Annotated in this window: 36 protein-coding genes; 15 read left to right on the top strand and 21 right to left on the bottom strand. The window is 43.1% G+C overall.

Annotated elements, in window-relative coordinates:
* Positions 1-538 precede the first annotated feature (538 nt).
* From L2755_RS16905 to L2755_RS16870, 8 genes are all read right to left on the bottom strand, one after another.
* Positions 539-2383 carry a DUF885 domain-containing protein gene (locus tag L2755_RS16905; protein ID WP_248981850.1) on the bottom strand — a complete coding sequence of 615 codons (1845 nt, stop codon included), beginning with the start codon at positions 2381-2383 and terminating at the stop codon, positions 539-541.
* A gap of 125 nt (positions 2384-2508) precedes the next feature.
* Entirely contained in the window at positions 2509-3645 is a 1137-nt protein-coding gene (gene hemW / locus L2755_RS16900; protein WP_248981849.1) for a radical SAM family heme chaperone HemW, read from the bottom strand.
* Positions 3645-4244 (bottom strand): RdgB/HAM1 family non-canonical purine NTP pyrophosphatase, encoded by a 600-nt coding sequence (rdgB, locus tag L2755_RS16895; protein ID WP_248981848.1) that lies wholly within the window; start codon positions 4242-4244, stop codon positions 3645-3647. Before rdgB ends, hemW begins: the two co-directional genes overlap by 1 nt.
* A gap of 217 nt (positions 4245-4461) precedes the next feature.
* The gene (locus L2755_RS16890; protein ID WP_248981847.1) at positions 4462-4896 is read right to left on the bottom strand and encodes a DUF4426 domain-containing protein; all 435 of its coding nucleotides are present in this window, start codon (positions 4894-4896) and stop codon (positions 4462-4464) included.
* Between the two features lie 83 nt (positions 4897-4979).
* Positions 4980-5267: a DUF167 family protein YggU gene (yggU, locus tag L2755_RS16885; RefSeq protein WP_248981846.1), complete on the bottom strand. Its 288-nt coding sequence runs from the start codon at positions 5265-5267 to the stop codon at positions 4980-4982.
* On the bottom strand, positions 5267-5815 hold the full coding sequence (locus L2755_RS16880) for a YggT family protein (RefSeq protein ID WP_248981845.1): 549 nt from the start codon (positions 5813-5815) through the stop codon (positions 5267-5269). Before L2755_RS16880 ends, yggU begins: the two co-directional genes overlap by 1 nt.
* A 35-nt stretch (positions 5816-5850) precedes the next feature.
* Positions 5851-6669 carry a pyrroline-5-carboxylate reductase gene (gene proC / locus L2755_RS16875; protein ID WP_248981844.1) on the bottom strand — a complete coding sequence of 273 codons (819 nt, stop codon included), beginning with the start codon at positions 6667-6669 and terminating at the stop codon, positions 5851-5853.
* A 173-nt stretch (positions 6670-6842) separates the two neighbouring features.
* Positions 6843-7538 carry a YggS family pyridoxal phosphate-dependent enzyme gene (locus L2755_RS16870; protein WP_248981843.1) on the bottom strand — a complete coding sequence of 232 codons (696 nt, stop codon included), beginning with the start codon at positions 7536-7538 and terminating at the stop codon, positions 6843-6845.
* Positions 7539-7573: 35 nt separating this feature from the next.
* Here L2755_RS16870 and L2755_RS16865 point away from each other — a divergent pair, with 35 nt between their 5' ends.
* The 3 genes from L2755_RS16865 to hemH all read left to right on the top strand — a co-directional run bounded on the left by L2755_RS16865 (position 7574) and on the right by hemH (position 10974).
* Positions 7574-8611: a type IV pilus twitching motility protein PilT gene (locus L2755_RS16865; RefSeq protein ID WP_248981842.1), complete on the top strand. Its 1038-nt coding sequence runs from the start codon at positions 7574-7576 to the stop codon at positions 8609-8611.
* Positions 8612-8625: 14 nt separating this feature from the next.
* Positions 8626-9738 carry a PilT/PilU family type 4a pilus ATPase gene (locus tag L2755_RS16860; RefSeq protein ID WP_248981841.1) on the top strand — a complete coding sequence of 371 codons (1113 nt, stop codon included), beginning with the start codon at positions 8626-8628 and terminating at the stop codon, positions 9736-9738.
* A gap of 222 nt (positions 9739-9960) precedes the next feature.
* Positions 9961-10974 carry a ferrochelatase gene (gene hemH / locus L2755_RS16855; protein ID WP_248981840.1) on the top strand — a complete coding sequence of 338 codons (1014 nt, stop codon included), beginning with the start codon at positions 9961-9963 and terminating at the stop codon, positions 10972-10974.
* A 78-nt stretch (positions 10975-11052) separates the two neighbouring features.
* Here hemH and L2755_RS16850 read toward each other — a convergent pair whose 3' ends face one another.
* The 5 genes from L2755_RS16850 to L2755_RS16830 form a co-directional block, all read right to left on the bottom strand.
* Entirely contained in the window at positions 11053-11442 is a 390-nt protein-coding gene (locus L2755_RS16850) for a DUF3192 domain-containing protein (RefSeq protein ID WP_248981839.1), read from the bottom strand.
* Positions 11443-11553: 111 nt separating this feature from the next.
* On the bottom strand, positions 11554-12318 hold the full coding sequence (gene xni / locus L2755_RS16845; RefSeq protein WP_248981838.1) for a flap endonuclease Xni: 765 nt from the start codon (positions 12316-12318) through the stop codon (positions 11554-11556).
* A complete protein-coding gene (gene ppnN / locus L2755_RS16840; protein WP_248981837.1) occupies positions 12315-13667 on the bottom strand; it encodes a nucleotide 5'-monophosphate nucleosidase PpnN in 1353 nt (450 codons plus the stop codon). Before ppnN ends, xni begins: the two co-directional genes overlap by 4 nt.
* A 76-nt stretch (positions 13668-13743) precedes the next feature.
* Positions 13744-15300, bottom strand: a complete 1557-nt coding sequence (locus tag L2755_RS16835; RefSeq protein ID WP_248981836.1) for a GGDEF domain-containing protein — start codon at positions 15298-15300, stop codon at positions 13744-13746.
* A 122-nt stretch (positions 15301-15422) separates the two neighbouring features.
* A complete protein-coding gene (locus L2755_RS16830) occupies positions 15423-17591 on the bottom strand; it encodes a tetratricopeptide repeat protein (protein ID WP_248981835.1) in 2169 nt (722 codons plus the stop codon).
* A 129-nt stretch (positions 17592-17720) separates the two neighbouring features.
* Between L2755_RS16830 and L2755_RS16825 the strand changes: the two genes are divergently transcribed.
* Complete coding sequence (locus L2755_RS16825; protein ID WP_248981834.1) at positions 17721-19526, top strand: M61 family metallopeptidase; 1806 nt, start codon at positions 17721-17723, stop codon at positions 19524-19526.
* Between the two features lie 109 nt (positions 19527-19635).
* Here the strand turns inward: L2755_RS16825 and rdgC are convergent, their stop codons facing one another.
* On the bottom strand, positions 19636-20547 hold the full coding sequence (gene rdgC / locus L2755_RS16820; protein WP_248981833.1) for a recombination-associated protein RdgC: 912 nt from the start codon (positions 20545-20547) through the stop codon (positions 19636-19638).
* Between the two features lie 290 nt (positions 20548-20837).
* Here rdgC and L2755_RS16815 point away from each other — a divergent pair, with 290 nt between their 5' ends.
* The 4 genes from L2755_RS16815 (at position 20838) to L2755_RS16800 (ending at position 25203) form a co-directional block, all read left to right on the top strand.
* Positions 20838-21788, top strand: a complete 951-nt coding sequence (locus tag L2755_RS16815) for a porin (protein ID WP_248981832.1) — start codon at positions 20838-20840, stop codon at positions 21786-21788.
* 182 nt (positions 21789-21970) lie between these two features.
* On the top strand, positions 21971-22660 hold the full coding sequence (gene phoB, locus L2755_RS16810) for a phosphate regulon transcriptional regulator PhoB (protein ID WP_248981831.1): 690 nt from the start codon (positions 21971-21973) through the stop codon (positions 22658-22660).
* Between the two features lie 69 nt (positions 22661-22729).
* A complete protein-coding gene (gene phoR, locus L2755_RS16805; protein WP_248981830.1) occupies positions 22730-24052 on the top strand; it encodes a phosphate regulon sensor histidine kinase PhoR in 1323 nt (440 codons plus the stop codon).
* Positions 24053-24231: 179 nt separating this feature from the next.
* Positions 24232-25203 carry a PstS family phosphate ABC transporter substrate-binding protein gene (locus L2755_RS16800; protein WP_248981829.1) on the top strand — a complete coding sequence of 324 codons (972 nt, stop codon included), beginning with the start codon at positions 24232-24234 and terminating at the stop codon, positions 25201-25203.
* 73 nt (positions 25204-25276) lie between these two features.
* On the opposite strand, the gene L2755_RS16795 is transcribed toward L2755_RS16800, so the two are convergent.
* Complete coding sequence (locus L2755_RS16795) at positions 25277-26113, bottom strand: collagenase (protein ID WP_248981851.1); 837 nt, start codon at positions 26111-26113, stop codon at positions 25277-25279.
* A gap of 187 nt (positions 26114-26300) precedes the next feature.
* On the opposite strand from L2755_RS16795, the gene L2755_RS16790 reads away from it, so the two are divergent.
* Positions 26301-28091, top strand: coding sequence for a M1 family metallopeptidase (locus L2755_RS16790; RefSeq protein ID WP_248981828.1), 1791 nt, complete (start codon positions 26301-26303; stop codon positions 28089-28091).
* 1833 nt (positions 28092-29924) lie between these two features.
* Here L2755_RS16790 and L2755_RS16785 read toward each other — a convergent pair.
* Both L2755_RS16785 and L2755_RS16780 read right to left on the bottom strand, forming a co-directional pair.
* Positions 29925-30407: a glutathione peroxidase gene (locus L2755_RS16785; RefSeq protein ID WP_248981827.1), complete on the bottom strand. Its 483-nt coding sequence runs from the start codon at positions 30405-30407 to the stop codon at positions 29925-29927.
* A gap of 100 nt (positions 30408-30507) precedes the next feature.
* Positions 30508-31584, bottom strand: a complete 1077-nt coding sequence (locus tag L2755_RS16780; protein WP_248981826.1) for a DUF4382 domain-containing protein — start codon at positions 31582-31584, stop codon at positions 30508-30510.
* Positions 31585-32003: 419 nt separating this feature from the next.
* Between L2755_RS16780 and L2755_RS16775 the strand changes: the two genes are divergently transcribed.
* Both L2755_RS16775 and L2755_RS16770 read left to right on the top strand, forming a co-directional pair.
* On the top strand, positions 32004-32543 hold the full coding sequence (locus L2755_RS16775; protein WP_248981825.1) for a YfaZ family outer membrane protein: 540 nt from the start codon (positions 32004-32006) through the stop codon (positions 32541-32543).
* A 244-nt stretch (positions 32544-32787) separates the two neighbouring features.
* Positions 32788-34458: a 7TM diverse intracellular signaling domain-containing protein gene (locus L2755_RS16770; protein ID WP_428847808.1), complete on the top strand. Its 1671-nt coding sequence runs from the start codon at positions 32788-32790 to the stop codon at positions 34456-34458.
* Between the two features lie 35 nt (positions 34459-34493).
* On the opposite strand, the gene L2755_RS16765 is transcribed toward L2755_RS16770, so the two are convergent.
* Complete coding sequence (locus tag L2755_RS16765; protein WP_248981823.1) at positions 34494-35846, bottom strand: RsmB/NOP family class I SAM-dependent RNA methyltransferase; 1353 nt, start codon at positions 35844-35846, stop codon at positions 34494-34496.
* 139 nt (positions 35847-35985) lie between these two features.
* Positions 35986-36657, bottom strand: coding sequence for a DUF2461 domain-containing protein (locus L2755_RS16760; protein WP_248981822.1), 672 nt, complete (start codon positions 36655-36657; stop codon positions 35986-35988).
* 259 nt (positions 36658-36916) lie between these two features.
* Between L2755_RS16760 and L2755_RS16755 the strand changes: the two genes are divergently transcribed.
* The 3 genes from L2755_RS16755 to L2755_RS16745 all read left to right on the top strand — a co-directional run bounded on the left by L2755_RS16755 (position 36917) and on the right by L2755_RS16745 (position 39269).
* Entirely contained in the window at positions 36917-37372 is a 456-nt protein-coding gene (locus tag L2755_RS16755; RefSeq protein WP_248981821.1) for a YaiI/YqxD family protein, read from the top strand.
* A 450-nt stretch (positions 37373-37822) separates the two neighbouring features.
* On the top strand, positions 37823-38410 hold the full coding sequence (locus tag L2755_RS16750; RefSeq protein ID WP_248981820.1) for an OmpA family protein: 588 nt from the start codon (positions 37823-37825) through the stop codon (positions 38408-38410).
* A 34-nt stretch (positions 38411-38444) separates the two neighbouring features.
* Entirely contained in the window at positions 38445-39269 is an 825-nt protein-coding gene (locus L2755_RS16745; protein ID WP_248981819.1) for a mechanosensitive ion channel family protein, read from the top strand.
* Positions 39270-39354: 85 nt separating this feature from the next.
* Here L2755_RS16745 and L2755_RS16740 read toward each other — a convergent pair whose 3' ends face one another.
* The gene (locus L2755_RS16740; protein ID WP_248981818.1) at positions 39355-39993 is read right to left on the bottom strand and encodes a trimeric intracellular cation channel family protein; all 639 of its coding nucleotides are present in this window, start codon (positions 39991-39993) and stop codon (positions 39355-39357) included.
* 327 nt (positions 39994-40320) lie between these two features.
* Here L2755_RS16740 and ltaE point away from each other — a divergent pair, with 327 nt between their 5' ends.
* Positions 40321-41334, top strand: coding sequence for a low-specificity L-threonine aldolase (gene ltaE, locus L2755_RS16735; RefSeq protein WP_248981817.1), 1014 nt, complete (start codon positions 40321-40323; stop codon positions 41332-41334).
* Positions 41335-41444: 110 nt separating this feature from the next.
* On the opposite strand, the gene L2755_RS16730 is transcribed toward ltaE, so the two are convergent.
* Entirely contained in the window at positions 41445-42221 is a 777-nt protein-coding gene (locus L2755_RS16730) for a hypothetical protein (RefSeq protein WP_248981816.1), read from the bottom strand.
* Between the last annotated feature and the right edge of the window lie 814 nt (positions 42222-43035).

Here is a 43035-nt window from a genome sequence, read left to right as displayed (position 1 = left end):
AACAATGTTTCCTACCGATGACGGCTACCACTTTCAAATTTATTTGAATCAATAACTTAGTTGGTGTGGCGTGTTGTTTAGTCGGTGCGAATTTAGTGTTAACTAATGCTGGTTTTTGACGTTTAGGTTGCAGTTTGTTCTCAATTTAATACAATGTTGGCAGTTGATTCAAAATGATTTGAGTCCTATAGCAGAGTTGAGAATGACCCCTCTTTATTGTGCTATACAGATCAGCTTAACGCAGTTTTGATTCAACGCTAGCAGAAGTTTACGAACTAAAATAATGCTAGCCTTCAAACCATCATCCTAGTTTTGGTTTACCCCGGCTTTTACCGGGGTATTTTTCTGTTAACGGCTTCAAATCTATCTGTGCCCTACAACTCAAGCTATTTACTAATATAAGTAGAAGTTTGAAAGTGGGTAGATGCTGCTTATCAGTCTAGATGAAATAAAAAAGCCACTATAATTAGTGGCTTTTTTATTGCGTTAGTTTTTTAGTCATGCCAATCAGTACTACTAATCGACGAGCCGCGTAGGTTTAGCTATTTTTCTTTATCCACAGCGCTATTTCAGACTCAAGCACATCAAGTGGCACCGGACCGTTTTGCAATACGACGGTATGGAAATCTCTTATATCAAACTTATCACCTAGCGCTGTTTGTGCTTTTGCTCTCAGTTCGAGCAGCTTTAACATGCCGACTTTATAGGCCGTTGCTTGTGATGGCATCACAATATGCCTTTCTACCATTTTAATGGCGTCAGACTCTGCGTTGGGTGTATTAGACGTGTAGTAGTTTATTGACTCTTCACGAGTCCATTTTTTAGCATGAATGCCGGTATCAACCACGAGGCGACATGCGCGCCATAGCTCCATCGCTAATCGGCCAAAATCTGAATAGGGATCTGCATACATGCCCATCTCTTTCGGGAAGTACTCGCTATACAAGCCCCACCCTTCAATGTAGGCAGTATAACCGCCGTATTTACGGAACTTAGGCACACCCTCAAGCTCTTGAGCGATAGCTATCTGCATATGATGACCAGGTGTTCCCTCATGGTAAGCGAGAGCCTCCATTTGGTATTTTGGCATCGCCTTCATATCATAGAGGTTAGCGTAGTAGGTGCCTGGACGGCTGCCATCTGGTGATGGATTGTTATAGAAGGCTTTACCGGCAGATTTCTCTCTAAATGCTTCGACCTGTTTAACGATCATCGGTGCTTTGGGCTTTACCTTAAACACTTCATCAAGGCGGCTACTCATGGTATCAATGAGTGAAATAGCTTCTTGTAAGTACGCCTGACGGCCTTGGTCTGTATCTGTATAATAGAACTGTTGATCATCACGCATGAAGGCAAAGAACTCTTGTAAGCTACCTTCAAAATTGACCTTTTTCATAATGTCACGCATTTCGGTGTGAATACGATAAACTTCAGACAGACCCAGTTTATGAATGTCATTGGCGCTCATCTTTGTGGTCGTTGTGCGCTCTAAAGCATTGTTATAGTAGCTTTCGCCATGAGGAAACTTCCAAGCACCATCGCGAGTATCCGCTTTGGTTTCAAGCTTAATCATGTAGCTGATAAGTTTGTCGTACGCCGGCTTAACCTCATCGACTAATGCTGCTTTTGCGGCAGAGAGAAGTTGCTGCTGCTCATCAGAGCTTATCGACAGTGCATTGACTTTACGTTTAAAGTCAGCCCATAGAGCACTGTCTTTGCCTTCATCGAAAGGCGCACCTTTGACGATATTCTTACTGTCAGAGATAACATAGGGAAATACAAATTTAGGAGCGATAATGCCTTTATCGGCACGCACCTCTAACGCTGTTTGCAGTTGAACAAGGCGCTTTGATACGCCATTTAAACGACTAATATAGGCTTTAGCATCCTTTACATCGCTGATCTGATGTTGGTTTATTAACAAGGAAGCAATCTGTGAGTGGCCACCATACATCTGATTTACGGGATAGCTATGGTAGCGCCATTGATCGTCTTTTATCTCCTGTTCAAGCTTTTGTGTTAGTAGCTGATAGCTTAGTGTTGTCTGCCTATCAAGCTTGCCTACTTTGAGTGTTTTTAGCTGGGACAGATGTTTCTTGGTGCGCAGCAACTGAGCATCTGTTGCTGCGTCGCTCATCTCGTCCCATTTATCGTAATCTGTTTTGATCCCTAAATGGGTTTGCGATATAGGGCTAGCTAATACATTTTCCATAAAAATGCTTTCGAACAGTAGATTCGCTTTTTCAGATTCGCTATTGGCTTTTTGAGTGACACTTTCACTTGGACTCAAGTCATTAGCAGCGGTTGGCGCTGCATAAACCGAGGCGTTTAAGCAGAAAGAAAGGGACAGGGCGATGAAACTGATTTTTGTTTTTATTGGCATTTTTAGACTTCCTTAGAATTATGATTGTTATCCTAAAGAAGCCTAAAGTTAATGTTTTGATATATATGTTAGTAAATGTTTCCGGTAAACCATTTTGTTTAGTTATAGCTAATTTATTCAAATGGTTATAGGAATTGTGACAATAAGTCATTGACAAACATATGCCCTTTAGGCGTCAACTGCCAATGTTCGCTGCTTTGAGTCATTAATCCTTTTGCGCAAGCCAGCTCAACTCCTGCAGTTAATACTTTTCGATCTAAGCCTGTGCGTTGTTCAAACTCAACTTTAGGGATGGGCGTCATCAGCCTTAAGCGGTTCATTAAGTATTCAAGCGGCCTATCTTCCTCCTCCACGATGGTCACGTCAGAGGTGTAATCGTCTGCAGCAAGATAGCCTTTAGGGTGCTTAATCTTAACCGTACGCAGTATTTGATTTTCAGCTAGCTGAGTAATTTTGCCGTGGGCGCCACAGCCAATGCCTAAGTAGTCGCCAAACTGCCAGTAGTTAAGGTTATGCTGGCATTGGAAGCCCTCTTTCGCATAAGCAGATATCTCGTACTGTATATAACCAAGTTCTGCCAGCCTTTTTTGCCCTTGCTCATAGATTTGCCATAGCTTCTCGTCATCAGGCAGCTGAGGTGGCTTGGAGTGAAACAGGGTATTTGGCTCGATAGTGAGTTGATACCAAGACAGATGCGGCGGAGCCAATTCCGCAGCGGTTTCTATATCGGCTAATGCCTCAGCAAAACTTTGGTTAGGCAGGCCGTGCATTAGGTCTAAATTGAAACTCTGATAACCTGATGTTTTTGCTTTTTGGGCTGCGACTTGTGCTTCTGTTTTATCATGGATGCGGCCGAGTAAATTTAGCTTGTCACTGGAAAAGCTCTGCACCCCAATGGATAAACGAGTGACCCCAGCTTGGCGGTAGGCAATAAAATCATCATGCTCTAAGGTACCAGGGTTTGCTTCCATGGTGATCTCGATATTGTCTTTAAACTTAATAAGCTTATCAACTTCAACGAGAAGACGTTGTATTTGCGCTGCATCAAACAAAGAGGGGGTGCCGCCACCAATAAAAATAGTGTGTAGCTGCCGATCTTGGACATAATGGAGATCTTGTTTTAAGTCGGCGATAAGCGCGTCTACATATTCAGTTTGTGGTAACTCGCCATGTTGACCGTGAGAGTTAAAATCACAGTAGGGACATTTCTGTACACACCAAGGAATATGAATGTATAGGCTTAATGGTGGCAGGATTAACATTAGCTAAAAATACCTTGTTGTTTCATCGCATCAATGAGCAAAACCAGTGCTTTGCCGCGATGGCTTAACTGGTTCTTCTCATCACTGCTCAGCTCGGCAGCACTACATTGATGCTCTGCAGGAATAAAGATAGGATCATAACCATGGCCATTATCACCTAGTGGTTCAAAGCCGATAGTGCCCTCCCATGATGCTTGGCAAATAATGGGGGTTGGGTCCTTTGCATGGCGCATGTAGACCAATACACACTGAAAACGAGCACTGCGTTGTGACTGGTTATCTAGTGCGTTAAGTAGTTTGCGGTAATTTTGCTGCTCTTGGGCACCTTCGCCAGCATAACGCGCCGAATAGATCCCTGGAGCTCCTTGCAGAAAATCAACTTCTAAACCAGAGTCATCTGCGATAGCGGCATGGCCAGTAATTTCGGCGGCATGACGTGCTTTTATGATCGCATTCTCAACAAACGTGGTGCCAGTTTCAGCAACTTCAGAGACGTTGAAATTACTTTGGGCGAGGATCTCTACACCGTAATCAGCCATCAGTTCAGAAAATTCTTTGAGCTTACCTTTATTACCGCTAGCAAGGACGATTTGATTCATGGGAGATCTTTAAAGTGTCTGAAAATATGGCCGCATAATAGCGAACCGAACAGTTAATTGCCATAAGGCTAGCGTTATTTTCAATCCTCACTGAGCCAAACCTTAAATGTGAGGTGATTGGCTTAATCTTTTGATCTGTTATGAAGGCTAGTGGATATATCGCTACTACGCTGCAGTGCTATTTCAAGGGCGGGGGATCTCTCCCCCGGACAAACGACTACTCTACATAGAACTTTTGCTTAAATTTAAGCTGTGTATTGAGCTTTGAGCCATGTTTTAAGGCTATGTTAAAGTTGATCTCTTGATCATCGCGGTAGGGTACTTCTGCAATATAGTAGATAGAGTCGCCTTCACGTATTTCTCTAAATTTTAACTCAACGCGCGCATCAAGTAGGTTGTTGGCTATACCGGTAATTTCAATTGCAACCGCAGGATTACCCTCTACGCTGGTATCTAACACCGAAATATTTAAGATCCCCGTATAACCACTGCGTTTAATACCGTAAGCCTTGGCAATACTGGGCGTTAAAAAGGTACTGCTTAGGGCTACATAATGAATATCGTAGTTACCGACTTTTTGTTTTTGCTCGGCAAATGCGCTACTGATGAGGCATAAACTGAGCAATAAAATGGCTGTTAGAGAGCGGAACATATTGGCTTTCCTTAGGTGATAGCTTTGGTATGAGTATAGAACTTAAGTGCGATAAACGCCTTAAACTTCTTATAACTATACGGTTACAAAAGGTTTTGTATTGTGGGAGGAATAAGCCTAGGCGAATTGATTAACACTTGTTTGTGTCGTCCCATTTGACCTTTCACAATGGTGATATTCCCCTTAGGGACTTTGAAAGCTTTAGCGAGATACTTGGTCAGGTGTGCGTTGGCCTTTCCGTCAACAGGGGGAGCGGTAATCGCTATTTTTAGCTCTTCACCATGAAGTCCAACAATTTGGTCACGACTCGCTTTGGGTTGAATATACAGTTGAAGCAGCAGGTTTCCCTGCTGCATGCTTACTGCAACCACTATACGTTTGCCCAGAACGGCACATATTGTGCCAGTAAAATATTGACAAAATTAAGAATAATCATCATTACCAGCAAGGATAGGTCTAATCCACCCATTTGCGGTAGCATGCGGCGAATGGGTGACAAAAGAGGCTCAGTCAATTGGGTCATTACCATCTCTATCGGGTTTTGCCCTTGGCTTACCCAGCTTAATATAGCGCGCAGAATAAGCATCCAAAATAGCAGCACACCCGCTTCTTTAAATACCGATACTAGAGAGACAAGTAAGATACTCGGGACGTTTATCGCAGCGCCAGCGATTAAGCTTAGCAGGACAAATTTCACAATCACGACGGTGAACGCGAGTACAAATGACGCACTATCAAAATTGCCGAACGAAGGGATCACGCGTCTTAATGGACCAACGATGGGGTGAGTCGCCTTAACAATAAACTGGCTAAAGGGGTTATAAAAATCGGCGCGGGCGAGTTGTAGCCACAGTCGTAAAATGACCACCATTAAGTATAAATCGAATACTGTACCTACTAGAAAACTAAATGCATTCATCTGTTCACTCTACTTATCACGTTATATAAAAGGAATTAATATTGTTTTGCCATCTCTTGAGCCCGTGCAACACAATTGCTCATCGCATTGTCAACCAGCCCTCTTAAATTACCCGCTTCAAAAGTGGCCACAGCTTGCGCTGTTGTGCCCCCCTTTGAAGTTACATTCTGTCGCAGCTGCGCCAAACTTAAGTCGGGGTTTTGTTTGGCCATTAATGCCGCACCTAATGCTGCTTGTTGCGCCATCTCTCTTGCACTAGCCTCCGATATACCGCCTTTTATTGCACTTTCGACCATAGACTCTAAAAATAGAAAGAAGTATGCCGGTGAACTCCCTGCTAACGCTATCACTTGATTTAAATCATCTTCTTTGTCTACCCAAACAACTTCTCCACCGGTAGCCATGAGCGTTTCGCACAAGGTTTTATATTCAGTCGATATATTATCGCCAGCAAACAAACCCGTTAAGCCTACACCGATCTGAGTAGGGGTATTAGGCATAGTGCGTATTAATTTGATCTCTTGCTTGAAAAAGTCACTATAACGCTTGGCTGTTACCCCTGCGGCAATAGTAATAATTAATTTAGTGGAAAGATCTAGGCCACTTAATTGCTCGCCAACGTGCTGCATTAAATGTGGCTTTACACCCAAGATGATGACATCGGCAGTTGTGGCCGCGTCAATGTTATCGTTAGTGACGCTAATACCGAAATCATTGCTAAGTGCATCTAGCTTTGCTTGACTTGGATTTGAGGCGGTTATGTTCTGAGGAGAATAACCACTTTTAACTAAACCACTGACGATACTGCGGGTCATGTTACCGGCACCAATAAAACACACTTTCTTTTGTGACATTAAGTTCTCTTTTTATTCTTGTTAGGACGACACATTTTTATAGTTCACAAACGCTATGGAAAACAATTTCTCAAAGGTTACCTGGTTTAATATTTGGGTTAGATAACTCAAAACCAAGCCACGTTCGGATTAAAAAAAATTCATTTATTATTAATCTGTTTGATTTTAATCTTTTAGGGATAATCACGAGCACCAAAAATGGCACTGCCAATCCGAACCATCGTAGAACCGTGGGCTATTGCGAGCTCCAGATCGTTACTCATACCTACCGACAAGGTATCTACGCTAGGGTATTGCTGTTTTAATAACAAATACAGTTTCTGCAATGCCGCAAGTTCAGATGTCGCGCTGATATTGTCGACATTGGCAGACGGTATCGCCATTAATCCACGTAGGTTCAAATTGGGTAAGGCGTTGATCAGCTTTGCAAGGGTAAACACATCTGCTCCACTCACACCTGACTTACTTAGCTCTTGACTGATATTGACCTGAATACAGACATTTAACGCTGGCATACTCTGTGGTCGTTGTTCATTTAACCTAATCGCTATTTTTTCGCGCGCAACGGTATGCATCCAGTCAAATAAACTGGCGACCACTTTTGTTTTATTAGATTGTAACGGGCCGATGAAGTGCCACTCGATATCGGGATAATCGCCGCTTAGGCTATTGACCTTCGCTTCGCCTTCCTGAACGTAGTTTTCGCCAAAACGTCTTTGTCCTGCAGCATAGGCGGCTACGATCTGGCTATTGGGCTTGGTTTTACTCACGGCCAACAGTTGTACATCTATAGGATTTCGTGATGAATTTTGCGCCGCTTGGCTGATCCTGTGCTGGGCGAGTGCTAGTCTGTCTGTTATTGTTGTCATGTTAACTATTTTTGGTTGAATGGATATCCCAAACTATGGAAATCACAGAATTACTTGCCTTTAGTGTAAAGCACAATGCATCAGATCTACACCTTTCTGCGGGGGTTTCTCCTATGATCCGTGTTGATGGTGAAGTTAGGAAGATCAATCTTCCTGCTTTAGACCATCAAGGTGTACATAGTCTTGTGTACGATATAATGAATGATAAGCAGCGAAAAGATTATGAAGAACATCTTGAGATAGATTTCTCCTTTGAAGTGCCGGGCCTTGCCCGCTTTCGTGTCAATGCGTTTAACCAATCTCGTGGTTCGGCGGCGGTATTTCGTACCATCCCCAGCGATATCTTAAGCCTTGAGCAACTCGGCGCCCCTGAAATTTTCAAACAAATCGCGAGTTTCCCTCGAGGATTGGTATTGGTCACCGGCCCCACTGGTTCAGGTAAGAGTACGACACTCGCTGCGATGGTCGATTATGTGAATGAAAATCGCCATGACCACATATTGACGATTGAAGATCCAATCGAATTTGTGCATCAAAACAAGCAATGCCTGATTAACCAACGTGAAGTACATCGCCATACTCATAGTTTTAATGCCGCATTACGCAGTGCGTTACGTGAAGATCCCGATGTTATTCTCGTCGGTGAGATGCGTGATCTTGAAACAATCAGATTGGCGATGACGGCAGCTGAAACCGGTCACCTTGTATTTGGTACCTTGCATACAACCTCCGCCGCTAAAACCATTGACCGTGTGGTTGATGTGTTCCCAGAGGGTGAAAAAGGCATGGTGCGGACAATGTTATCAGAATCTCTGCAAGCCGTTATTTCTCAAACCCTGATTAAAAAGGTTGGTGGTGGTCGTGTGGCTGCTCATGAGATTATGATGGGTACACCAGCTATCCGTAACTTAATCCGCGAAGATAAAGTGGCGCAAATGTACTCCGCGATTCAAACGGGTATGGCCCATGGTATGCAGACTCTAGATCAGTGTTTACAGAATCTGGTTAATCGCGGTCAAATTACCCGTGAAGACGCCATGCTTAAAAGCTCAAACAAGCAAACCAAATTTTAAACGGATAAATACTTATGGATGTTCGTCCCTTCTTAAAGGCTATGATCGATCGCAAAGCGTCAGATCTCTTCATTACGGCAGGCTTTCCACCTAGTGCAAAAGTTGATGGTGAATTACGTCAATTGAGCGAGAACGCATTTAATCCTGCGCAGGCATTAGATTTTGTTGAGTCATTAATGACTGAAGTGCAAAAAGAGGAGTTTCATCAATCTCGCGAATGTAACTTCGCTTTTGCCGCTAAAGATCTTGGCCGCTTTCGTGTTAGTGCCTTTTGGCAAAGAGAAGCTCCAGGTTGCGTAATGCGTCGTATTGAGACGCAAATCCCAGACGTCGATGACTTAATGTTGCCGCCTATTCTAAAAGATTTAGTAATGAGTAAGCGTGGCTTACTCATCATGGTTGGTGGTACCGGTACCGGTAAATCAACCTCATTAGCAGCCCTGGTTGGTTATCGAAACGCACATGCGCGCGGGCATATCTTAACCATTGAAGATCCAGTTGAATTTGTTCACGATCACCGTAAAAGTATTATCACTCAACGTGAAGTCGGCATCGATACCGAATCTTTTGATGCGGCGCTTAAAAGCTCACTGCGCCAAGCTCCAGATGTTATTTTGATCGGTGAGATCCGTAGCCAAGAGACCATGGAATTTGCGTTGTCATTTGCCGAAACCGGTCATCTGTGTATGGCAACATTGCACGCTAACAATGCTAACCAAGCACTTGATCGTATTATGCATTTGGTACCAGAAAGTAAACATCATCAATTGTTATTTGATTTGTCGCTAAATTTACGCGGCATTGTTGCCCAGCAACTGGTGCCTAAAATCGATGGTTCTGGCCGAAGAGCCGCTATTGAAGTGCTAATTAACACGCCCCGAGTGGCCAGTTTGATCGCTAAAAATGAGTTGCACTCGTTAAAGGAAACCATGTCCAAGTCGAATGAACAGGGCATGCAGACGTTCGATCAGGCATTGTTAAAGCTCTATGCTGATGGTGAAATTAGCTACGCAGATGCACTGCACCATGCTGATTCACCGAATGACTTACGCTTAATGATCAAGTTGCAAAGCTCAGATACAACGAGCTCAAGTTCAATGGATGGGGTAACCCTCAACTTGGATTAATTGCAATAATTTAGAATTGAGATTTTTGGGCATAGTGAATATTTGCCTAAAATTAAGCTGGCAATATCTTGTATTGGCAGCTTTTTTATAAAACACTGATCTTTAAGTTGGCTAGCGCGTAGTGCCCATTAAGTATGGCAATGCCCGTTGTTTGAGGAGAGCTGATGTTAGTCAGCTCTGTCGTCGATTAACATATTCACAATGCAAGTTTAAGGAGTTCTCTTGGCCAGATTTTCAGGATTAACCAAGGATGAAGGTCATAAAAGACGCGGCAAAACCGGAGTGTTGTTAGTTAACCTTGGGACACCTGATGAGCCAACTGCTGCAGCAGTACGACGTTATTTAGCGGAGTTTTTAGCCGATCCTCGGGTTGTTGAGATCCCACGATTAGTTTGGATGATTATTCTGCATGGGATTATTTTGCGGGTAAGACCGGCTAAGTCTGCCGCCTTATACCAACAGGTTTGGAGCAAAGATGGCTCACCCTTGATGGATATCACTCAACGCCAAACCCGAAAGTTATCTCAGTATTTTGAGCAAACGGGTAAAGATGTCTCGGTGCAGTTTTGTATGCGTTATGGTCAGCCTTCGGTGGCGACGACATTACAAAAAATGCACAAGGATGGAGTCGATAAGCTGGTCGTGCTGCCGCTATACCCGCAGTATGCCGCACCAACAACCGCATCAGCTTTTGATGCCATCGCCAAGGAGCTGACAACTTGGCGCTATTTACCAGCCTTACACTTTATTAATACTTATCATGATAACCCCGATTTTATTGATGCTCTCGCGGCTTCTATCAGCAAAGATTTTGTGCTCAATGGTCAGCCGCAAAAGCTGGTCTTGTCTTACCATGGTATGCCAGAACGTAATCTTCACCTTGGCGATCCCTATTACTGTTTTTGTATGGTCACCAGCAAGTTGTTAGTCGAAAAGCTCGGCTTGACTGAAGAGCAGTATATTACGACGTTCCAGTCGCGATTTGGAAAGGCTAAATGGCTCACGCCATATACTGACGCCACAATGGGAGATTTACCTGCTAAGGGCGTTACCGATATCGCGGTAGTGTGTCCAGCTTTTAGTGCTGACTGCCTTGAAACATTAGAGGAGATCGCCGTAGAGAATAAACTGATATTTAAGGAAGCGGGCGGGGAGCAGTTTAGGTATATTGCTGCGCTAAATGATAACGACGACCATATTCAAATGATGGCTAATATTGTTAAGCCTCACATTTAAATTCTTATAACGACATCGGCAAGTCCCTAGATAAATTTGCCGATGCTGTCCTTTGTGCCGTGATGGGTTAAGACGGGCTTATAAGCTATCTAATTGGCTGGCCAGATATTGTTGATAGGTATCTTCACCCCAAGCAACCAGCTTGCCCTGTTTAAACAAAAGAGGAGTACACTCCTCCTTTGTTGTTTCACCATCAGACTCTTTGTGTTGAGTACGGTAAAACAAAATCTGTAGATTCTGCTCATTAGAGATCTTAGCTTCACTAAAGTCTGCTTTACCAAACATCGTTTTTACTTCACCGATACTCTGTCCGATGGTAATTTCTGTCAGCTTAGCTCTATTGTAAGCCTGCCTATCTTCCCAATCCATCTCATCTGGGGTTGGCTCATATGACAGCATAATGATTGCAACAAAGGCAATGTAGGCAACAAAAATAGATCCAACGATTACGGGGACTCTGGATTTCATCTGAACTCGGTTTCCTTGACAAGCAATTCCAATAAGTTGATACGATACTATGCAAATTAATTGGGGTAAATGCCAACGGAACAACTTTTTGTTAACAGTTGTAAGGTTTTGTTAACTTATTTTTGGCAGCCTAAACTGCTTTAAGTTTGCATTGAGTGGCATATCCAATTGAAGCTGCACCAGTTTATAGCTTAATCTGGCCATTTTTTTACCATCTTCAAGCTTTTTGGCTTGTTTAGAGCCTACTTGTTCAATTGAACTATAAATATTGGCCAGTGAACGAAATATCTTTAGTAACTCAACCGCAGACTTAGGTCCTATACCCGGTACACCAGGTATTTTATTGCCACTGTCACCAGCAAGTGCGAGATAATCAATAAATTGCTTATGTTCGACGCCAAGCTTTCTCTCCATCGCTTCAACCGTCATGTATGCTTGATTGAAGTGATCCCATTGCTTGATATGGGGATGGTTTAATTGACAAAAGCCTTTATCAGTGGACACAATAATAGCTTCGCCGCCAATACTGACGAGCTTGGTTGCTAGGGTCGCAATAACGTCATCAGCTTCAGACTCGGCATTAAGCGAGGCGATGTTATGTTCTGCAAGATAAGCTTTTATATCCGCCAGACCGTTCGCTAATGCTTCAGGCATCGGCTTGCGGCCCTTTTTGTAATCTTGGTATAGCGCTTTGCGCCATGATAATGCTTTACCATCCCATACCATCGCTACATGAGAGGGCTGGTGATACTTCACTAGCTTTTGACAGGCACCATTGACTCGCTCTTTTAGGCCGTTGATATCTGATTCGTTGGGTTGAGCGGCGTGGATCCGCCGCACTAAGTTCATACCATCTAAAATTAAAAATTTATTCATTTCATTACTTTATAACAGGGAATATAGGCACTTCCCGGTAACTTCATTCGTTGTTGTAAGACAAAAGCGTTAAGAAGATCATCCATTAACGCCATGAGTTTTGGATCCCCTTTAAGCTGAAAAGGGCCTTTTTCGTCAATTCTCTTAATTGTTTCCATTTTTACATTGCCAGCCACAATACCTGAAAAGGCCTTTCTTAAATTGGCAGCCAGTTCTGCTTTGTTTAATTGATCGTGCAGATCTAAATTACTCATCATTTCATGAGTTGGTTCAAAAGGTAGCTGAAACTCTGGCTCGATTTTCAATGACCATTGATATTGATAGGAGTCGCCATTGTCCTTGCGGAAGGTTTTGATCTTTTGCATGGCTTCTTTTTGAATGCGAGCCACCTTTGATGGATCGTCAATCACGATTTGATACTTACTCTGTGCTTCTGGGCCCAGTGTTGCCGCAATAAACTCATCAATGCGTAAGAAATACTCCTCACTCTCTTTTGGTCCTGTTAGCACCAGAGGGAAGGGGATCTCTTGGTTATGATCATTTAACAATATACCCAGTAAATAGAGCAGTTCCTCAGCAGTACCCGCTCCGCCAGGGAAGATGATGATACCATGCCCTAGTCTGACAAAGGCTTCTAGTCGTTTCTCGATATCCGGCAGGATAACCAGTTCATTGACGATCTGGTTTGGCGGTTCAGCTGCAATAATACTGGGCTCAGTGAGGCCAATATATCGCGCATGGTTGATTCTTTGCTTGGCATGACCAATGGCTGCACCTTTCATTGGCCCTTCCATAGCGCCAGGGCCACAACCGGTGCAAATATCTAGCTTACGCAGGCCGAGTTCATAGCCCACCTCTCGAGTATATTGATACTCAATGGGGTTGATGCTGTGTCCGCCCCAGCAAACAATAATATTGGGGTCGAGCATCGGCATTGTGCGCGCATTACGTAATATGTCGAAGACAACGTTAGTGATGTGACTGGCATTGGTTAAGTTGATGTGTTTTAGGTTGTCATAGCGATCATAGATATAGACGATATCGCGTAGCACCGAAAATAGGTGCTCTTGTATACCAGAGATGATTTCGCCGTCGACAAAGGCTGCTTGAGGCGGATTGGTTAGCTCGATCTTAATGCCACGCTCTCGCCTTAGGACATTAATATTAAAATCTTTGAATTGATTGAAAAGACTTTCGGCATTGTCGCTTTGTAAACCTGAAGCTAATACTGCAAGGGAACAACTGCGGTAGAGCTGGTAAAGCTCACTATTGGCGTTCTGTTTGAGTCTGTCGACTTCGAGTTGTGAAAGCTGATCTAAGCTTCCTCTGGGACTAATTTTCACTATCATAGCAGCTCCTTAGCAGTGATAGATTAACTGTCCCTCAAGATAAATGGCGGTAAAAATGCTGCTCGCCGAGGTCAGTTTATGAGTCGATGATGACTCTATCTCTGCTTTCATGTTTGGCTTTATATAGTGCCGCGTCTGCTCGTTCAAAAGTTTCACTGATGAGCTCATTTTCAATAATTTGTGCAGCACCTATAGATACTGTAACTGTAATTCTCTGATTTTTAAACTTAAAGGGAATATTTTTTACTTTTTCTCTGACTCGGTTGAGTAAAGGTTTAATATCATTCTCACCAATGTCAGGCAGTAAAAACACAAACTCTTCGCCGCCATAACGAGCAACAAACTCAGTCTCTCTTAAAGAGTTTTTTAGCGCCATAGCAATCACTTGTAGTGTTTTATCACCTGTGCTGTGGCCAAAACTATCGTTGATTGATTTGAAGTGGTCAATATCAGCAATAGCAACCCACAGTGGTTGTTGAGTACGCTTAAAATTACGATACTCAATGTCCATACGTTCTTCGAGTGCTGCTCGGTTGGGCAGTTGAGTTAGCGAATCGAGTAGGTTTAGCTTTTGTTGCTCAAACAAGCGCTCTTTATAGGTTTCGGTTTCTTTAGCTAACTGGTTAAGCTCGCTGCGTAGCGCTTCAACAGATTGTCTTAATTGGATCTGCTCTCTGTTCTCTAGCGCCTCTTTACGGCTTAGGGCGGTTCGCAGTGCTAATAGCTGTTCTGTTACCTGGGTCTTCAGCTGATTTACATCGTCAATTTCAGCAACCGATTCGCCAACATTATCAACTTGGTTATTAATTTCGCAGTTAAGTCTTTTGGCAACTTGAAAGCTTTTTACCGAATGTGTGTAGGAGTCAGTGACAACCTCCCTAACATTGGTTAATGCACCGTTGAGTATGTATAAAAACTCTTGTGATGCGGTTTTTTCTTTAGCGATATTATCGAGTAATAGGCTAAGAACGATCTGATAAGCGTTTAATAAAGTATCGAGTTCAAAATCTGAAGTTAATGATACTTTTATCGAAGTGATTTGTTCTCGTTGCTCTTTTCTAAACTCTATTTCCGACAGCATCTGTGCCAGCTCGTGGGCTGATTGCCGATGCCGTGGTAATACTTCAAATTTATCGCCAAGGCGGAGTTGCTCGCTAAGGATCTCATCGTAAAAAGCCACAATTTTTTCTACTTTAGGAATGTAATCCCAATAAGTATGAAAGGGCTTGGTCAGCTCCTTCTTGAAGTAAGAGATCTCTTTTTTGAGTTTTGTCGGTAGAGACTCAATGCGCTGAATTTCGCTTACAATATTAGATAACGAGCCGCGACTCTCTTCGAGTTGTTGCATGACCTGGTTATACTGCTGCTTTAATATATCTTCAACTTCAGTTAGATCGGTGATGGCATTATCAATTTGGCTAAAACGACTCAATTTGTGTCGCAGTTTGGCGAGCTTATTGTCTAATTCGAGGTTTTGGCCTTTGCACGCCAAGCTTAATTGACTAATAAATTGCAGCAGGAGTTGAAGCTTTTTATTTTGGTCTTCACTCATATCATCAAGGGCTTGCCTTGCTGAATAAAGTTTTTGCTGTAATACGCTTAACTGAGGCGTGTTGGCGACGGCGTCCTTCATTTATTTAGATGTTCCTTTATCAACCGTACGTACTAAAGATACTATGACTTTAGTGCCACTTTAACAGCAGTTAGCCAAGAAACGAAATGAACGTCACTTGAATATGATGCTCATTTAAGCCGTTAACTTAATTCTGCGGTCAAGTCGACATTCTGATGACTCTTCCACCTTGGCCAAACAATATCACCCTTAATGCCGTTGGTCTCTATTTTGATGATGCCACGAATGATGCTTTTCTCTATATTGAGATATAGCGGGGGTTCAAAGATGCCTGATGATGCAAAGTTAAGCGGTTTTAGTGTGACATAGTAATCTTGCTGGTGGCCTAAGGTCATTGCCGCCGATAGCATCATCTGTAATGTGCCAAAGTGCTGCTCTGCTGAAAGCTTCAGTGCGGTGTCTGCGAGTAAGGGAAGGTTTAGTAGCCCCATATGTAGGCGAGTATTACCATCGTTGTCTTTCAATGAATCTCTTATGCTGTTCAGTAGCGTATTGGGGGCAATTTTGATGTTAAAACTTAATAGAAAAAGCCCTGGTCGAATGATGTAACTTTGGCAGCTTAAACACTCAGACAGTGAACGCAGCTGTTGCTTGTTCATTTTTGAGTTACATTCATATCCTTGAGCGAGATCAGAGTTAAGCTGATCCGTTAAAGAGACTAAGGCTAACGTCTTAAATGTATTTGGGTTATTAATAAAGTCTCGAACAAAGGCCGAATGGTTTGCCGTTTTAGTCAATGGATCCAAGCCGCTGCTCTGTTCTAGTTTTGTGCACTTTTCGCGTAAGTTGTGCTTAATTCGCCACAGGTAAAGAGCAAGAGTTGCGGTTAATGCGAACGCCAATAAACAGCTAATTAACATTAAGCGATTAACGGATAACAGCCCCTCTTTTTGCTCTAAATCAATATATTTTTGGTTTAGCTCTAATTTTGCTTTTTGTAATTGAAATAATGCTTTGGCTTGCTCTTCATCATCAACCTTGTTTCCGCCTTTAGCGCTTAAGCTAAGCACTTTAAGAATGTCTTGATAAGCTTGCTCAAACTTTCCTAGATGTTTTGACGCGGTTGAACTGAACGTAAGTGCTTGAATAAACTCATCGCTAAGTTTCATCTCCTCTGCGATATCGGCTGCTGAGTTGGCGTATTTTAATGCGGCTCCCCAATCTGAAATACTACTATTTACCTCGGCGAGCAGAAGGTGATTGTAAACTAAATAGTGATTGCTGTTACGTGAGATAAAAATGTCGCTTGCACCTAATAGGTGTGAAAGTGATGTTTGACTATCGTCAATATGAAAATAGGCTTCACCAAGGTTATGCAAGGTTAACGCTTGCGCCATATAGTTTCCGAGTTTGACATCGATTTGTTGTGCATTTAAGTGGTAATCAATGGCTTTGTACCATTGACCTTGCTTGGCATAGACGGTTGCGATGACCGTCATACAGGTCGAAACATAATTCTCATTACCAAGGCGTTTGAACTGCTCTGACGCGCTGTTGGCATAGCGTAGTGCGTCATCCCAAGATTTTAAGTCACGGTTCACTCGTGCTAGTTGCAACTTAATATGCGCATCTTGAGAGGGATGTTCACTACTTTTTGTAAACCTGATGGCATTTGAGTAATGGGATAGTGATTTCCCATATTGGGTATTTTTTAAATAATACTTTCCTAACGTCGATTCTGCATGGGCAATCATGTAGGGGGATGCGGTTTCAAGTGCAACAGACTTAGCGTGTTGCAGGTGTTCCAATGCGGGTGTGTTTTCGCGCATCATCAAATGCATCATGCCGAGGTCGATGTGCAGCGTAAAGCGCAATGTTTGCGCTTTTGGACCCTCGGTTTGTGAAAGCGTGTCGAGTGCTTTTTGGTAGAGTGCTATAGCCGATTTAAAATCCTGCTTACTTTTGCCAATATATCGACCGTTAAGCATCAGAACATAGCTACTGCCAAATGGGCTGTCATCCAACAAGGTTAATTGATCTATCAATTGTTTAGCAATGGCGTAGCGGTCGGTGTTTTTTGATGACAAGTCTAATGACAATCTCGCTAATAATTGCAGCTCAAATAAAACCTCTTCAACAGGGACCCCTTTTTTCATCGCATGGTTATCTAGCTCTTCTTTGCTGCGAAAGTTTGGCGTGGTGGGGAAGTGTTTTTGGATAGATTGGCGTAAATTATTGGGGAACTCTCTAAATTCAAGTTCTGTTTCGATGGCATCTCTACCAGTGGCAGCAGCGAAGTGGCTGATAAAAAAGGACAACATTATTACAACGAGAGTCAGCACACTACGCATGGGGAGGTAATTCCTTGCTCTAAGCTAAAGCTCTAGAGCTATTTATTTTTGTTATTTTAATTGGTGTAATTAAGCGAAATGTTATACTTTTTGGCTTAATGGAAACAATAATAACAGAAGGAAGCCAGAGTGAAACCAGTAGTTCCCCTAATCTTAACTTTAAGTGCGTTAATTTCTCCGTCTGCAATTGCAGACGTTGATTACTCTATCGATTTACTCAATCCACAGCATCATTTAGCTAAAGTTGCAGTGAGCTTTCCAGAAACAAAATCAGCTGTTTTAGTGGTAAATCTACCCGTTTGGCGTACGGGCAAGTATGAAATGCTGCCCCTTGCTGATTCGGTGAGGCTTTTCACTGCAAAAAATGCCGCGGGCGATATACTTCCATGGGCTAGAACAGCCAGCGGTGAGTGGACCGTCGCACTTGATAAACCAACAAGGGTTACCGTTTCTTACCAGTTATATGCCAATAAGCTTGGGCAACGAGTGAATCATATTGATGCGACCCATGCTTTTCTCGATGCCAGTGGTACTTTTGTTTATAGTCCAGAATTTAGAAATGAGCCGATTAATGTCAACCTTGCCGTTGCTAATGATTGGTATAGCTATTCAGGAATGGATCGTGGCTCAGAAACCCATAGTTTTACTGCCGACAATTACGACATATTAGTCGACTCGCCTATTGAAACGGGTATTAGTGAACATCGAGAGTTTAAGGCTGATGGCAAGCAATATGAGCTTGTCATTTGGGGCGAAGGCAATTACGACATCGACAAGATGGTCGTTGATTTAACTAAGCTAAGTGGCCAGGCTGAGGTCATATGGGATGATTACCCCTTTGAACGTTATGTTTATATGGTACATGCAACCAGCGGCGCTCGTGGTGCAACTGAGCATTTGAATTCAACGATTATTCAACGCCCACGTTTTAGTTATCGTGATCGTAAAGACTATCTTGGTTTTATAAAGACAGCTTCGCACGAGTTTATTCATACTTGGAATGTCAAAGCATACCGTCCTGCAGGGCTAGTGCCTTATGACTATCAGGAGGAGGGGATTACGCAGCTACTGTGGATTGCTGAAGGTTCAACTAGTTACTTTCAAAGCCAATTGTTGCTTCGTGCTGGTGTGATGACTGTCAAAGAGTTTTTTGAAGATTTAGCCAAGCGTATTACACAAAGCGAGAAAACACCGGGTCGTGAGGTTCAGTCTGTTGCAAGTGCCAGTGCCAACCAATGGGCGAGCACTGGCGGTGATTATGCGGTAAATCATAGTACTAACATCTACTCTGAGGGTTACCTTACCTCGTTTGCGCTGGATTTCTCTTTGCTTAATGAAACCAATTTAAAGTACTCATATCGCGACGTGCACCGCGAACTTTATAATTCGCACCGCATTCCAGCGGGTTATAACATTGCCGATGTGAAAGCTATTTTAGAAAAGGTCTCGGGAACGAGTTATGAAAAATGGTGGCAAGAGCACGTTAACTCCCCTATCAGTTTAGATTTCGAAAGTATGTTAGTCCGAGCTGGCTTAACAGTGGGTTACGGTGACAAGGCTAAGTCAGAACCTTTTGTTGGGGCCACACTAGAGTCTAAAAGCTTAGTGCTTTCACGCGTGTTGCGTAATGGACCTGCATGGAACGCTGGCATCGTGCTTGGCGACCAAATTGTCGCCATCAATGGCTTAAAAGTGACGGCAGCTGGATTTGAGTCGCGCATTAAAGACTTTAACGCGGGCGGTAAGATAAACATTACTCTATTTAGTAATGACAGACTGAAACAGGTTGAGTTGACTCTGGGCGAGAAAAAAAGCGGTAAGCTGGCGATAGCTTGCGTTGATAAACCCAACCGTTCTCAAAAAGCATTTTTAAAAGCCTGGTTAGGCATTGACTGGCCATTCGATAAAGAGGGTAAATTAAAGTCAGCTAAGTAAGTCCGCTGAGTAATTTAGCTTGGTATTTTGCGTGAGTTTAGATAATAAAAAGGCGCCTTAGGCGCCTTTTTATTATCGATATATGGATAAGTCATCATTAACGATTAGGTTAAATACTGTCTTCTAGGCCACCTAGTGCGTCAATCACTGAGTTAACTAGGGCAATTAACTCGCTACCCATTAAGGCAAAATCGGCATCTAAACGCGCCATAGGATCTTCGTCACCCACATCGTCATTGCCGGCTCTAAACTCTTCAGAGAATTTAAGACGCTTAATCGCAGCATCTGATTGAAGCAGAAAAGCGATTGATTGGCCAAAATGCAGTGCTAGCTTGTGGACTTGCTTACCGACTTCGATATGCGCTATTACTTCATTTTCAGTTAAGTCTTGCTGCTTAAAACGAACAATTCCACCTTCATCTGAATCGCTCTTTAGCTCTGCTTCATCTTGCATTTCAAAAGCGGCAGGCGTTTTGCCCTCTTTTAACCATTCCGTTAGCTGGGTTTCAATTGGCGTTTTAAAACTCATTGGAATGATAGGTAAAGTGCCAATCGCTTTACGCAGCAACGCCATAAGCTCTTCTGATTTAGCGGCACTTGAACTGTCGACTAAAATCATCTGGATTTCAGGCAATATTAGCGCGCGAATTTGACTGCGACGAGAAAAGGCTCTCGGCAAAAGAGTCATGATGATCTCATCTTTAAGTGCATCTTTCTCTTTTTTGGCCATTTTGCGACCGTCTTCAGCTTCCAGCAAAGCCACTTTATCTTCTAATGCTTCTTTAATCACTTGAGCAGGTAGGATTTTCTCCTCTTTAGTCGCGCAGATAAGGTGCCTGTCTGCAGCGGTATGGACCAAAGTATCGCCATGCTTACCGAGGGCTTTAGAGAAACCAAACTTACTAACATCTTGGCTTGAGCAAGGAGAGAAGGTGAAGTCTTCCAGTGATTTTTCCATTGATTCTGTATCAACAGAGAAAGGCTTGTTAAAGCGGTATACAGTTAGATTTTTAAACCACATAGATAATTGCTCAGTCAAAATTAAAGCCGCAGTGTAAGCCATTGTCAGGTTCGGGTAAACCGCCTAGGCATGTTCTTACTCGGCAGTTTTGTCACATTTAACTAAACTGTCATATTTCACCTTTTATTGCCGAAAGCCTTATTCCTTGGGGCTTTCTCTATTCAGAACGTCATGAATTTAACATTTTCAGTTTGCTTTAGCGTTCACTGAAATAAAAATGCAACAAACTTTCTTCATTATGGCGCTCGTCCAAACCAATAACCAAGACGAATAAACGTCGAAAGGATTTAATGATGAACGTTTTTTGTAAAACTCTACTGGCTTCTGCTCTTGCTACTGCAACTATGGCTTCTGCCCACGCTGCAGACCCACTAACGGTTTACGGTAAGTTAAATGTTACTGCGCAGTCTAATGATGTAAATGATGAAGCAACAACGACGATTCAATCTAATGCTTCTCGTTTTGGTGTTAAGGGTGCTTTCGAACTGAGCAACGACCTTGAAGCTTTCTATACCGTTGAGTATGAAGTTGATACTGGTGATGACGTTAAAGAAAACTTTAAAGCTCGTAACCAGTTTGTCGGCCTTAAAGGTAATTTTGGCGCATTTTCTGTGGGTCGCAACGACACCATGCTCAAGGTTTCTCAAGGTAAAATTGATCAGTTTAACGACCTTTCAGGTGATTTGAAAAACTTGTTCAAAGGTGAAAATCGTATCGAGCAAACAGCAACTTACGTAACACCTTCTTTTAGTGGTTTTAAAGTGGGTGTGACATACGCGGCTGAGGGTGCTAAATCTCAATATGCCCAAGATGGCTTTAGTGTTGCTGCCATGTACGGCGATGCAAAACTTAAAAAATCTCCTATTTATGCCTCTGTAGCTTATGATGCAGATGTTAAAGGTTACGAAGTTGTTCGTGCGACTGTGCAAGGTAAAATTGCCGGCTTTAAGCTAGGTGGTATGTATCAGCAGCAAGAACAGACTTACGAGAAAGATAGTACTGCAACCGTCGGTGGCGAAAGCAAAACCGGTTACCTATTTAGTGCTGCATATACGATTGATGCCGTGGTATTAAAAGCGCAGTACCAAGATATGGAAGATAAAGGTGATTCTTGGTCAATAGGTGGCGATTACAAACTGGGTAAGCCCACTAAACTGTTCGCTTTCTACACTAATCGTTCATATGAAAAAGTTGAAAATGATGACAAATACTTCGGTGTTGGTCTAGAACATAAGTTCTAAATCACAGTTAAGTATTTAAAAAAGGGGGCATTTGCCTCCTTTTTACGTCTTATACTTAGCTGAATCGTTTAGCTTTATGACATCAATTTAGTTTATTATGGCAAAATGTTACGTCGTTTAATATTAATGTAATAAAACTGACCAATAATAGCCTCATAGAAATTCACTGAAGAAGATCGATTATGACAGCAAGGATATTGATAGTTGAAGATGAGTTGGCAATTCGAGAGATGCTAACTTTCGTGTTAGAGCAACATGGCTTTACTACAACCGCGGCAGAAGACTACGACTCAGCGTTAAATATGTTATCGGAGCCCTATCCCGATCTTGTATTGCTTGATTGGATGTTCCCCGGTGGCAGTGGTATTCAACTGGCGAAGCGATTACGCCAAGATGAATTTACCCGTCAAATTCCAATTATCATGCTGACGGCTCGTGGCGAAGAGGAGGATAAAGTAAGAGGTCTTGAGGTGGGCGCTGATGACTTTATCACCAAACCTTTCTCACCTAAGGAGCTGGTTGCACGTATTAAGGCGGTAATGCGCCGTGCCGCACCAACGTGTCTAGAAGAGCCCATTGATGTGCAAGGGTTACTGTTAGATCCTGTAAGCCATCGAGTCACGGTAGGTGAGCAAGTATTAGAGATGGGGCCAACTGAGTTTCGCTTACTGCATTTCTTTATGACGCATCCAGAGCGTGTTTACAGTCGTGAACAACTGCTTGATAACGTATGGGGCACCAACGTCTATGTTGAAGATAGAACGGTTGATGTGCATATCAGGCGTTTACGCAAAGCGGTAACAGAATCTGGACATGATCGTCTTATTCAAACTGTTCGTGGCGCAGGCTATCGTTTCTCAACGAGACTTTAGTTAAACATCTCATAGGCATAAGATAGCTTTTACGTTATCTTGTGCTCAGTTCTTCCATATGGTCGGTCTATGTTTGATTCATATTCTGGGTATCGTCTAATTTCTCGATTGGTGATCTATCTACTGCTGTGTTTAGTGGTGGGCTTGCTGATGGGTGAAGTCTTTTGGATACTTTTACTCGGTAGTATCTGTTTATTGCTATGGCATTACCGTCAGCTCTCACGGCTTAACTATTGGCTGTGGCATGATCGCCGCCTAACACCGCCGAACGGCAGCGGAAGTTGGGAGGGGGTATTTAACGGTATCTATCGCTTACAGGGGAAAAATCGTAAGCGTGTATCGCAACTCGCATTCTTACTCGGCCGTTTCAGGCAGGGCGCTGAAGCGTTACCTGATGCCGCTGTGGTACTCGATTCTGAACACAATATTCTCTGGTGTAACAAGCTCGCGCAGCTGTTGTTGGGCTTTGTTTGGCCACAAGATAATGGCCAGCGGATCGATAACCTTATCCGTCACCCTGACTTTTCTAACTACTTAAAAAATGCCGAATACCAAGAGCCGTTAGAACTAGCAGCCCCTTTGTCTGAAGGACGCTTGTTAGAGATTCGGATCATGGGTTATGGCTCTGGTCAGTTACTGCTGATTGCGCGTGATATCACTCGAGTTCGTCAACTGGAGGGGATGCGTAAAGAGTTTGTCGCCAATGTATCACACGAACTGAAGACGCCTTTAACGGTGTTGCAAGGTTATCTAGAGATGATGCAATCAATGGCGGAGCCAGATTCTCCCAATGTGAGAGCACTGGATCAGATGCAGCAACAAACTTCGCGAATGCGCTCTATGGTTGAGCAGCTGCTGGCATTATCAAGAATAGAAGATGCCGGGGATATCAACCTCGAAGTTAAAGTGAACATGTCATCGATGATGGACATACTGCGCGATGAGGCGCTGGCACTGGCTCAAGATCAGTATGATGTAAGCCTGTATTGCGAGCCAGGTCTTGATATGTATGGTAATGAAATTCAGCTTAGAAGTGCTTGTACAAACCTTATCTCTAATGCCATTCGCTATACCGAGCCCGGTGGATCAATTGATATTAGCTGGCGAAAGATCGCCTCTGGCGGCCAATTTAGCGTGAGTGATAGCGGTGAAGGCATCGCGCCACAGCATATTAGTCGCTTGACGGAACGTTTCTATCGGGTTGATAGTGCGCGCTCAAGACAAAGTGGTGGCACTGGTTTAGGCCTGGCGATCACCAAACATGCGCTAAACCATCACCAAAGCGAGCTAATGGTATCGAGCCAGCTAGGTAAGGGCAGTACCTTTAGTTTTGTTATTCCGCCTAACCTTATTGAGTTTACGGCACCTGAGCCACTCATCGCTGTTGAATGATGTTTAGGGTTAAAATCAGATGACATAAAAACAGGCGCTTAGCCTGTTTTTTCATATTAACGATATCTATACCCTGCTTTGTCATCTAACTGTCACCTTGTAGTCATAGACTTGTCATCATAGAAGTTAATACTGACAGCGTTTTAAGAAACCAAGATATTTAAACACTGGAGCAAAGAATGAAATTGAAACAACTTGTCGGCGCTGTAAGCTTAACTGCCGCGACTGTATTTTCTGCAGCATCAATGGCCGCAATCGACCAGTCTTTACCAACCTATGAAAAAACAAGTGGTGTGTCTGGTAACTTATCGTCTGTAGGTTCAGATACTCTGGCTAACATGATGACCTTGTGGGCTGAAGACTTTAAACAATTGTACCCTAACGTCAATATTCAAATTCAAGCGGCAGGTTCATCGACTGCGCCGCCAGCACTGACTGAAGGTACTTCTCAGTTCGGCCCTATGAGCCGCAAGATGAAGCCAAATGAAGTAGAAGCATTCGAAAAGCATTACGGCTACCAGCCAACCGCTATTCGTGTTGCCATTGATGCGTTAGCAGTGTTTGTGCATAAAGATAACCCAATCAAAGGCATGAGCATGGAGCAGATCGACGGTATCTTCTCCTCTACCAATAAGTGTGGTGGCGAAAACATCACTCGTTGGGGTGACGTTGGCCTAGACGGCAGCTGGTCAGGACGTGACGTGCAGCTATATGGTCGTAATTCAGTCTCTGGGACTTACGGTTACTTTAAAAAGAAAGCGCTTTGTAAAGGTGATTTTAAAGCGAATGTTAATGAGCAGCCGGGTTCAGCGTCTGTGGTTCAGTCTGTATCTCAATCACTAAACGCCATTGGTTACTCAGGAATCGGATATAAGACTGCGGGTGTTAAAGCGGTTGCTATCTCTAAGAAGGGCACCAAATACATCGCAGCTTCACCGGAAAATGCTGCCAGCGGTAAGTACCCACTTTCACGTTACTTATATGTTTATGTGAACAAACACCCAAATAAAGCGCTGGCGCCAATGGATCGTGAATTTATCCGCTACGTACTATCAATGCAAGGACAGCAAATCGTTGAGAAAGACGGTTATGTAGCGCTTCCTCGCAGCGTTATCGCTAAAGATTTAGAGAAAGCCGGTATCCGTCTTTAAGCTTAAATCGAGCAAGATAAACCTAAAAAGGCCTCATCAGAGGCCTTTTTTGATCGTTATACAAAATGACGATTTAACTCTGTTTTGCGAGTTCTGTTAACCAAGTTTGAAATTCTGCATCCATACTGGTTCCCCACTGGCTAATGAGTGCTTGGTATCTAGGGTAGTCGCCTTTACGCGTAAAAGTTAGCATCTCATCAATTTTGGCTTTATGCTTTTCAAGCATAAAGCGCACCGCTAAATAACCCCAACGATACACTCTATCGCCGCCGCCATTATGTTCGTAGCTGGTATTAAACAGTTCGCTCAAGAGCAAATTTTTGTCGCCAATGACCTTAATCGCCTTTGAGTTGCTATCGCCAAGTGATATGTACTCAGCGACACCTTCGCTCCACCAAACGGTGTGAGGATATAAAGGCGCTGGTTTTGCGCAATATTCAGGGGCACTATGTGAGTCATGTAGTGATGCACAAAAATCGCCATAAAGGTTGAAGCGGCCATCTAGATAATGCACATACTCATGGGCAAGGTTCCAAATTTGGCCCTTTTTCTCATAGGCAACAAACTCAGCTTGATTATCAGTCTCCCAAGGAAACCCCTCTAGGTACATGCCGCCATTATTGCTTGGTACATCAAAGTGTGCGGTCACATTAACGGTATAGTCTTCTCGGGAATGGTAAACGTTGGCCCGCATACTGTGGTTGTTATCGTTGCTCACCGGTTGATTTAATGTGCCGAACAAAAGGTGAAACTTAGCTTCCTGTTTTTGTAATAACTGGCATGCTGACTCGATTTGCGACGTGGTAAGCGCTTGAGAGCGGATAATTATAGTGTCGCTACAAGCATGATTTTGGCTGAGTACGGTGTCAAGCTCTCCCGTAGACTCGGCTGCTACGAGTAGCGGTGTCATCAATAGAGGGCTGAGCAGTAAAGCGATGGTACGGTGTTTATTTTTCATGGAGGGTTTCTCTTGTTTTTATATTTGCATACAATATCCTCAAGTGTTTCATTTAACGTTATTGAAGTCAATTTCATCGACAACGATGATTTATGGCTAAAATACCCCTCAGAGATTCAGTGACTAAAAAGGATATGCCGTGTTAAAGCCGTGGGATAATAGCCGTGACTACCATTCATTCGCCAATACAGATCAAGTGTGTGTAAAACACTTATCATTGATGTTAGATGTGGATTTTGTCGCTAAACAATTGACTGGGTTGGTGGAACTTAACCTTAGCTATTTAGATAGTGAGACTCGAGAATTGATGCTCGACCTGCGTGATATCACCATCTTTAATGTGTCTACGGGTACAGATCAAAAGTTAGAGTACGCCATCGATAAAGAGGATGAGATCTTAGGTCAACGCCTCTGCGTGAAATTAGACTCGTCTGTCAAGAGTGTTAAAATTCATTACGCTACATCACCAGAAGCGCAAGGATTGCAGTGGTTAACACCGGCTCAAACAAGCGGTAAACAACTGCCGTTTCTTTTCAGCCAATCTCAGCCCATCAATGCCCGCAGCTGGATCCCTCTACAAGATACACCCAAGGCTAGAATTACCTTTGATGCGGTGATCAATGCCCCTAAAGGCATGCGCGCAGTCATGAGTGCCATGAATGATGCCACCGCTGCGCTTGATGGCCATTTTAGCTTCACCATGGAAAAAGCGATGCCGACTCACCTGCTTGCCATCGCCGTGGGAGATCTGGCATTTGGCCGATTAGGGGCGCGTACCGGAGTCTATGCCGAGCCTGAGGTCGTTGACTCAGCCGTTGCAGAGTTTGAAGACACCGAAAGCATGGTTGAAGTAGCCGAATCCTTGCTGGGTCCATATCCTTGGGGTCGTTATGACATGATAGTTCTGCCGCCAAGTTTCCCATTTGGTGGCATGGAGAATCCTCGACTGGCTTTTATGACGCCGACGTTAATCGCAGGTGATAAAAGTTTGGTGTCTACCGTTGCACATGAGTTAGCGCACTCCTGGACAGGAAACCTTGTCAGCAATGCCACTTGGCGTGACTTATGGCTAAACGAGGGGTTCACCACATACTTTACTAACCGTATCGTCGAAAAGGTGTTTGGCAAGGAGTTAGCCGAGCTTGAAGTGGTGCTTGAATATGGTCGGCTAAAAGAAGCCATAGAGTCGACCGCACTGCAGGCACAAACCTTACCAGCCAATATGCAAGATCAAGACCCCAACGAAGCGTTTAACCGCTTCACTTATGACAAAGCATCGATGTTTGTGCACGACTTAGAAAAAAGGCTTGGGCGTGAGTCTTTTGATAAATTCCTCTATGCATATGTGCAAGCGTTTGCTTTCGAGGCGATAACAACAGAAACCTTCGTTGAGTACGCTAAAAAGACCTTGTTAGTTGATCATGCTGACACCATTACAGAAACTGAGCTATTGGGCTGGATCTACGGTGAAGGTATGCCTGAATGCTTTACTGAACCCACCTCAAACAGCCTAGATAAGGTGAACGTTGCACTAACAGCATTCACATCTGGTTGTCGTGCTAAAGCGCTAAATACCGATGGTTGGTTAGTGCATCATTGGCAGTACTTTCTGACCAATCTTCCATTGGTGATCGAACACGAGCAGCTGAGCGATCTCGATAATGTCTTTGCATTAACAGTGTCGACTAATGCAGAGATCGCATGTGATTGGTATAAGGTCGCCATTCGCAATGGCTATAGTGCGGTATTACCAGCAGTGAGTGACTATTTAGTTAAAATAGGCCGAGGTAAGTTTGTTAAGCCTCTCTATGCCGAGTTACTGAAAGCGGGATTTACTGCTGAGATTAAAAGTATCTATGCGCTGGCTCGAGAGGGTTATCATCCATCGATCGTGGTGATGCTAGATAATCAGCTTGAGGGTGTATTATAAGCAGGTAAAAAAAATGGCAACCCAAATAGGTTGCCATAAAAATTAAGCTTCTTAGGGGTTAAACAGGCTAGTGCGCTAGCGTAGCGGTTAACTCCAATGACAAACCTCAACAGGAGTGTCCAAGGGAATGATGATGAACAATGAAACTATAGACTCTAAGTGATGAGCAAAGAGAATAGGTGTTAAGCCAACGATGAAATTCACTTAACCAGAATCGGTTCATATAGTCAGAGTGCGCTATTTCAATTTAGTTCCCAACAAAGGTCGTTTTATCTAAGTTTATTTAAATTTATTTTTTATGTCATCCATTTTTATTGTACCTTCGTTTATAAGTCTGTTTTTATTCGCCATTTATAGCGCGGCGTATTCCGTGGTTATAGAGAGGAAATCGAAAGGCTTAGAACATCGATAATCTGCAGCTAAAAAAAATGGCAACCCAAATAGGTTGCCATAAAGATTAAGCTTCTTAGGAGTTAAACAGGCTAGTGCGCTAGCGTAGCGGTTAACTCCAATGACAAACCTCAACAGGAGTGTCCAAGGGAATGATGATGAACAATGAAACTATAGACTCTAAGTGATGAGCAAAGAGAATAGGTGTTAAGCCAACGATGAAATTCACTTAACCAGAATCGGTTCATATAGTCAGAGTGCGCTATTTCAATTTAGTTCCCAACAAAGGTCATTTTATTCGAATTGATTTAATTTTATGTCAGTTGTTCTTATGGCGCAGGGAGATGGTTATTATCGTGATGCGGATTTATTTTCGTTTATAAGTCTGTTTTTATTCGCCATTTATAGCGCGGCGTATTCCGTGGTTATGGAGGGGGAATCGAAAGGCTTAGAATATCGATAATCTGCAGCTAAAAAAAATGGCAACCCAAATAGGTTGCCATAAAGATTAAGCTTCTTAGGAGTTAAACAGGCTAGTGCGCTAGCGTAGCGGTTAACTCCAATGACAAACCTCAACAGGAGTGTCCAAGGGAATGATGATGAACAATGAAACTATAGACTCTAAGTGATGAGCAAGGAGAATAAGTGTTAAGCCAACTGTGAAATTCACTTAACCAGAATCGGTTCATATAGTCAGAGTGCGCTATTTCAATTTAGTTCCCAGCAAAGGTCATTTTATCTAAGTTTATTTGAGTTTATGTCAGTTGTACTTATGGTGCTGGGAGTGGGTTATTATCGCGATGCGGATCTATTTTCGTTTATAAGTCTGTTTTTATTCGCCATTTATAGCGCGGCGTATTCCGTGGTTATGGAGGGAAAATCGAAAGGCTTAGAATATCGATAATCTGCAGCTAAAAAAAATGGCAACCCAAATAGGTTGCCATAAAAATTAAGCTTCTTAGAGTTAAACAGGCTAGTGCGCTAGCGTAGCGGTTAACTCCAATGACAAACCTCAACAGGAGTGTCCAAGGGAATGATGATGAACAATGAAACTATAGACTCAGAGTGATGAGCAAAGAGAATAGGTGTTAAGCCAACGATGAAATTCACTTAACCAGAATCGGTTCATATAGTCAGAGTGCGCTATTTCAATTTAGTTCCCAACAAAGCTCATTTTTTTTGCTGCTTTTGGTGTTTTCCATTGAAATTGATTGTTTTTGATGATTTTAGATAAAAAAAGGGCAACCCAATGGGTTGCCTGACTGACCTACTTAGAGATCAAGGGGACCGCGCTAGAAGTCCCAGGGAGAATGATGAACATGAAAAACAAATTAAATGCTCGTAAAGTTAGAGGGTGGCGTTCCATTAAAGTTCAAAAAATAGACAGTAAATTTTATTTATTTTGACCTTCAAGCGTAAGTTGTTGTTTTTATGGTTTTTAATTTACAGTAACTCTAAGATGTTTTTTTCAATAGCCATTGGTTTCGTCGTCGAAGCAAAGCGATGTTCAACTTTACCCTGCTTGTTAATGAGGAACTTTGTGAAATTCCACTTTATCCGCTCTGAACCTAATAGGCCTTTTGCTGCAGATTTTAAGTGACGATATAAAGGGATTGTATTCTCGCCATTGACCTCTATTTTTTCAAATAAGGGGAAGCTGACCCCAAAATTGAGTTCGCAGAACAAACTGATCTCCTCACTACTTCCTTTCTCTTGCGCGCCAAACTGATTGCAGGGGAACCCGAGAATAGCTAAGCCTTGTGATTGGTACTTCTTGTATAGCTGTTCGAGTTCCTTGTACTGCGGAGTAAAGCCACATTCGCTCGCGGTATTCACGATTAAAACCACTTTTCCCTTGTAGTCTTCGAGCGATACCTCCAGCCCCTGAATATTTGTTACCGAAAAATCGTAAATTGAAGATGACATAGTGTGCTCCTTATTCTGCTGATATATTTAGATGAAAAAAAAGGCACTAACTAAATAGTACCTTTTTTCCGCGCAGTGATGCTAAATCCTGCTTACCCTACTACTCCCCTGGCAAGAATGACTCAGGGAAATGGCGTGTTGTGGTTTCATCAACGGCAACAGCAACCTCCTGCTCGGCGGAATCGATGAAAAATGCAGCAGTTCCATCCTGAGGATCACGAATATTTGCTGCTTCAGGATCATCATTTTGTGCAAGGCAGGTATAACCTAAGCTATAGGTGTCGGCAACGACAAAACCGAACTCATAATCATAACCTAAAGTGTTCCCTTCACTGTCTTCAATAGGGTTAACTCTAGCGGAAGTTATTGGGGCAACTTGAGTGAGTACATTTGCAGCGGTTCTAAAGTCAGCCATATCCTCTAATGCTGTAGCGCTTGGGTAGAGGTACACTGCAGGAGAAAAATCTGAACCACCCGCATTCGTTTCGCAATTAATCATGGTTTCAGGGCTTATCTGCCCTGCGATTGCGCCAACGTCGGCGCTATTGACCAATTGAACAGAAGTTGGTTTTAGCGTCCAATACTCCTTATTGCCATGAGGTCCTTGAAGGCCTTGGGATAAATTGAATTCAGCCACAAATGCGTTGTTACCTGCCGCAATTGTAAAGGCTTTATTGAAAAACAGCCGGCCAGTATTGTCTTCATCTGCTCCAACACCACCGCATGAACCGTTACTGTTTGTCACTAACCCTTCGACAACACCACCAACGTATTCGCCATTATCGTCTTTAGTTGCACCAGAAAGAACATATGAGCTATCGGTATCTGAGATCTCGTTATTTTGCATATAGATACACATTTGGTACTCACCAACAACGACAGACTGGCCACTGACCAGTGTTGCTACATCTTGCCCTTGCACGCTTAGCAAGTCGACGTGTTGTAAACCATCTTCACCGACCGCAACGTCGAAGGAAATAGAGCCTTCGCTATTCTTCAATACCACTTGCTTAAAAGCGATATTAACAATGTTTGCATCGGCAGGGTTATCTGAGACGCCGAGAGTAAACTTACCAAATTCAATCTCTGGTGATGGATCTGAATCAGAACCACAGCCTGATAGTATTATGCCTGCAGTGATAGCGATACTTAACGTTGTGAGTTTTACCTGTTTCATACTTGCTCCAAATCATATCACTTAGGATAGATATTATAGTTGTGATAATTTTTTTAGTAATGTTTAAATCAGGTATACCAAAGCCTGTAGACCAGATGAAAACGGGCTTTGCCGACCAATACCGTGCGATAAGTATAAGGGAGAAAAGGTAAGATTGTCGCTCTAGGGGAATCGCTTTACTCATAAAGTATTCTGTTATTTATACTTGATATTTAAATCAAGCATTTGCATTATTCAATGTCAGTTTTTCTATGGCTACCCACTGATACCTATGTGGCGTTAATGTTGCTGTTATTGGCCCTTGGTTGGCTTTAGGTTGAACTTTATTGAAATGCGAACTGAGCACAACGGTTTAGATAAAAATCGAGATGAGTTTTGTGTATGCTCCTCGCAAATAAAACGATGTGTCGGGACGATGAATGAAAATTAAAGCTTTAGTGGGGGCGGTTTCGCTGTGTTTGGTCAGTGTTTCAGCGCAGGCGACAGATTTAAGCCTAGGGTTAAATGATGACACCTTTTCAACCGAGCTACAGGTTGACCTGAATAAAGATGTTAATGCATCTGCACAATACATCTATTCAGATAAAGGCGGGCAGATGCTATCGGGTGCGATGCATGTCGCCCATGATGCGGGAATACACCATATTGAGATTGGTGCAAAGTTTTCTCAGCTATGGTCTAACAAAAGCCAAAATGGTAATTATGTCGCTATCGGTGGACGCTATGCAGTGCATTTAGGATCGAATATTTCGGTTCACGGTTCGGGTTATTACTCGCCATCAGTTCTATCATTTGGTGATATCGATGGTTCATGGGAAGTTGATGGCAAAGTCCAATATCAGCTTAATCCTGCCATTGCGCTATTTGTCGGCTATAGGAATATACGCATACAGTACGATGATGCAGCAAATACAACATTTGAATCTGGCTTCTATTTAGGTGGCAGAGCAACATTCTAGCCTTGTTGTAACTTAATTTGTGCAGCTATATGCAGCCCATCATGCGCTTGTAATGCCAGCGATTGGCTGCATATCTTTTTTTACTCCCCATCCTCTAAAGAACATCCTCGCGATAACAAAGTGCGTTTTAAGTTTTTGATAACCTCATGCTTCATGTAGACTTAAGTCAAAATATTGTCGAATACGTGAGTTTTGTCACGTTGATTTTGATTCTATGTGGCTTTAAGAAATGGATTTATCTCCCATGCACGTAAAAATAATAACAATCACTTTGTTTATATTATCTATCTTTGGCTGCAATGAAAGGGTTCATGCAAGTGCCATTTTGGATCAAACGTTTCTTTTTGAAGCTTCAGCAGATGAAAGCTTTCCCCAAGACTTTATGGCCATTATGCCTTGGATAAAATCGCATCCACAGCGGAGTAAAGTCTCATTGGCGGGTGGAGATTACTGGATGGCGAGTGCTTTTGTTATCTCTTCAGATGAAGGGCGATGGAGTGTTAATGTTAAAAATGCCATTATTGAGTCTGTTGACTATTGGATCATTGGCGAAGACGGTTCAAAACAGTATTTCCACAGCGGTTATTATGCGCCTTATGAGTTCCTGTTCGACTATGCACGAAAAGTTGAGCTTAAAAAGCACACTAACTACTGGTTAGTGACTCGAATAAACAGTCGTTATTACTCTTCGCAGCCTAAATTACAAGTCCAATCCTACGAGCAACATCATCTTTCATCTGACTTAAGTGCCATGTTGGTGGTGCTGTGTTTGGGCGCACTCGCCTCAATTGCTTTTTATAATCTACTTATCTACGCATCGATAAAAGACAAAGCTTTTCTATATTATGGATTTTATGTTTTAACTTACGCTATAGGTTGGGCGTTAACATTTCATATTCCTGCACACCTTTTAGGTTTTCATAGCTTGCAATTGCACCATCTGTTTTTTATCGGTTTACCCATTTTTAATATTCTTTTTTATAAACATTTCTTGCAATTACCTGAACTGTCGCCCAAATTATGGCAATTGAGTAAGTATCTAATGTGGGCATGTATTATTGCATTGCCAGCCAGTATTTATTTGATTTCATACACTGCCATCATTGCCTCTATCTTAATTGTGCTTTGGATCGCGTTAGCGATTACCTGCGGTAATGTATGCCTATTAAAAGGTTTTTATCCGGCGCGATACTTTATCGTCGCATTCACCTGTTTGCTGCTCCCTGCGGTATTAATCCTCCCAGGAAATATGGGATTAACACCAGACTTTTTTGATAATGCAGAGTTAGCGACGTTGATCGGCGGCACAGCCGATGCTTTGCTGTTATCACTAGCACTGGCAAATAAAATTCGCATGTTGTCAGATGAAAAAGAGCGTTATATCGAAACGCTGGATATCGCATGGAAAAATGCCCGTGTCGATGTACTAACAACAACGGCTAACCGTTTTGCCTTTGATGAGTTTATGCGTCAAGAGCAGCCCATTGGACCAACCGCCAACTCTGAGTGCTATCTAGTGCTGATCACGATAGAGGGCTTGTCCCAGGTAAACAAAAAAATGGGCCTTGGAGAGGGCGATAAGCTAATTTGTTTTGTGGCTAAGCAATTAGATAGGCTGATTAACAAACGGAGTCAGAAAAGCATATTCCGAGTCGGGGTCAACGATTTTGTGCTCTTTATTGATAAAGACGATATCGTAGAGTTAGAGCTGGCAACAACCCAGATAGAAGCTCAATTTAGTCAAGAAGGCTTCACTGATGCAAGCCTTCATGTTGGTCGCTGCTTAAATACCGAAGTATTGAATAATCATGAATGGCTGCGTAATGCAGATCAAAACTTGTATGCTAATAAAAGTGTTAAGCGGCGCCAATTATACGCGCAGCGGTTAAGCCGCACGCTTGATTTAGAGATGTGATGCTCAATCTTATAGAGTAATTGGATGGCTATGAGTTAGCTTTTTCGGCACATTTTAACAACGAACATCCCATCAGTGTCTGCCTCTTGCGGCCATACTGTTAGCATCTCTGATGCTTTCCCTGTAAAAGGATGCTGCAGTTGCTGTAATGCAAACAGTGGCTGTTGAGTGAGAAATGCATTCACAACCTGCTCATTTTCAATCGGTGATAATGAGCAGGTGGCATACACTAACTGGCCACCCACCTTTACCGCCTTGGCACTGCGCATCAGGATATCCAGTTGCAATGCTTGCTTGTCATTAACGACGCTAACATCGTCTAACCAGCGCATATCTGGGTTACGGCGCCAAGTACCGGTGCAGCTGCAAGGTGCATCAACGAGTACTCCATCAAAGTGTTCGGCAGAGACGGGGAGAGATTCGTCTTGCCAAGGTGAAGTCGATATTCCATTAAAGCCCGCACGTTTAGCCCGCTTCATCAGCTCTGCTAATGGCCTTTTGCGGATATCGGATGCGATGATTGAGCCGCTGCCATTATCATCTTGATTGAACATCAAAGAGCGTAGTTGCAGTGATTTTCCACCCGCGCCACTACAAGTGTCCCACCAATTATCATCGGCTTTAGGGGCACAAATTTGTCCAATGACTTGCGAACCAAGATCTTGGATCTCTAAATGGCCCTGTAGGTAAGCTTTTATCCCATTAAGGTTAATGCTCTTGTGCCCAAGATTGACGCTATCACTAAAAAACGGACAGGTATTGGCATCGATGTCATCGCTTCGCAGTTCTGTAGTGAGTTGCTGCGCCGAGCGCTTTTGCGCACGCCCCCAAATGGGTGGACGAGAACTCATGGCCTCAATCAGCGCAAGCTCATGCTTAGCGTCGATATTGGTCACATCCCAAAACCACTGCGGTAACAGGTCTTTTTCCTGAAACTCAATGCCAGCGAAACATTGTTGAACAAATTGGCATTTATCTGACACTGTCGGCAAAGGTTGAGTGCTAGCATCAATATTGAATGTAACAGACTGATTAGCAAAACCTTGCCAAGCTTCACTAAACTGGCTCCAGCTGTGGCCCTCTAACTCTGCTACGACCGCTAGAACGGCAAACCAACTTTCATCTTGCTCAGTGCTGGTGTGGACCTTTTTAAGCCAGCCCCACCAACGGAACAGCGCAAATAAGCTCTCTCTAATCACTCGTCGGTCTTTAGAACCATGTTTCTTATTGGCTCTAAAATATTCGCCGATGATGCGATCTGCGGGCATTTTCTGCTGGAACACGCTGTTAAATAGCTGATGTATTGTGTTGCTGTAGCTCAATGCGCGCTTTTGAGCGCTGGTTTCAGCTTGAAATGCATTAACAGGAGATGTGGATGATTCGACCATGTAAATGTGCCTGACGCGTGAGCCTTCAAAGGCTCAGATAAAAAGTGGCGCAATTGTAGCAGAGTCTGCGGTTGCGCGCTTCAGTGAAGGCTGACTAAAGCGCACCGTTGCGGACCCGATAGCGACTGTTTGTTTGTGGTTAGTAATCTAAATCCAGTGCAAAACACAGGTAACGCATCAGTTGCTGACATTGCTCAAACTCTGCCGCGCAAAAATCGGCAAATTGCGCTGAGGTAACTTGCTCTATATCAATGGGTTTAATGGCGATAAAGTCTTTTCGTTTAAGCTCTGCTAGCATCGGATGGGCTTTATCAAATCCTTTGGGCGGTCTAATGAGTTGACTACCCTCCATGTTAAAGCCATTTTCGGTAAGTGCTGTTAAGGCTTTTTTATAGCCATTAGGGTTTTCGTCGATGCAACTGCGGATCGCATTGAGTGCTTTGGATTCAGGGTGCCAAATGCCAGCACCTAGAAAGCAGCCATCGTTGGCGATATGCAGGTAAAGACCCGGTGCATGGACATCTTTACCTTGGAAGTGACGGAACTGAATACCGACATTGGTTTTATAAGGTGTTTTGTCTTTACTAAAGCGGCTATCTCGCTGTGGACGCATCATGCTGCCGCCGACCTTTTTCGGGACTGCGGTTAATCTAGGTGACAGTGCTAAGATGGCCGGCTGCATGGTTTCGATAAACTGCAGTGCCGGGGTTCGCACTTGATCTTCATATCTTGACTGGTTGGCCTTAAACCATTCTCGCTCATTGTTGACCGATAATTCATTTAAGAAATCAAAACTTGCATGAGTAAACATTACTGCACTCTCAAAGAAACTTAATTGCTGATTAACATAACAAACTAGCGCTGCAATTTATATCCGCTAGTTGAATATGTTGCCAGTAATCTTTTCGCTATAGGGAAGTTAGCTTAATATTATTGAGGACGAGGGGGTTACAGCTGCAAGGTTTAACCTCATTGTCTCTGATTGGTTTTGTTCGCTTTTCTTGGTCAGCAAGCACTGCTATCCTATCAACATAAGCGCTCTTTACTGGTTCGATATTTAAAGGAATGTTATGAAAATTTGGGTTGATGCCGACGCCTGCCCAGGGGTAACTAAAGAAACACTTTTTCGCGCTGCCGATCGCGCCGAAATTGAAACGACACTGATCGCCAACCATAGCGTTAGAATTCCACCTTCACGCTTTATCAAAATGGTGACTGTTGCTTCAGGCTTTGATGTCGCTGATGATGAAATTGTTAGACGGCTGCAAGCGGGAGATCTAGTGATTACTGCCGATATTCCCTTAGCGGCTGAAGCGATAGAGAAAGGTGCGCTTGCATTAAATCCTCGCGGCGAACTTTATACGGATCAGAATATTAAGTCGATTTTGAATATGCGAGACTTTATGGATACGATGCGAGCGAGTGGCGTGCATACTGGAGGCCCCGATACTATGGGCCAAAGTGAGCGACAAGCCTTTGCAAATCAATTAGATCGTCTTATTACCAAGTTTAAACAGCAAAAGTAATTGCGCTGAATTCGAGCCCATGAGTCCTTAAGCGAAATAGTGACAGCTGCAAAGGTCATCAGCTTTAAAAAGTTTAGCGGGTTATGTTAATCGATGGCATAAACCGCCAATCAGTTTATGCCATCGTTGGTTTCGTTCACTATCTTCTCTTTTCTTCTCTTTTCTTTTCTATAGTCATAACGAATCAAACACAGCCTAAAGCTGTTCTGGCTGCCCTAGCATCAGCTCGAGAATTCTCGCGATATTAATATGTAGACGGTTAATTATTCCAGACAGTGCAGAGGTTAAACGGGCAATTTGGGGGTATTCTTTAAAAACTGACTATCATTGTGATGATTAAGTTAATTATTTAACTGCCTTTTTGCTTTTTGTTAGTTAACATAGCTAAAAAGTAGCCCAAGTAAACTAACGCTGCTTTTTCGAAAGGCAGTGACTCACTAGGTTAACGTTATGCGATGGTTGATATTAGGGCTGTTATTTTACTTGTGCTGTACAAGCAGTGCCTTTGGGCGCGACGGGTTAGATAGCGATGCTGATGGTGTCCCCGATCTTAAAGATGCCTGCAGTGGCACTATCGCAGGTCAACAAGTGGATGCCAGTGGCTGCGCTAAAACAATATTAACGACAGAAATATCAGCCGAACTGACAACAGGGCTTTGCTTTAAAACACTCAATGACGACTTTTACCCCGCTAGTTGCATGCCGTTGTCGTCGCTTGTGGTTCATTTCGACTTTGCTAAATCGGAGTTGTTAATTAGCCAAAGGCAAGTGCTGCAACGCGTTGCCGCTTGGTTACGTGCAGTGCCAGTAAGGTTGTTGCTTCAGGGGCATACAGACTCTATCGGCAGTGAGCAATATAATCAGATATTGTCATTGTCACGGGCCGATAGCGTCAAACAAGTTTTAATTGATGAGTTTAATTTCAGTGCCGATCGCTTCGATGTGCAAGGCGCAGGCAGTCAGAGACCCATTGCCGATAATCAAAGCCGTAGTGGTCGAGGGTTAAATAGAAGAGTCCAGTTTTTCGTTATTTTTTAAATAAAATTATTATATAAGTTAAGGGAGTATATACATGGATAACTTGCAAGGTCTGATGGATCAAGCACCAGAACTCATTGTCACCTATGGCATGAAAATTCTGTTCGCAATCATTATTTTTGTGATAGGTAAGTTTTTATCTGGGGTAGCAAAGAAGCTTACGACAAAACTACTTAAGAAGCGCAAAGTCGATGAGACGGTGACTTCATTTGTCGGAAATATTGCTTGGTCATTGGTATTTGTATTTACCATCGTGGCGACATTAGGACAAATTGGCGTACAAACAGCCTCTCTGGTGGCTGTTATTGGTGCCGCCGGTTTAGCCGTTGGTTTAGCACTACAGGGTTCGTTATCTAACTTTGCCGCTGGGGTGTTAATGGTGTTATTCCGTCCTTGCCGTGTGGGTGACTATGTTGAAGCTGCTGGCATTGCGGGTACGGTAAGCGAAATCACCATTTTTTCAACTAAGCTACTTACCCCTGATAATAAGGTGATTATTGCACCAAACTCGGCAATGATGGATGGCACTATTGTCAACTATTCGGCAATGGAGACCCGTCGTTTAGACTTGGTCATTGGTGTCTCTTATGATGCAAACCTTGCTGAAACCAAGAGGGTATTAACCTCAATACTCGACAATAGCCAATATGTACTTAAGGATCCCGCTTACACTGTGGCGGTCGCTGAACTAGCTGATTCTTCGGTTAACTTTGTGGTTCGCCCGTGGGTAAAAGGCAGTGACTACTGGCCTGCTCATTTTGAAATATTGGAACAGATTAAGGTCGCTCTAGATGAGGCGGGGATCGGTATTCCTTACCCACAAATGGATCTCTATGTGAAAGAAGCCCCGACAAGCTAATGGTTTAGTTGGTTAATCGTCTAATTTGGTAAATAGAAGGTCAGCATATGCTGACCTTTTTCATTTAGCATCAAAGAGGTAGTCGCTACTGAATATTGTCCGACTGATACTGATAATCAAATTTCGGCATCGACCAATGATAACGAATAGCAAGCATTCTAAAGCTAAAACCAAAGGTGAGGGCAACGGACAAACTTATCCATTCAGTAACACCGTTTAGCTTCATCGCTACATAGAGAGCGGCAGTGAGCAAAGCAACAAGTGCATAGAGTTCTTTCTTAAAAATAAGCGGTACTTGATTACATAAAATGTCACGGATCACTCCGCCAAAAACACCAGTAACCACACCCATCACAATCGCAATCTCAGCACTGTAACCAAGCATTAAGGTTTTTTGGGCGCCAACAATGGAAAACACCGCTAAACCAATAGCATCAATGGCTAGAAATAATCTCGATAAATAGCGCATCAAGGGGGCAATCATCACCGTGAGTAGTGAGGCTGCAGCAATTGCGAGCAAGTAATGTGCATTCTCGACCCAAATAATGGGGTAATTACCGAGGAGCATGTCGCGCAGCGTGCCACCACCAATTGCGGTGACACAACCGATAATCACCACACCAAAAAGATCCATCTGTTTTTTACCGGCGGCGAGGGCACCTGTCATCGCTTCAGCTAAGATGCCGATGAGCCATAAAGCACTGATTACTTTTACTTCTAACATAAGATGTTCTAGCTAACAAAAAGGAAGCGAATTTTGCCCGTATTTCAGTATAAAAGATAATGATAAATATTGCTTTTTAGCATTATAAAAACTAATGGATTCCTATTTTGCTTTACCAATATTTAGCATGTTAGCCAGTGTTTACGAATAGTTTTAATAATTGAGTAAAATTAATGATGGCTTATTATGCGGCTTTGGTTGTTCTCAGCGTGTGTGAGGTCGCTTCGAATTATTAAACTATCTCGTGACTTGGCGCTGGTAGAAGCCTTGCTGTCGCAGTATTATTGGATCATAGAGTCCAAAATAATATCGATAATGGGGTAAGTAATGATAGATTTCCGTAGTGACACAGTGACTAAGCCTACTGCCGCGATGCGTGCTGCAATTGGCGTCGCTGAAGTCGGAGATGATGTATATGGTGACGATCCAAGCGTTAATTACCTTGAAGATATGGCTGCTGAAATGTTTGGTTTTGATGGTGCTTTGTTTACCTCATCAGGGACTCAAGCTAACTTATTAGCATTGATGAGCCATTGTGAACGCGGAGATGAATATATTTGCGGCCAGCAAGCGCATAACTATAAGTTTGAAGGTGGCGGAGCTGCTGTGCTAGGAAGCATTCAACCGCAACCACTGAACAACCAAGCCGATGGTAGTATTTTACTGTCGGACATCGAAGCGGCGATTAAACCCGATGATGTTCATTTCGCTCGTACTCGATTATTGAGTCTAGAAAACACCATAGGTGGTAAAGTTGTGCCGCAAAGCTATTTGGCTGACGCGCAGTCCTTAGCATTTGAAAAAGGGCTTAAAATTCACCTTGATGGTGCACGTGTTGCAAATGCCGCAGTTGCTCAAAATTTGCCGATGACAGCGATTACTCAGTATTTTGATTCAGTTTCCATCTGCTTATCGAAAGGTTTATGTGCGCCCGTCGGCTCAATACTATTGGCTGATGAACGGCTAATTAAAAAGGCGCGGCGCTGGCGAAAAATGCTTGGCGGCGGCATGCGTCAAGCCGGTATATTAGCGGCAGCGGCGCAGTTAGCCTTGACAGACCAAGTTGAGCGCTTGGCTGAAGACCATGATAATGCCGCTTATTTAGCATCGCAGTTGTCTGCGATTGATAGCTTCGATGTTGATATGTCGCTGGTACAAACCAACATGGTGTTTGCTGCTATTGTTGGCGAGTTAGATATTAATAACGTCGCTCAGCAGCTGAAGCAAAAAGGCATATTGATAAGTGCGGGTAAGACACTACGCCTAGTGACTCATGCGGATATATCGCGCGCAGACATTGATTGCTTCATCCGTGAACTTAAGACTATTTTGAAGCGCTAGTTCGGAGCACCTGAGATGCTCGTTAAACTAAAAAGCCCTTATTGCGCTATATAAAGTGATAAGGGCTTTTTTTATGCTTTTATTTATACATATTTTGAATATGCTAATCGTTAATGCTGGTGGCCACTTTCTCCGTTTTGGATTTGATTGCCCTGGCTATCATAGAATCCACTGCTGCCATGTTGAATAAACCCCTGATGGATCATTTTTGCGATAAAGGGATCTGACTCATTGTCGCCCACATCGGCAAAATCGATATCTTGGTAGCCCGCTGTTAGCGCATTAAACGCATTTTCTGTCAGCGGTTTTACCTCGACTAATTCATATTGGATGCTACCGCTTTTATTGGTTAGCTTGAACGATTTAGGTAGTTGCAACTTGTCGAGCCAACGGATTGCTAGCTGATGACTTTTTTGTTGGCCTTGATACTGCTGCTCTGTCATGCAGTTGTCAGTAACCGCATCAACGGCTTTACCTGAGCTCGCTGGCAGCTGTTGCATGGCGGCGATAGTTGTTGGAGAGATAAGATGATTGAGCTGCTTGAAGTCAAAATGCATATTCAAAGAAAGCAGATCACCTTTTCGGTAGCTGACAGAGCGGCGCTCGCTTGGAAAATAACGCACGTATTCACCGCGAGTGTTCCACAGCTCAAAAGTTTGCGGACTGTGTTGATAGATGACTTGTTGATGGTTTCTTAGCAGGGTGATCTCTTTAGTGACCCCATGGTCATTGGACACCGCGTAGCGTGCACTTAGATGTGATGAGTCTAGTGATTGGCATTGTGCGGCATGGACTGCAGAACTGTTAATTAACAGCGCGATGAACCCGCCAGCCATAACTAGCGCTGCAGTATAAGAGAACGGCTTTAAAATTGATTGCTTGTGCATGCTCACTCCTGGGAAGGGCTTAATGTTGATTGCTGTTTGTCTAATTTGAGTTTTCAATTACTAACCTAGAACCTATCTTAAAACTGAGAAGGTCCTAGGTACTAGGACGTTCGCCAGCTCACTGCTAGGACAGACTACGTCCTGCTAGGAAATCAACAGAAAACACCCTTTGGCTTTTGATGTTGACTTTATGCTTTGCTAGCATTTAGAACCTTCTTTTAAAGTAGGTCGGCATTTATGCCGTCGCTTTGCTCTTTTCTAGTTTTACCGTAAGAGAAGGTCCTAGGTACTAGGACGTTCGCCAGCTCACTACTAGAACGGACTACGTCCTGCTAGGAAATCAACAGAAAACACCCTTTGGCTTTTGATGTTGATTTTATGCTTTGCTAGAACCTAGAACCTAGAACCTAGAACCTAGAACCTAGAACCTAGAACCTAGAACCTAGAACCTATCTTAAAACTGAGAAGGTCCTAGGTACTAGGACGTTCGCCAGCTCACTACTAGAACGGACTACGTCCTGCTAGGAAATCAACAGAAAACACCCTTTGGCTTTTGATGTTGACTTTATGCTTTGCTAGAACCTTCTTTTAAAGTAGGTCGGCATTTATGCCGTCGCTTTGCTCTTTTCTATTTTTACCGTAAGCGAAGCGTTCCGTAAGGCCCTAGGCCGTTCGTCTAAGGTTTTACCGTGATCTTAAAGCTGAGAAGGTCCTAGGTACTAGGACGTTCGCCAGCTCACTGCTAGGACGGACTGCGTCCTGCTAGGAAATCAACAGAAAACACCCTTTGGCTTTTGATGTTGATTTTATGCTT

The organism is Shewanella abyssi (genome assembly GCF_023284025.1).
Lineage (GTDB): Bacteria > Pseudomonadota > Gammaproteobacteria > Enterobacterales > Shewanellaceae > Shewanella > Shewanella abyssi.
Note: the sequence above shows the minus strand (reverse complement) of the source record. Positions and strands in the feature narration are given on the sequence as shown.

Coding starts and splice junctions, on each gene's coding strand:
- L2755_RS16905 (WP_248981850.1), bottom strand. CDS start 2,383: ATGCCAATAAAAACAAAAATCAGTTTCATCGCCCTGTCCCTTTCTTTC.
- hemW (WP_248981849.1), bottom strand. CDS start 3,645: ATGTTAATCCTGCCACCATTAAGCCTATACATTCATATTCCTTGGTGT.
- rdgB (WP_248981848.1), bottom strand. CDS start 4,244: ATGAATCAAATCGTCCTTGCTAGCGGTAATAAAGGTAAGCTCAAAGAA.
- L2755_RS16890 (WP_248981847.1), bottom strand. CDS start 4,896: ATGTTCCGCTCTCTAACAGCCATTTTATTGCTCAGTTTATGCCTCATC.
- L2755_RS16880 (WP_248981845.1), bottom strand. CDS start 5,815: ATGAATGCATTTAGTTTTCTAGTAGGTACAGTATTCGATTTATACTTA.
- proC (WP_248981844.1), bottom strand. CDS start 6,669: ATGTCACAAAAGAAAGTGTGTTTTATTGGTGCCGGTAACATGACCCGC.
- L2755_RS16870 (WP_248981843.1), bottom strand. CDS start 7,538: ATGACAACAATAACAGACAGACTAGCACTCGCCCAGCACAGGATCAGC.
- L2755_RS16865 (WP_248981842.1), top strand. CDS start 7,574: ATGGAAATCACAGAATTACTTGCCTTTAGTGTAAAGCACAATGCATCA.
- L2755_RS16860 (WP_248981841.1), top strand. CDS start 8,626: ATGGATGTTCGTCCCTTCTTAAAGGCTATGATCGATCGCAAAGCGTCA.
- L2755_RS16850 (WP_248981839.1), bottom strand. CDS start 11,442: ATGAAATCCAGAGTCCCCGTAATCGTTGGATCTATTTTTGTTGCCTAC.
- xni (WP_248981838.1), bottom strand. CDS start 12,318: ATGAATAAATTTTTAATTTTAGATGGTATGAACTTAGTGCGGCGGATC.
- ppnN (WP_248981837.1), bottom strand. CDS start 13,667: ATGATAGTGAAAATTAGTCCCAGAGGAAGCTTAGATCAGCTTTCACAA.
- L2755_RS16835 (WP_248981836.1), bottom strand. CDS start 15,300: ATGAAGGACGCCGTCGCCAACACGCCTCAGTTAAGCGTATTACAGCAA.
- L2755_RS16830 (WP_248981835.1), bottom strand. CDS start 17,591: ATGCGTAGTGTGCTGACTCTCGTTGTAATAATGTTGTCCTTTTTTATC.
- rdgC (WP_248981833.1), bottom strand. CDS start 20,547: ATGTGGTTTAAAAATCTAACTGTATACCGCTTTAACAAGCCTTTCTCT.
- L2755_RS16815 (WP_248981832.1), top strand. CDS start 20,838: ATGATGAACGTTTTTTGTAAAACTCTACTGGCTTCTGCTCTTGCTACT.
- phoB (WP_248981831.1), top strand. CDS start 21,971: ATGACAGCAAGGATATTGATAGTTGAAGATGAGTTGGCAATTCGAGAG.
- phoR (WP_248981830.1), top strand. CDS start 22,730: ATGTTTGATTCATATTCTGGGTATCGTCTAATTTCTCGATTGGTGATC.
- L2755_RS16800 (WP_248981829.1), top strand. CDS start 24,232: ATGAAATTGAAACAACTTGTCGGCGCTGTAAGCTTAACTGCCGCGACT.
- L2755_RS16795 (WP_248981851.1), bottom strand. CDS start 26,113: ATGACACCGCTACTCGTAGCAGCCGAGTCTACGGGAGAGCTTGACACC.
- L2755_RS16785 (WP_248981827.1), bottom strand. CDS start 30,407: ATGTCATCTTCAATTTACGATTTTTCGGTAACAAATATTCAGGGGCTG.
- L2755_RS16780 (WP_248981826.1), bottom strand. CDS start 31,584: ATGAAACAGGTAAAACTCACAACGTTAAGTATCGCTATCACTGCAGGC.
- L2755_RS16775 (WP_248981825.1), top strand. CDS start 32,004: ATGAAAATTAAAGCTTTAGTGGGGGCGGTTTCGCTGTGTTTGGTCAGT.
- L2755_RS16770 (WP_428847808.1), top strand. CDS start 32,788: ATGCACGTAAAAATAATAACAATCACTTTGTTTATATTATCTATCTTT.
- L2755_RS16765 (WP_248981823.1), bottom strand. CDS start 35,846: ATGGTCGAATCATCCACATCTCCTGTTAATGCATTTCAAGCTGAAACC.
- L2755_RS16760 (WP_248981822.1), bottom strand. CDS start 36,657: ATGTTTACTCATGCAAGTTTTGATTTCTTAAATGAATTATCGGTCAAC.
- L2755_RS16755 (WP_248981821.1), top strand. CDS start 36,917: ATGAAAATTTGGGTTGATGCCGACGCCTGCCCAGGGGTAACTAAAGAA.
- L2755_RS16750 (WP_248981820.1), top strand. CDS start 37,823: ATGCGATGGTTGATATTAGGGCTGTTATTTTACTTGTGCTGTACAAGC.
- L2755_RS16745 (WP_248981819.1), top strand. CDS start 38,445: ATGGATAACTTGCAAGGTCTGATGGATCAAGCACCAGAACTCATTGTC.
- L2755_RS16740 (WP_248981818.1), bottom strand. CDS start 39,993: ATGTTAGAAGTAAAAGTAATCAGTGCTTTATGGCTCATCGGCATCTTA.
- ltaE (WP_248981817.1), top strand. CDS start 40,321: ATGATAGATTTCCGTAGTGACACAGTGACTAAGCCTACTGCCGCGATG.
- L2755_RS16730 (WP_248981816.1), bottom strand. CDS start 42,221: ATGCACAAGCAATCAATTTTAAAGCCGTTCTCTTATACTGCAGCGCTA.